Source organism: Exiguobacterium profundum, from assembly GCF_001909285.1.
GTDB lineage: Bacteria > Bacillota > Bacilli > Exiguobacteriales > Exiguobacteriaceae > Exiguobacterium > Exiguobacterium profundum.
This window is the reverse complement of record NZ_MRSV01000001.1, coordinates 1,378,614-1,436,284: the sequence shown is the minus strand read 5'-3', so window position 1 is coordinate 1,436,284 and position 57,671 is coordinate 1,378,614. Positions and strand designations below refer to the sequence as shown.

The 57,671-nt window shown below is 46.7% G+C and carries 58 protein-coding genes, 3 pseudogenes and 1 other annotated feature (2 of these 62 cut by a window edge); of the genes and pseudogenes, 21 read left to right on the top strand and 40 right to left on the bottom strand.

Annotated elements, in window-relative coordinates; all coding sequences use genetic code 11:
- Together BBB58_RS15390 and dnaE are read right to left on the bottom strand one after the other, a co-directional pair.
- Positions 1–134 carry the 5' portion of a helix-hairpin-helix domain-containing protein gene (locus tag BBB58_RS15390; protein ID WP_244150707.1) on the bottom strand. The gene continues 1,024 nt to the left of window position 1, outside the view, so only the first 134 of its 1,158 coding nucleotides appear in the window; its start codon is at positions 132–134; its stop codon lies off the left edge, out of view.
- An 18-nt stretch (positions 135–152) separates the two neighbouring features.
- Complete coding sequence (gene dnaE / locus BBB58_RS15385) at positions 153–2,144, bottom strand: DNA polymerase III subunit alpha (RefSeq protein WP_244150706.1); 1,992 nt, start codon at positions 2,142–2,144, stop codon at positions 153–155.
- A 103-nt stretch (positions 2,145–2,247) separates the two neighbouring features.
- On the opposite strand from dnaE, the gene BBB58_RS07435 reads away from it, so the two are divergent.
- Positions 2,248–2,439 (top strand): YtzJ family protein, encoded by a 192-nt coding sequence (locus BBB58_RS07435; RefSeq protein ID WP_074036509.1) that lies wholly within the window; start codon positions 2,248–2,250, stop codon positions 2,437–2,439.
- A 16-nt stretch (positions 2,440–2,455) separates the two neighbouring features.
- Here the strand turns inward: BBB58_RS07435 and BBB58_RS07430 are convergent, their stop codons facing one another.
- Positions 2,456–3,424, bottom strand: a complete 969-nt coding sequence (locus tag BBB58_RS07430; RefSeq protein WP_074036506.1) for a DHH family phosphoesterase — start codon at positions 3,422–3,424, stop codon at positions 2,456–2,458.
- 75 nt (positions 3,425–3,499) lie between these two features.
- Here BBB58_RS07430 and BBB58_RS07425 point away from each other — a divergent pair, with 75 nt between their 5' ends.
- Positions 3,500–3,814, top strand: coding sequence for a YtpI family protein (locus BBB58_RS07425; RefSeq protein ID WP_074033432.1), 315 nt, complete (start codon positions 3,500–3,502; stop codon positions 3,812–3,814).
- A 41-nt stretch (positions 3,815–3,855) separates the two neighbouring features.
- Here the strand turns inward: BBB58_RS07425 and BBB58_RS07420 are convergent, their stop codons facing one another.
- Positions 3,856–5,166: a DRTGG domain-containing protein gene (locus BBB58_RS07420; RefSeq protein ID WP_074036504.1), complete on the bottom strand. Its 1,311-nt coding sequence runs from the start codon at positions 5,164–5,166 to the stop codon at positions 3,856–3,858.
- Positions 5,167–5,331: 165 nt separating this feature from the next.
- Between BBB58_RS07420 and BBB58_RS07415 the strand changes: the two are divergent.
- Positions 5,332–6,429: pseudogene (locus tag BBB58_RS07415) on the top strand (M24 family metallopeptidase).
- A 44-nt stretch (positions 6,430–6,473) separates the two neighbouring features.
- On the opposite strand, the gene BBB58_RS07410 reads toward BBB58_RS07415, so the two are convergent.
- Complete coding sequence (locus BBB58_RS07410) at positions 6,474–7,196, bottom strand: metallophosphoesterase family protein (RefSeq protein ID WP_074036503.1); 723 nt, start codon at positions 7,194–7,196, stop codon at positions 6,474–6,476.
- Positions 7,197–7,206: 10 nt separating this feature from the next.
- Entirely contained in the window at positions 7,207–7,932 is a 726-nt protein-coding gene (locus BBB58_RS07405; protein ID WP_074036502.1) for an SDR family oxidoreductase, read from the bottom strand.
- Between the two features lie 183 nt (positions 7,933–8,115).
- Between BBB58_RS07405 and BBB58_RS07400 the strand changes: the two genes are divergently transcribed.
- Positions 8,116–8,553 (top strand): universal stress protein, encoded by a 438-nt coding sequence (locus BBB58_RS07400; RefSeq protein ID WP_074036500.1) that lies wholly within the window; start codon positions 8,116–8,118, stop codon positions 8,551–8,553.
- A gap of 54 nt (positions 8,554–8,607) precedes the next feature.
- On the opposite strand, the gene BBB58_RS07395 is transcribed toward BBB58_RS07400, so the two are convergent.
- From BBB58_RS07395 to tpx, 4 genes are all read right to left on the bottom strand, one after another.
- Positions 8,608–9,210, bottom strand: a complete 603-nt coding sequence (locus BBB58_RS07395; protein ID WP_074036498.1) for a 3D domain-containing protein — start codon at positions 9,208–9,210, stop codon at positions 8,608–8,610.
- A 407-nt stretch (positions 9,211–9,617) separates the two neighbouring features.
- Positions 9,618–10,829, bottom strand: coding sequence for an acetate kinase (locus BBB58_RS07390; RefSeq protein WP_012726734.1), 1,212 nt, complete (start codon positions 10,827–10,829; stop codon positions 9,618–9,620).
- A gap of 119 nt (positions 10,830–10,948) precedes the next feature.
- Positions 10,949–11,842, bottom strand: a complete 894-nt coding sequence (locus BBB58_RS07385) for a class I SAM-dependent methyltransferase (RefSeq protein ID WP_074036496.1) — start codon at positions 11,840–11,842, stop codon at positions 10,949–10,951.
- Between the two features lie 96 nt (positions 11,843–11,938).
- Positions 11,939–12,427, bottom strand: coding sequence for a thiol peroxidase (gene tpx / locus BBB58_RS07380; protein ID WP_074036494.1), 489 nt, complete (start codon positions 12,425–12,427; stop codon positions 11,939–11,941).
- 149 nt (positions 12,428–12,576) lie between these two features.
- Here tpx and BBB58_RS07375 point away from each other — a divergent pair, with 149 nt between their 5' ends.
- Positions 12,577–13,395, top strand: coding sequence for an NAD kinase (locus BBB58_RS07375; protein ID WP_074037902.1), 819 nt, complete (start codon positions 12,577–12,579; stop codon positions 13,393–13,395).
- Between the two features lie 47 nt (positions 13,396–13,442).
- Here BBB58_RS07375 and BBB58_RS07370 read toward each other — a convergent pair whose 3' ends face one another.
- Both BBB58_RS07370 and ezrA read right to left on the bottom strand, forming a co-directional pair.
- On the bottom strand, positions 13,443–15,014 hold the full coding sequence (locus BBB58_RS07370) for an amidohydrolase (RefSeq protein ID WP_074036492.1): 1,572 nt from the start codon (positions 15,012–15,014) through the stop codon (positions 13,443–13,445).
- Between the two features lie 74 nt (positions 15,015–15,088).
- Complete coding sequence (ezrA, locus tag BBB58_RS07365; protein WP_074036490.1) at positions 15,089–16,819, bottom strand: septation ring formation regulator EzrA; 1,731 nt, start codon at positions 16,817–16,819, stop codon at positions 15,089–15,091.
- A gap of 238 nt (positions 16,820–17,057) precedes the next feature.
- On the opposite strand from ezrA, the gene BBB58_RS07360 reads away from it, so the two are divergent.
- Positions 17,058–17,540: a free L-methionine (R)-S-oxide reductase MsrC gene (locus tag BBB58_RS07360; RefSeq protein WP_012726740.1), complete on the top strand. Its 483-nt coding sequence runs from the start codon at positions 17,058–17,060 to the stop codon at positions 17,538–17,540.
- A gap of 223 nt (positions 17,541–17,763) precedes the next feature.
- Positions 17,764–18,363, top strand: a complete 600-nt coding sequence (rpsD, locus tag BBB58_RS07355) for a 30S ribosomal protein S4 (RefSeq protein ID WP_031423120.1) — start codon at positions 17,764–17,766, stop codon at positions 18,361–18,363.
- Here rpsD and BBB58_RS07350 read toward each other — a convergent pair.
- Both BBB58_RS07350 and tyrS read right to left on the bottom strand, forming a co-directional pair.
- Positions 18,360–19,025, bottom strand: a complete 666-nt coding sequence (locus BBB58_RS07350) for a GTP pyrophosphokinase (RefSeq protein WP_074036489.1) — start codon at positions 19,023–19,025, stop codon at positions 18,360–18,362. The genes rpsD and BBB58_RS07350 overlap by 4 nt on opposite strands.
- A gap of 96 nt (positions 19,026–19,121) precedes the next feature.
- Positions 19,122–20,369: a tyrosine--tRNA ligase gene (tyrS, locus tag BBB58_RS07345; RefSeq protein ID WP_074036488.1), complete on the bottom strand. Its 1,248-nt coding sequence runs from the start codon at positions 20,367–20,369 to the stop codon at positions 19,122–19,124.
- A 47-nt stretch (positions 20,370–20,416) separates the two neighbouring features.
- Positions 20,417–20,614 (bottom strand) — a binding site (T-box leader).
- 169 nt (positions 20,615–20,783) lie between these two features.
- Between tyrS and BBB58_RS07340 the strand changes: the two genes are divergently transcribed.
- Positions 20,784–23,246 carry a transglycosylase domain-containing protein gene (locus BBB58_RS07340; protein ID WP_074036487.1) on the top strand — a complete coding sequence of 821 codons (2,463 nt, stop codon included), beginning with the start codon at positions 20,784–20,786 and terminating at the stop codon, positions 23,244–23,246.
- 40 nt (positions 23,247–23,286) lie between these two features.
- Here BBB58_RS07340 and acsA read toward each other — a convergent pair whose 3' ends face one another.
- On the bottom strand, positions 23,287–24,993 hold the full coding sequence (gene acsA, locus BBB58_RS07335; protein WP_074036486.1) for an acetate--CoA ligase: 1,707 nt from the start codon (positions 24,991–24,993) through the stop codon (positions 23,287–23,289).
- Between the two features lie 155 nt (positions 24,994–25,148).
- On the opposite strand from acsA, the gene BBB58_RS07330 reads away from it, so the two are divergent.
- The 3 genes from BBB58_RS07330 to BBB58_RS07320 are packed head-to-tail and all read left to right on the top strand — an operon-like array spanning position 25,149 to position 27,588.
- Positions 25,149–25,778, top strand: coding sequence for a GNAT family N-acetyltransferase (locus BBB58_RS07330; protein WP_074036484.1), 630 nt, complete (start codon positions 25,149–25,151; stop codon positions 25,776–25,778).
- An 11-nt stretch (positions 25,779–25,789) separates the two neighbouring features.
- Positions 25,790–26,422 (top strand): acetoin utilization AcuB family protein, encoded by a 633-nt coding sequence (locus BBB58_RS07325; RefSeq protein ID WP_074036483.1) that lies wholly within the window; start codon positions 25,790–25,792, stop codon positions 26,420–26,422.
- Positions 26,419–27,588: an acetoin utilization protein AcuC gene (locus tag BBB58_RS07320; RefSeq protein WP_074036482.1), complete on the top strand. Its 1,170-nt coding sequence runs from the start codon at positions 26,419–26,421 to the stop codon at positions 27,586–27,588. Before BBB58_RS07325 ends, BBB58_RS07320 begins: the two co-directional genes overlap by 4 nt.
- Before the next feature lie 49 nt (positions 27,589–27,637).
- Here BBB58_RS07320 and ccpA read toward each other — a convergent pair whose 3' ends face one another.
- The 4 genes from ccpA to BBB58_RS07300 all read right to left on the bottom strand — a co-directional run bounded on the left by ccpA (position 27,638) and on the right by BBB58_RS07300 (position 31,091).
- Complete coding sequence (ccpA, locus tag BBB58_RS07315; RefSeq protein WP_074036481.1) at positions 27,638–28,651, bottom strand: catabolite control protein A; 1,014 nt, start codon at positions 28,649–28,651, stop codon at positions 27,638–27,640.
- A 127-nt stretch (positions 28,652–28,778) separates the two neighbouring features.
- On the bottom strand, positions 28,779–29,870 hold the full coding sequence (locus BBB58_RS07310) for a bifunctional 3-deoxy-7-phosphoheptulonate synthase/chorismate mutase (protein WP_074036479.1): 1,092 nt from the start codon (positions 29,868–29,870) through the stop codon (positions 28,779–28,781).
- A 134-nt stretch (positions 29,871–30,004) separates the two neighbouring features.
- Positions 30,005–30,553: a YtxH domain-containing protein gene (locus BBB58_RS07305; protein ID WP_074036478.1), complete on the bottom strand. Its 549-nt coding sequence runs from the start codon at positions 30,551–30,553 to the stop codon at positions 30,005–30,007.
- A 25-nt stretch (positions 30,554–30,578) separates the two neighbouring features.
- A complete protein-coding gene (locus BBB58_RS07300; RefSeq protein ID WP_074036477.1) occupies positions 30,579–31,091 on the bottom strand; it encodes a DUF948 domain-containing protein in 513 nt (170 codons plus the stop codon).
- Positions 31,092–31,260: 169 nt separating this feature from the next.
- On the opposite strand from BBB58_RS07300, the gene BBB58_RS07295 reads away from it, so the two are divergent.
- The gene (locus BBB58_RS07295; protein WP_074036476.1) at positions 31,261–32,373 is read left to right on the top strand and encodes an aminopeptidase; all 1,113 of its coding nucleotides are present in this window, start codon (positions 31,261–31,263) and stop codon (positions 32,371–32,373) included.
- 44 nt (positions 32,374–32,417) lie between these two features.
- On the opposite strand, the gene BBB58_RS07290 is transcribed toward BBB58_RS07295, so the two are convergent.
- From BBB58_RS07290 to BBB58_RS07265, 6 genes are all read right to left on the bottom strand, one after another.
- A complete protein-coding gene (locus tag BBB58_RS07290) occupies positions 32,418–32,870 on the bottom strand; it encodes a Dps family protein (protein WP_012726754.1) in 453 nt (150 codons plus the stop codon).
- 97 nt (positions 32,871–32,967) lie between these two features.
- On the bottom strand, positions 32,968–34,275 hold the full coding sequence (gene murC, locus BBB58_RS07285) for a UDP-N-acetylmuramate--L-alanine ligase (protein ID WP_074036474.1): 1,308 nt from the start codon (positions 34,273–34,275) through the stop codon (positions 32,968–32,970).
- Positions 34,276–34,360: 85 nt separating this feature from the next.
- Positions 34,361–35,068, bottom strand: coding sequence for a hypothetical protein (locus tag BBB58_RS07280; protein ID WP_074036472.1), 708 nt, complete (start codon positions 35,066–35,068; stop codon positions 34,361–34,363).
- A 54-nt stretch (positions 35,069–35,122) separates the two neighbouring features.
- Entirely contained in the window at positions 35,123–35,737 is a 615-nt protein-coding gene (gene ytpR / locus BBB58_RS07275; RefSeq protein WP_074037901.1) for a YtpR family tRNA-binding protein, read from the bottom strand.
- 54 nt (positions 35,738–35,791) lie between these two features.
- Positions 35,792–36,586: a DUF1444 family protein gene (locus BBB58_RS07270; protein ID WP_074036470.1), complete on the bottom strand. Its 795-nt coding sequence runs from the start codon at positions 36,584–36,586 to the stop codon at positions 35,792–35,794.
- Between the two features lie 6 nt (positions 36,587–36,592).
- Entirely contained in the window at positions 36,593–36,904 is a 312-nt protein-coding gene (locus BBB58_RS07265; RefSeq protein WP_074036468.1) for a thioredoxin family protein, read from the bottom strand.
- 115 nt (positions 36,905–37,019) lie between these two features.
- Here BBB58_RS07265 and BBB58_RS07260 point away from each other — a divergent pair, with 115 nt between their 5' ends.
- Complete coding sequence (locus BBB58_RS07260) at positions 37,020–37,352, top strand: hypothetical protein (RefSeq protein ID WP_012726760.1); 333 nt, start codon at positions 37,020–37,022, stop codon at positions 37,350–37,352.
- Between the two features lie 34 nt (positions 37,353–37,386).
- Here BBB58_RS07260 and BBB58_RS07255 read toward each other — a convergent pair whose 3' ends face one another.
- Together BBB58_RS07255 and BBB58_RS07250 are read right to left on the bottom strand one after the other, a co-directional pair.
- Positions 37,387–38,403, bottom strand: a complete 1,017-nt coding sequence (locus tag BBB58_RS07255) for a PTS sugar transporter subunit IIC (RefSeq protein WP_074036466.1) — start codon at positions 38,401–38,403, stop codon at positions 37,387–37,389.
- Between the two features lie 150 nt (positions 38,404–38,553).
- Positions 38,554–39,627, bottom strand: coding sequence for a M42 family metallopeptidase (locus tag BBB58_RS07250; RefSeq protein ID WP_074036464.1), 1,074 nt, complete (start codon positions 39,625–39,627; stop codon positions 38,554–38,556).
- 138 nt (positions 39,628–39,765) lie between these two features.
- Between BBB58_RS07250 and BBB58_RS07245 the strand changes: the two genes are divergently transcribed.
- The 4 genes from BBB58_RS07245 (at position 39,766) to dhaM (ending at position 42,119) form a co-directional block, all read left to right on the top strand.
- Positions 39,766–40,068 carry a PepSY domain-containing protein gene (locus BBB58_RS07245; protein WP_074036463.1) on the top strand — a complete coding sequence of 101 codons (303 nt, stop codon included), beginning with the start codon at positions 39,766–39,768 and terminating at the stop codon, positions 40,066–40,068.
- A gap of 102 nt (positions 40,069–40,170) precedes the next feature.
- Positions 40,171–41,148: a dihydroxyacetone kinase subunit DhaK gene (dhaK, locus tag BBB58_RS07240; RefSeq protein WP_074036462.1), complete on the top strand. Its 978-nt coding sequence runs from the start codon at positions 40,171–40,173 to the stop codon at positions 41,146–41,148.
- A gap of 22 nt (positions 41,149–41,170) precedes the next feature.
- Entirely contained in the window at positions 41,171–41,758 is a 588-nt protein-coding gene (gene dhaL, locus BBB58_RS07235) for a dihydroxyacetone kinase subunit DhaL (protein ID WP_074037900.1), read from the top strand.
- Between the two features lie 10 nt (positions 41,759–41,768).
- Positions 41,769–42,119 (top strand): dihydroxyacetone kinase phosphoryl donor subunit DhaM, encoded by a 351-nt coding sequence (gene dhaM / locus BBB58_RS07230; protein WP_256443656.1) that lies wholly within the window; start codon positions 41,769–41,771, stop codon positions 42,117–42,119.
- Positions 42,120–42,157: 38 nt separating this feature from the next.
- Here dhaM and BBB58_RS07225 read toward each other — a convergent pair whose 3' ends face one another.
- Together BBB58_RS07225 and trmB are read right to left on the bottom strand one after the other, a co-directional pair.
- Positions 42,158–42,667, bottom strand: coding sequence for a hypothetical protein (locus BBB58_RS07225; RefSeq protein WP_230872823.1), 510 nt, complete (start codon positions 42,665–42,667; stop codon positions 42,158–42,160).
- 105 nt (positions 42,668–42,772) lie between these two features.
- Positions 42,773–43,420 (bottom strand): annotated as a pseudogene (trmB, locus tag BBB58_RS07220) (tRNA (guanosine(46)-N7)-methyltransferase TrmB).
- A 138-nt stretch (positions 43,421–43,558) separates the two neighbouring features.
- On the opposite strand from trmB, the gene BBB58_RS15660 reads away from it, so the two are divergent.
- Positions 43,559–43,669, top strand: a complete 111-nt coding sequence (locus BBB58_RS15660) for a hypothetical protein (RefSeq protein WP_012726769.1) — start codon at positions 43,559–43,561, stop codon at positions 43,667–43,669.
- A 35-nt stretch (positions 43,670–43,704) separates the two neighbouring features.
- On the opposite strand, the gene BBB58_RS07215 is transcribed toward BBB58_RS15660, so the two are convergent.
- From BBB58_RS07215 to pepV, 6 genes are all read right to left on the bottom strand, one after another.
- Positions 43,705–44,505, bottom strand: coding sequence for a phosphotransferase family protein (locus tag BBB58_RS07215; protein WP_338082746.1), 801 nt, complete (start codon positions 44,503–44,505; stop codon positions 43,705–43,707).
- Between the two features lie 43 nt (positions 44,506–44,548).
- Entirely contained in the window at positions 44,549–46,714 is a 2,166-nt protein-coding gene (gene pulA / locus BBB58_RS07210) for a type I pullulanase (RefSeq protein WP_074036459.1), read from the bottom strand.
- Positions 46,715–46,733: 19 nt separating this feature from the next.
- Positions 46,734–47,573: an NERD domain-containing protein gene (locus BBB58_RS07205; protein WP_074036458.1), complete on the bottom strand. Its 840-nt coding sequence runs from the start codon at positions 47,571–47,573 to the stop codon at positions 46,734–46,736.
- On the bottom strand, positions 47,543–48,118 hold the full coding sequence (thpR, locus tag BBB58_RS07200; protein WP_074036457.1) for an RNA 2',3'-cyclic phosphodiesterase: 576 nt from the start codon (positions 48,116–48,118) through the stop codon (positions 47,543–47,545). Before thpR ends, BBB58_RS07205 begins: the two co-directional genes overlap by 31 nt.
- A gap of 5 nt (positions 48,119–48,123) precedes the next feature.
- Positions 48,124–49,257 (bottom strand): MFS transporter, encoded by a 1,134-nt coding sequence (locus tag BBB58_RS07195; RefSeq protein ID WP_074036456.1) that lies wholly within the window; start codon positions 49,255–49,257, stop codon positions 48,124–48,126.
- 77 nt (positions 49,258–49,334) lie between these two features.
- On the bottom strand, positions 49,335–50,723 hold the full coding sequence (gene pepV, locus BBB58_RS07190; RefSeq protein WP_208606705.1) for a dipeptidase PepV: 1,389 nt from the start codon (positions 50,721–50,723) through the stop codon (positions 49,335–49,337).
- A 308-nt stretch (positions 50,724–51,031) separates the two neighbouring features.
- Here pepV and BBB58_RS07185 point away from each other — a divergent pair, with 308 nt between their 5' ends.
- Both BBB58_RS07185 and BBB58_RS07180 read left to right on the top strand, forming a co-directional pair.
- Positions 51,032–51,253: a DeoR family transcriptional regulator gene (locus BBB58_RS07185; protein WP_012726776.1), complete on the top strand. Its 222-nt coding sequence runs from the start codon at positions 51,032–51,034 to the stop codon at positions 51,251–51,253.
- A 103-nt stretch (positions 51,254–51,356) separates the two neighbouring features.
- Positions 51,357–51,983: a DUF3885 domain-containing protein gene (locus tag BBB58_RS07180; RefSeq protein WP_074036453.1), complete on the top strand. Its 627-nt coding sequence runs from the start codon at positions 51,357–51,359 to the stop codon at positions 51,981–51,983.
- 64 nt (positions 51,984–52,047) lie between these two features.
- Here the strand turns inward: BBB58_RS07180 and BBB58_RS07175 are convergent, their stop codons facing one another.
- Positions 52,048–52,761, bottom strand: coding sequence for a pseudouridine synthase (locus tag BBB58_RS07175; protein WP_084543058.1), 714 nt, complete (start codon positions 52,759–52,761; stop codon positions 52,048–52,050).
- On the bottom strand, positions 52,761–54,458 hold the full coding sequence (locus tag BBB58_RS07170; protein WP_074036450.1) for a putative polysaccharide biosynthesis protein: 1,698 nt from the start codon (positions 54,456–54,458) through the stop codon (positions 52,761–52,763). Before BBB58_RS07170 ends, BBB58_RS07175 begins: the two co-directional genes overlap by 1 nt.
- A 143-nt stretch (positions 54,459–54,601) precedes the next feature.
- Between BBB58_RS07170 and BBB58_RS07165 the strand changes: the two genes are divergently transcribed.
- Positions 54,602–55,867 carry a BaiN/RdsA family NAD(P)/FAD-dependent oxidoreductase gene (locus tag BBB58_RS07165; protein WP_074036448.1) on the top strand — a complete coding sequence of 422 codons (1,266 nt, stop codon included), beginning with the start codon at positions 54,602–54,604 and terminating at the stop codon, positions 55,865–55,867.
- A 105-nt stretch (positions 55,868–55,972) separates the two neighbouring features.
- Here BBB58_RS07165 and BBB58_RS07160 read toward each other — a convergent pair whose 3' ends face one another.
- The 3 genes and pseudogenes from BBB58_RS07160 to BBB58_RS07150 all read right to left on the bottom strand — a co-directional run.
- Positions 55,973–56,809, bottom strand: a complete 837-nt coding sequence (locus tag BBB58_RS07160; protein WP_244150704.1) for a DUF2268 domain-containing putative Zn-dependent protease — start codon at positions 56,807–56,809, stop codon at positions 55,973–55,975.
- A 315-nt stretch (positions 56,810–57,124) separates the two neighbouring features.
- Positions 57,125–57,592, bottom strand: a pseudogene (locus tag BBB58_RS07155) (pyrophosphohydrolase domain-containing protein); the annotation flags it as partial.
- Positions 57,593–57,654: 62 nt separating this feature from the next.
- Positions 57,655–57,671: the 3' end of a hypothetical protein gene (locus tag BBB58_RS07150; protein WP_244150702.1), read on the bottom strand. The gene runs 1,111 nt beyond the window's last position; 17 of the gene's 1,128 nt are visible here — the last part of the coding sequence; its start codon lies beyond the right edge, outside the window; its stop codon occupies positions 57,655–57,657.

The window sequence follows — 57,671 nt, the reverse complement described above, 5'->3', positions numbered from 1 at the left end:
ACCACATGAAAGACACGAGGGAAATGTGCTTTAACGTAAGCCAATCTGTAACTGATCAAACTGTAGGCGACAGCGTGAGAGCGGTTAAATCCGTACCCGGCAAACTTTTCAATCCATGAAAAGATTTGCGCCAAGACGTCCTGGTCTCCCGCTTATGCTTGTTGCAAAAATCGTTCTCGTTCCCGAGCAATCGTTCCGGTCTCCTTTTTGGTTATAGCACGTCTGACCAAATCCGCTTCCGCATAGGAATAGCCTCCGAGTTTACGGAGAAGTTTCATCACCTGTTCTTGATAGACGAGTACACCGTATGTCGGTCTCATGACGTCTTCTACGTCTGGGTGGACTGGTTGGTAAGGCATACCGTGTTTTCGCTTCGCATACGTTTCGATGAATTGCATCGGTCCCGGGCGATAGAGTGACATCGTGACAACGATATCTTCAAACTCAGTCGGTTTCACTTGTCGAAGCGCTTGCTTCATCCCGGTCGATTCAAATTGGAAGATTCCGTCCGTCTCACCTCTCGCAAGCAATCGATACGTCCGAGCATCGTTTAACGGAATTGTTTTCAGAGAGAACAGCGCATCACTTTCTCGAATCAAATCCTCCATCTTTCGCAAGCGACTCAAGTTTCGTAATCCGAGCAAGTCAATTTTCAGAAGCCCGACCTCTTCCAAATCCTTCATATTATATTGGGTCACGTGTTCTTCAAGTTCGGGTTGGAGCGGAGTCACTTCTTCAATCGGTTGACGACTGAGCACCACTCCTGCCGCGTGAACGGAGGATTGACGCGGCAAACCTTCTAGCTGTTTGGCAATCCGTAATAACTGCTGACGCTTTTGGCTACCGGCAAACCACTTCATCTGCTTCTGGCTCGACATCAGTTCATCAAGTCCTCCGGCTTTCACTTGCTTGCTCGCAGCCTGCCCTTCCTCAAGGGTCATCCCGAGCGCTCTCGCAACGTCTCGAATTGCCGCTTTCGCACCGAACGTGGCAAGTGTCCCGATCTGTGCGGCATGCGTATGACCGTATCTTGATAGTACGTAAGAAACCACTTCCTCACGACGTTCATCTTCAAAATCGAGGTCTATGTCTGGCATCGACACACGCTCTGGATTTAAGAATCGTTCGAACAACAACCCGTAATGAACCGGATCGACTTCCGTGATATGGAGGGCAAAACTGACGAGTGAACCTGCTGCCGATCCACGCCCCGGACCTACTTCAATCCCAGATTCTCGAGCAAACCGAACGATGTCTTCCACGATCAAGAAATAGGAAGAAAATCCGGTATTGGCGATGACTTCAAGCTCAAACTTTGCCCGCTCGATGTAAGGTTCTTTCACGAGTTCCATCGCCTTCAACCGCTCACCGACAAGTCGTTTCAGCTTTTGATCGGCATCCGGAATTTCTGGAATCGCCCCTTCCGCACGTGGTAGATGATCCAGCCGAATCAATGCCTCGAATCGATCCAGTTCCGATAATTCTTCCGTTGTGAACCAGTCATTCATTTCACTCGGTAGTCGAACGTGCAATCCTTTTTGTCGCACGTCTTCATTCGACATCACGTCCCCTTCGCGAATGGCAGAAATGGCTCGGAATCCTTCCACATCTTCCGGTCTCATGTATCTCGTTTCAGGGGCCGGAATCAATTGGACAGCAAGCTCTTCGCGCATGAGACGAAGTTGTTTCAACACTTGTACCTGTTCCGTAGTCTGAGGTGCCGGTAGTCCGAGCCACAGCTTCTCTTCATCGACAAACGACAAGAGTTGATGATAAAGGCGACGCCGGTGAACCGGATCACTCGCTTTCCAATTTTCAGGTAATACGATCAGCGGCATCGTTGTCCGTCCTTCAATTCCTCCCGCCTGGATGATACGATATTGTTCCTTAAGCTCCGTTTCGTTAGATGAATACACAATCACGGATACGTCTAACCCATCCAATCGGAGGACCGTTCTCAGTCCGATTAGCGGTTTCACCTCATATCGTTGGCAATATGACAAAAATGTCGGAACCCCATAGAACGCATCGTCTGCAATCGCCACGGAACGACTTCCCCGTTCGGTCATCTGCAAGACATATTGTTCTAACCGGATTGTACTTTGTAGTAAACTATAAGCAGTTCTGACATTCAGATGAATCATCGTTGGCCTCCTTTCTATATTAATGGAATTGTCAAACTCAATTCATCACTTCTCTGATACAATAATTATAGACAAAACTCACGACAAAAGGGGGTAAAAGCGTATGATTATCAATCGGGGACAGATTGCACGCGATAAGTTAGAAAAATTACAGCATGGTCAAACAGTGTTTGCCGACAGCCCAGAAATCATCGACCGGCTCCGTAAGTACATTACTGAGTATCAGCTCGACGTCGTCGAGGACGTGACCGAACGAGGTACATGGTTCATCCCAAAGGAAAATGGAGACAAATGAAGAGAGCTGACCTCGGTCAGCTCTCTTCATTTTCTTCAAACGTGAATTCCCCAGCCACTTCATTCAAAGCCGCAATCACGTCATCCATCTCATCCCATGTGTCAATCGTGGCACCAGCCGCCATCGGATGACCTCCCCCACGGTATCGCTTGGCCACTTCATTGATGACAGGACCTTTCGACCGGATGCGCACACGAATCTCTTCTTTGTTTTCCACGAACATGACCCAACATTTCAATCCTTCGAGGCCAGAGAAGCTATTGACGAGTTGCGATGCCGCTTCCGGGGACGCATGGAACGTCCGGAGCACGTCCTTGTCAATCTTCACATAGCCGACGCCTTCTTCTGTGACATTGACGTGCTGTAACACGTACCCTTGTAACTGAAGAGTCGCTAAGTTGGTCTTATACATGTGTCGGTACAATTTATTCGTATCGATGTCTTTCGCGATCAGCGCCGAAGCAATCTCAAACGTTCGGGCCGTAGCATTTCGAAACTGGAATCGTCCTGTGTCGCCTACGATGCCGGCATAGAGTAAAAATGCCGCCTCTTGGTCGATTGGATATCTCCAAATGTCCGCGAGTTCCACAATCATCTCAGACGTCGAACTGACCGAGGTATCGACAATCTGTGTCATCGCATATGGATCTTCATCGGGATGATGATCGATTTTAATGATTGTCTTCCCTTTTAGCGCAAATGGTCCATCGATTCGCTCTTGATTCGCCGTATCTAATATAAGGACGAGCGCGTCTTGATACATTTCTTCTTCGACATGTTCCATCTTTCCTAAAAACTCGAGGTCTGGAACCATGCCACCGACCACATAGATTTGCTTCTCCGGATGAACCGATTTTAGAATGCGCTGTAAACCAAGCTGGCTCCCCAACGCATCAGGGTCTGGTCGTACGTGGCGGTGAATGAAAATGGTGTCAGCCGCCTCAATTTCTGATTTGATTGTATCCGCTTCCTGCCATTGCGTCATGATGATTCCTCACTTTCCTACACACTATTATGGTATGATGATAACAGATTACGAGATAGAAAGGGGTTCCTTCACTTGCAACTTGTCATGATTGGACTCATTTTGTTCGCGCTCGGTGCGTACCTTGTCTTCAAGCGCCGCGCTTTTTTGACAAAGACGCCAAACCGAAAAGCGTTGTTCAACACGCAAGCGTTGATCTGGTTAAGTTTATTCCTCGCATTGTTCGCTGCGAACCAAATGGTCGGGGGATTCGGTCTGAATTCATCTGTCGGTTGGATTGTCAGCATCGTCATGTTAGTCGTCGGTTTAGGGAATGCTGTTGTCGGATTTATCCGTTACCGCAAAATTTACCCTCTCGCCGCAGAAGAACCGACGAATACGCCATCATGAAAAAGAGCACATGCTACGCGCTGTAGCAGGTGCTCTTTTTATTACCGATCGATGAGTTGTGCCGTGACGAGCGCTTTGGCGACAAGTTGTGTCCCTTGCGTCATCTCCACATCCACTTTCCCGAACTTCCGACCGAGGTCGAAGACATGGGCCGACACTCGAATCTGACTTTCAATTTGAATCGGCTTCATGAAATAGACGGTGATATTCTCAACCACGAGATCGCCTTTCTTCATATGACGTAGACTTCGCGTCGCCCCTTCGACCAACAAGGTCGTCAACACGCCAGATGAGGCGGTCCCCATATGACTCGTCATCTGTGGGGCCACTTCAACCGTGAAGGCCGTCCCGTTCGATGCAGGATCTTCTTTCAGCTGGTTCGTGATCATGTTATCGAACGTCTCACCGACTTGCGGTTGTCGATTCGCCAGTTGCAACGCCTTCAGCACATCTTGGCGGCTAATAATCCCAAGCAGACGTCCGTAGTTATCAACGACAGGTAACATCTCGATCCCTTCCCACACCATCTGGTGCGCGGCATTGGTGACACTCGTTTGTACGCCTACTGTAATCGGACTTTTCGTCATGACCTTCTCAATATCATAGTCGTGTGATTTATCAATGACATCCTTTGCCGTGATCACGCCGACCACTTTCATCTGTTCATCGATGACGGGATACCGATTATGTTTCGTCCGTTCATTCAGCTCGTGCCAACGTTTCACTGTGTCATCTGACTTCAGATAGAACGTATCGTGGAGCGGGATGACGATATCTGAGACGAGTAAAATCTCTTTTTTGATTAGACGGTCATAGATGGCTCGGTTGATCATCGTCGCGACGGTAAAACTGTCATAGGATGTAGAAATGACAGGCATATCATACTTATCTGCCATTCGTTTCACTTCATCCGTTGTGTCGAATCCCCCTGTGATCAACACAGCCCCACCTGATTGTAAGACGAGTTCATGCGCTTTCTCGCGGTTCCCGATGATGACGAGTGAGTCGACATCGATATATCGCATCATCGCCTCGAGCTTCATGGCACCGATTACAAATTTCGATAGCGTCTTGTGGAGACCGTTACGTCCGCCCAACACCTGACCATCGACGATATTGACGACTTCGGCGAATGTCAGCTTTTCAATATTTTCTTTATGTTTTCGCTTGATCCGAATCGTCCCCACCCGTTCAATGGTTGATACGAAACCTAGGTTCTCAGCTTCTTTGATGGCCCGATAAGCCGTACCTTCTGATACAGCCAACTCTTTGGCGATTTGGCGGACCGAAATTTTTGACCCTACATCGAGTGACTCGATATGTGCTATGATCTGTTCATGTTTTGTGGTCATACGCGGAGTCCCTTCTCTCAATACATTTTCTACTCTATTCAGTATACTGTATCAGTCGAACTAGTTCAAACTGTACCAATCAAATTGCAACATTTCCTTTCTGTTTTCGAAACAGCTATAATAGACGAGTAGTCAACGTAAGAGGTAGAAGGGAAGGGATTCAACTTGAATCAACGCACCAATCAAATTGCACAATCTCTAGCGACAAAAGGGTTAGATGCAGCATTCATCACGTCGAAAGCATCCGTGTTTTATTTCTCGGGAGTATACGCGGAAGCGCACGAGCGATTGATCGCCATTTTAGTTTTGAAGAACGGCACAACTGCCATCATCTGAAAAGCACTTGAAAAAGGGATTGTCGAAGCGAGTGACTGGTCAGGTGAAATCGTGACGTATATGGACCATGAAAACCCATGGGACAAAATCGTCAAGTTATTCCTCGATAACCAAATCGTTCCTGAACGAATCGGAATCGAAGGGGAGCATTTGACATTCAACCGAGTCGAGCAGCTTCGCGCCGGTTTTGCCGGTCTGTCAATTATCGATTTGACAGACGAGCTCCAAACGTTACGTATGATCAAATCACCGGATGAAGTCCGGATCATGAAGCGGGCCGCCGAGTTGGCAGATATGGCCATCGAAGCCGGGATCCGCTCCCTCCGTGAAGGCGTGACAGAACTCGAGGTCATCGCGGATATTGAATACGCCATGAAACAGCAAGGCGTCCGTGAAATGTCGTTCGACACGCTCGTCTTGTTCGGTGAGAATAGTGCCGACCCTCACGGTGTCCCAGGCAACAACCGCTTGAAAAAAGGAGATTTTGCCTTGTTCGACCTCGGTGTCGTCTGGCAGGGATACTGTTCAGACATCACTCGGACGGTTGTCTTCGGTGAGGCGAGTCGCAAACAACGTGAGATTTACGAAACGGTTCTTCAGGCTGAGGAAGCCGCAATCGAGATGGCGAACGTCGGTACGACACTCGGCGCAATCGATATCGCGGCACGACAAGTCATCACGTCTGCAGGATATGGTGAATACTTCACTCATCGAATCGGTCACGGAATTGGAATCGAAGTACACGAACACCCCTCGATGGCAGCGAACAATGACATGACCGCCCAAGTCGGGATGACGTTCACAGTCGAACCGGGTATCTATCTACCGGGAGTCGGCGGAGTCCGTATTGAAGACGATCTCGTAATGACAGAAAGTGGTCCCATCACATTGACGAGTTATCCGAAAACACTTCAAGAGATTGAATGACAAAAAGTGCGATCCATTCTCAAGGATCGCACTTTTTACATATCTTAATAAAACAAGCGCAGCATGACATCCCGTTGCGGTACGTCATAACGTTCCATCTTCTCTAAAAAGGCACATTTGTCATATGGGACCGCCTTCAGTTCAAGAGCAATCCCGGTTTCTCCTTCAGATAATATGGCAAAGCGAGCCAGGTCATCTTTCGCCACTCCGAGCGCACCAGGATTGACGTAGCGCTTGGTGTCATCTTCAAACAGATGGACAGGATGGTGATGTCCGAATAACACGATTTCTCCTGTATATGCTCCATACAGTCGCTGCATATTTTCCAGTGTCGGTTCGAGAATCTCGTGAAACGGTTCTTCGACAATCGTGGCGTGGCGTCGTTCGGTCGGGATATGATAATGAATGCCGAACACCGTTTCGCCAACCATTTTGACGGACATTGTTCGTGGAAGGGATTCGAGGACATCCGCATATCGAGTCTCTAGATGACGTGCAACCCACTCATGGTGTGGGCGCGTATGAGCATAACTTTCTGGATGACCGTGTCCAGCCAAAAGGGAAAGAACCGCTTCATCATGATTCCCAGAAATCATATGCGTTCCCCGGTCTAACAAACGTTCCATGACCGCATTAGAGTCCGGTCCCATTGCAATCATGTCACCGAGCGACCAGATGACGTCGACCCGCTCCGCATCCATGACTTGAAGTGCAGCCTCCAACGCCTCGAGATTTCCATGAACGTCCGTGACCACTCCAATCTTCATCGCGTTCCCCTCACTTTCGGTATTGATGGACGACGTTGACGCCGCCTGTCACATCGATGATGGCACCTGTGATCATGTCCGAGTCTTCTTGTAATAAGAACGAAATCAAACGCGCGATATCTTCTCCTGTCCCGTGTCGACCGACTGGAGTTCCTTCATCCACTTCCGCTTCATCAATGCGCATCTCCTTTTGAGAGCCGACGATATTGCCCGGATTGACCATGTTCGCCGTAATCCCGAACGGGGCCTCTTCTAGCGCGACCGATTTTGTCAAACTGACGAGTCCCGTCTTTGCAGCGGCAAACGCAGAACGATGGATCCAGCCAGGGGCCGTCCCACTTTCCGGAAACCCATACGAGATGATGCGTCCAAATCGATTTGAGCGCATGGAAGGAATCGCACGACGCATCAACCAAAATGAGGCGGACAGGTTGCCCGTGAGTACTTCGTCCCACTCTTCGTCTGTCAATTCGACGAGCGGTTTCCGCTCAAAGATATATGGACCTGCATTTAAAATCAAGGCGTTCGGTTCACCAAAGCGTTCGACCGCTTTCTCATAGGCTGAGAGCAGTTGTTCGCGGTCCGTCAATCCGGCCTCGATCATATGTATCCGTTCATGTTCCCAGTCAATCGGATTCCGTTGCAAAATGCTGACGTGCCACCCATCTTGTAACAGACGCTCCGTCACTACGCGTCCGATCCCTTTGGCACCAGATGTAATCATTACATGTTTCATCGCCCTACCTCCTCCGCCTTATTTTACCCGTTCTTTCACACGAATTCCAAACTTGGACATGTCGTGAACATCGTCATGAAAAAATTCACGCAATTTCATGGCGAAAAAGCGTGAAAACTGAAAGAAGTGGTATACTATATATGTAAGCCGAACGTATATTTCGAGCGAAAGGTTGGGATTTACATGGCAATTGTATACAAACACATTTTATCTGCCGTTGACGGCTCTAAAGAGGCAGAACGTGCATTTGAAACAGCAATCGATGTCGCGATTCGTAACGAAGGAAAACTGTACGTTGGTCATGTGATTGATACGCGTACGTTTGCGACTGTAGAAGCTTACGACCGCACAATCACAGAGCGTGCCGAGACATATGCGAAAGAGTTACTTGAAGACTATGTCAATCGCGCGAAAGAGCGTGGCGTAAAAGAAGTCGAAACGGTGATTGAATACGGTTCCCCGAAAGAGACGATTGCGAAAAAGATTGCACCTAACCATGATATTGATCTTATTATTTGTGGTGCGACAGGGTTAAACGCCGTTGAACGGTTCTTTATCGGAAGCGTTTCTGAAAGCATCGTCCGTTATGCGAAATGTGACGTCCTTATCGTTCGTCAATAATCACCCATCCATCAAAAAGGGTCTCGCGCAATCGCAAGACCCTTTTCCTATGCATTATAACACCTTGACTGTAACCGTTTTACGACCAAATTGAATCGCTGCATTTTGCGAATACATTAAGATGTCAATTTTATTTCCTTTGATGGCGCCACCAGTGTCAGCTGCCGTGTAGGTACCCATCGACTTGCCCCCTACGAATACTTGCACTTTCGTTCCGAGTGGAATGACGCGCGGGTCTACCGCGACTACATTTCGCTTTTGGGTACGAACGTTCCATCCAAGTGCTGTCTTACCTGAACATCCCTTGCAGTACGGTGTATATGCGGACGCTTTCATCGTATACGTCTTCACGCTTGCTGGTTTGAGCGGTTTAGGAGCACTTACAGTACGTAAGTTCTTTGTAGGAACCCATCCGGCCTTCCCTTTATAGTTCACGCGAATCCAAGCACCTCGAGAACCTGTACGTTGAAGACGATCACTCGCCGTCATCTTCCCAATTACTCGTGCATTTGATTTCCCTTCTGCATAGACCATCTTCGAACCTGACTTTGTTGCAACATATACTTTTTTTTTTTTTGCTTCTACTGGTGAAGTGGGTAGAGCAAATGCAAATACGGCGATGGCGAGAAGTAAGAGCGTCATGATTTTTTTCAACATACGTTTATTCGTCCTCTCTTCGTCAATTTGGTTTCATTTCATATCATCATCTATCGAACGAGTGACTTGTCACTCCAATTGAATATTTCGTCCAGATAACTATATGACGAAACATCAATCAGTGCCGTTACACTTCCTGTTCATTTGAGTGACACGAACATTACAAATCGATGTCAAAATTAACGGTTTATCGTGTTAGATTGGACATTTAAATCGAATACGAGATATTTTTATAAATTAACATCCAATATATGGTTTATTAATGACATAAACATTGCAAAACGATGTAAATGAAGCGCCTAATGTTACAAAGGAGAAAACATTTGTCCTACTTACGATTCTTCACCTTAGTAAAAAAGACTCATAAAAAAACCACGTTACACGAAGTAACGTGGGTTCGTTTCGTATTATGCGTGTGCTTCGACAAGGTTTGCAATGCGTACCGTGTCGCGCGCGATGACCAATTCTTCGTTCGTCGGGATGATGATGACTTTAACTGGTGAGTGCGGATAGTTGATGAACAACTCTTTTCCGCGAGCACCGTTGTTAAGTGAAGGATCCCAGTAGACACCCATGAATTCAAGACCGCGAAGGATGCGTTCACGGATGACGTCCGAGTTCTCACCGACGCCCGCTGTGAAGATGATGGCGTCGACACCATTCATTTCAGCCGCATATTGACCGATGTAACCGTGAATACGGTTCGAGAAGATTTTCAATGAAACTTCTGCACGATGGTTGCCTTCTGCAGCCGCTTGCTCGATGTCACGCAAGTCACTTGAGATACCAGAAAGACCGTACACGCCAGACTCTTTGTTCATGACGTTCAATACATCTTCAGCAGACTTCCCTGTTTTTTGCATCAAGAATGGGATGAGGGCCGGGTCCAAAGAACCTGAGCGCGTTCCCATCGTGATTCCTTCGAGTGGTGTGAAGCCCATCGTTGTATCGATTGAGCGACCACCTGCTACTGCAGCGATCGATGCACCGCTACCGAGGTGACATGAAATCAAACGCAAGTCTTCTAGCGGACGACCGAGAAGTTCTGCCGCACGCTGTGTGACATACTTGTGGCTCGTTCCGTGGAAGCCGTATTTACGTACACCATGTTCTGTATAGTATTCATAAGGAAGACTGTACAAGAAATTCTCTTCAGGCATTGACTGGTGGAACGCTGTATCGAATACCGCTACTTGTGGGACATTCGGCAAAATTGCCTGGAATGCACGAATACCTGTCAAGTTTGGTGGGATGTGAAGTGGTCCGAGCTCTGTGAACGATTCGATGTTCTTCATGACTTCATCGTCAATGACGACCGAATCCGCATACAACTCTTTTCCGTGTAACACACGGTGACCTACACCAGAAATCTCATCGAATGATTGGATGATATCCAATTCGATCAACTTCTCCAACGTCAATTCAACCGCTTCTTTGTGCGTGTGAAGTGGTGTGACCACGTTGAACTTCTGTCCTTCACCGTACTTGATTGTAAAAATCGCATCTTCTTTCCCTACACGCTCTACAAGTCCGACTGCGAGCAACTCTTCCGTTGGCATCTCGAGTAACTGGAACTTGAGCGATGAACTACCCGCATTGACTGCCATAATTTTCGTCATGTCATACACCTCTTACCTTTCGTTTTAAACGCATATCTTTATCTGTTCAATTTAAAACTGATAACTGTATCATAATGAAGATACTTGATTTTGCATACCTTTTTCAAGTATTTTGTCCATTATTTTTGAGTTGTTTTGAACCAATCATCAATCTGTTTCACAACATTGGCTACCGCTCTGACATCAGTGAATGACGGAAGTTCCACAAATAGCGCTTGTTTTGGCCGTGTGACGCCTTCTCCTACTTTTTGAAGGAGCAATAAGCTTTTCGCGTAACGTTCGTCTTTAAACATCGTCGTCGGAAGTTGAATGACCCCTTTCACAACAGCCTCACGGTCCATCCATTGTTTTAATTTCCCTTCGTCATCCTGTTCAAACAAATTGTTCGGGATGACAAATAATCCATGCCCACCTGGTTTCGTATGGCGAATCGCCTGTTCCATCAAGAGGAAATGCGAATAGGCATGTCCTTGTTCTCGTTTCATGTCGTATCCGGCTGCCACTTCATCATTTGGATAATATCCGATTGGCAAGTCAGCAACGGAAAGGTCGCTCGGTTCAACAAACAGAGGAGCAAGGGCGTCTTGATGGAAGTAGGATACTGGTTCTCCTAACAAGTTACTAATGGAATAGGAAAGACGAAGCAACAGTTCATCCACTTCGACCGCTTGAGCTGTCGCATCTTTTAACTGAGAGAGAACGGCGTGCGTCAACGTACCTGTCCCACTACCTAAATCTAGAATCGTCGCGTTTTCCTTAAGTAGCTTCGAAGCTAGATAACCCATAAATAGGCTGACCGCATCCGGTGTCGGTTGATTGTTCGGGGGGAGTTGTGTCGTTTCTTCCAAGACGAGTAAACTCACTGCTTTACGGACATCGTCCATCTTCTCTTTTTCAATGTCAACATGGTCAAATACTTGGACGAGTGCCTCGATCGGTAATACATCCAGGTCGTTGACCAGTTTCTTCGCTTCCTTCTTCCAATCACGATAGAGTTGTTCAAAACGTTCCATTTTCGTTCATCCTTTCCATACAAAACCGGCCCCCATGAGAGGACCGGTCGGTTCACGTACTAGTGTAAGCTATTTTAATCAATTTCGCCAAACGAATCAATTCGCTTGTTCGAACGCCTCAAGTGCCGCCGCGAAATCAACTTCATCTGTCATTTCATCCATATATTGTACATATTGGACGACGCCATTCGAATCGACGACGAATACAGAACGCGCAAGGAGACGCATTTCTTCAATTAAAACACCATATGCTTTGGCGAACGAAAGATCGCGGTGGTCCGAGAGAGTGACTACGTTATCTAAACCAGATGCAGAACACCAACGGCGCTGTGCGAACGGCAAATCGTTCGATACAGTCAAGACTGTACCACCGAGTGATGAGGCCTTTTCGTTGAACTCACGCGTTTGTGCATCACATACGCCTGTATCGATTGAAGGAATGACACTGATTAGTTTTTTCCCCGGATAGGTTGCTAACGTCACTTCTTCTAAAGCAGTCGTCAAGACGCGGAAATCAGGAGCTTGATCTCCTACCTTCACTGGATTTCCTTGTAATGTTACGTTGTTCCCTTTAAATGTTGGCATGTACTCATCCCCTTTGTTGTAGTTACTCGTTCATCATATCGATGAACTTGAGCCTTTGACAAACTTCCTGCTTTTGGCTCTGTTTCAGTTTTCCCTATATCGGTAGGAAGAAACACGTTATAATAAAGAGGACACCATTGACAAAGGGGATGACTCAGATGAGAAACAACGTCTATTTGTACCATCGTAACGTCAACGAATTCACAAAAGAAGTGAAGAAACTGAGAGAAATCGGGGAAAAACACGGGTTCAACATCGTAAATCAACCGGAGGACGCGAACATCATCGCTGCAGTCGGCGGGGACGGGGCATTTTTACAGGCGGTTCGCTACACAGGCTTTCGTCAAGACGCCATCTACGTTGGCTTCGGTCGTGGATTGAACGAGTTTTATTGTGATTTCGACATACATAAACTCGATGAAGTCGACCGCCTCTTCTCGGACAACTCGATGCGAATCGAAGAAGGTCTCGAAGTCCGGAAGTATCCACTTCTTTCAGCATCGATCAACGAATCGACACCGCTCCTCTGTTTAAATGAGGCTTCGATTAAATCAAGTATTATCAAATCACTCGCCATCGAGGTCTATATCGACAATCTACATTTCGAAACATTCCGTGGGGACGGAATGGTTGTATCGACGCCGACGGGATCGACTGCCTATAACAAATCGCTCAGCGGTGCGGTCGTCGACCCACTCATCCCATGTATGCAAGTGAGTGAGATCGCTTCGGTCAACAACAATCGCTATCGCACACTCGGCTCATCCTTTATCGTTCATGATTCGCGTAAGTTGTCACTCCGCATCGTCGAAGACGGCAACGACTACCCGATTATTGGGATGGATAACGAGGCGCTCAGCTTGAAGTACACAGACCGAATCGATATCGAACTCTCGGACCAGGTCATCAAGACTGTCAAGCTTCGGACCAACTCGTTCTGGCATAAAGTGCAACGTTCATTCTTCTGATGAAGAAAAAGAGTTGCTTCATCCCTTTCGGATGAAGCAACTCTTTTTTACAGCGTGGCTTTTTCTGCTTCGTACACTGGTTGCCCTTCGACGACAGTCATGACAAGACGGTTGTGCAGGATGTCTTCCCCACTCAATTTAAAGAAATCTTCATCCCATACTGTGAAGTTGGCATTGTAGCTTTGAACCAATAGCCCGTTTCTTCCGTGCGTCCCTGTAGCAACATGAGGCGAATATGTGAAGCTTCGAAGAGCTTCATACATCGAAAGACGTTCACTCGGATTTAGCGTGCTCGACCCGTGAAACGATTGTCGCATCACCGCTCCAAACAATCCCTTTCGAACGTCAACAGATGAAATCGGCGCGTCACTTCCTCCTAACACCAATGCTCCCGTATCGAGTAAAGACTTGAATCGATAGACATCATGCACACGCTCATTGCCCAACCGCTCGAACAGCATGTCCAAATCATCCGATAAAAATACCGGCTGTGCATCAATCAAAACAGGCAATGATTTGATTCGGTTGATCAATGAGTCATTCAATAAAGAGGCATGGATAATTCGATCTCGTGTCCCTTTTCTGGCTGGGTACTTCTCAAGCAGGCCGACAAATTGCTCGACCGCCGCATCACCGATCACATGCGCTGCCACATTCATCCCGTATGTTCGTGCTTTTTTCACAAGTGCCTCGAGATGATCTGGTCGATGCACTTCAATTCCTCGTTGACTCCGATCATCCGCATAAGGTGAAGATAACAGAGCGGTGCGTCCACCGAACGAACCGTCGACAAAGAGTTTCATCGCACCGAAGTCAAACCGCTTCCGACGCGTCATCGCATCTTGCTGGATGACACGATCCACCACCTGTTCGTGAACGAGAAGGTGTGCTTGAAACGGAAGTTCATCCAGTACATCTTCGTACGCTTGAATCGTTTCGAGCGGATCTCCATGATAGAACAAGTCTTCCGTATGGGCGCCAACGATTCCATGTGCGAATAATGAATCGATTGCCCGGCGAAGAGAAGCGGCATTTTTCTTACGATTCCCACTCAATTCTTTATATAAGAGATCTAGTGCAGCATCATATAGGACGCCATTTAATTTACCTTCTTCACCTCGCCCAAGTTTTCCACCTTCGATCACCGTATGGTGGATCAGTCCAAGTCGTTCAAGTCCTTTCGAGTTCACGACGGCTACGTGACGACAGACACGCTTCAACACGACAGGACGGTCGTCAATCACTTCATCAATCATCTCGCGTGTCGGCATGTCACCGAGCAGACGATCATCAAACCCTTCTGCGACGATCCAATCGTCGTCCGACCCTCGTTGCTTCATCGTTTCAAGTAATTCTCGAAGATCCGTCGCTTCACTCGCATCGACACGGTCGAGCGCTTCGCCGTATCCGACAAGGTGAATATGTGAATCGGTAAAGGCCGGATACACACTCTTTCCTTCCAAATTCACAATCTCCTCGATGCGACCCGCATATGTACGTCGGAGATGTCCCTCGTCCCCCATCTTCAAGACGCGTCCATGCTCAATAAACATGGCACGTTCCATCTCACCTGGTTTATTCAATGTGTAGATGTTCCCGTTGACCCATAGTGTACCCATCTGACGATTCCTCCTTGATTGAAAAAAGATTGACGTCTACGTTTTTCCCGTTTCCGTCAATCTTCATGCATCGTTTATTTTTTTAGCAATTCCTGCTGTTCTAACCCTTTATCCACACGTTGACGAATTTCATTGGCTCCGTTCTCATCGAATCGACCGAGCACCCGCTCACCGATTTCGACTGCAGTGCCATACTCTCCATGCAAGAACTTGTTTTCCGCAAGCGTCAAGGCGATATGGACCTCGTTGTCACGGCGACGGAAGCGGTTTGCATATTGGAGCAACTGTTCCGCATACGTCACTTGACGAATCAGTGCATGGACACGGTCACGGAAGTTATCCATCATCTCTTCGACATCATGGCTAAGCCCGACGATATACGTCATGTTGAACGGTGCCTTGTCAAACTGTTCGTCTAACGACTGGACACCTTTTTGGAGCTGACGTAAGTCGTTTGACAAATCATTCGGAACAACCGGCATCGCACTTTTCGCTAACAGGCGACGATGCCCAGACAATTCTTTTTTCTTCGTTTCTAACTTGTGACGGACCTCAAGCTCTTCTTTACGTAATGAATTCGTATCCTCAATGAAACGCTCATGCATGGCACTGAATTGGTCAAGTGACCGTTTCGCTTCCTGCACTTTGGATTTGATCATACTAAACGGTAACATTTGCGCGACGAGAGCTTGTTCAATATCAAGTACATTCGCCGTGAGAGTCGTTCGTTCACGTTCTAATTGTTCGAACTCTTCTCCGACGCGTGCATTGATTTCATAGTTGCTTATAAGTCGAGACATTTCCGTCTGTAAGTGATTCATGATTTCGGCAGATTGCAATTCGCGCTCTTGTATCGTCGCAAATTCTTTTTTCACGTATTGGCGGGCATCGACCTCTGTTCGGAATGCTTCGAATAATTGATCGATATCCGAGCTCAACTGTTGCATGTCCTCTTCAAAATGATCAAATTCCAAGCGTTCGATTCGAGCCATCAACTCTTCTCGACGATCTTCCGCTTGATCGATTTCTTCCATTAATCCAAGTGGTTCAAGCGCATACCCGTCCATTTGCATTTCTTTATGTCCAGCCCGGAGTTGTTGAAGTTGTTGTTTCAGTTCCACTTGAACCGTACGTACAAATTGCGGAATAATCCGAATCAGTTCACGGATGTGTCCTACTTGATTCGATAAGGCTTGTCCGGTTTCAAATGCTTCAGAAACTTGACCGACCTGCTTTAAGTTGATCATCTCACTGCGTTTCGCCTCGGCAGCGGCAATCTCTTGTTCCACCAATGCATAGGTTGGTCCGAACGCATGGTTTTGTGAATTCAATGTCTTGCGGAACTGATACAACTCTTTCTCATCCTGCTTCACAATGTTCATAAGCGAGGTGTGATGCGTCGTAAATTCATCCATCTCATCGAGCATGGCGTGTACCATCGTCTCGAGCTCTTCAATGAGTTGTTCAGTTGCATTCAAGTCAGCTTTGACTTTCATGAAACGATATTTATCCAAGTCTTCCTCAGCCCGGTATAACGCTTCATCGATTTGACCTGCATGTACACTTACTAACTCATCCCAAGATTGATGCCAACGATCAAACTTTTCTTTTGTTTCCCCTTCCATCGGCCACTGTTTGAATTTCTGGAGTTCGACGGGTATGCTCGCACTGAGCACACTTTGTTTCCTCATATCCAAGTCGTCAATTTTTTGGTAAAAATTCCTTCGAATGAGCATACTCCCCAACATGCCGCCTAATACGACGACGATGATTCCAATGATTAATCCATAAATTCCGTAATCCATCTTTGTCACAACCTCCAAGCCGCTTTCGTGGACTTATGTACATTTATATTAAAAAAAGAAGTATTTTATAAGAATAGATATACCTAATCATATTATAGAACCAACGATTTGCATAGGTTTTCCAATGGTTTCAGTGGAGATTGTTCATTTTTTCGGAACTTTCTAACAAGACAAATCTTAAATTTGCGTGTACCATAATGCTAAATTCTAAAAACACGAAAGATGGAGGGGAATTTATATGTTCCAAACGACATCGTACTCAGGTGATTTGACAGCCGGTTACGAACTATTAAACAAGCAACTCGCCGCATTATTAGAGGGCGAAACAAATACAGTGGCCAACCTTGCCAACGCCAGCGCTTTACTCAACCAATTTTTAGATCGGATCAACTGGGTCGGATTCTACGTGACTGATTCTGAAGACAGTCTAATCTTAGGACCATTCCAGGGACTCCCGGCTTGCGTTCACATCGCGTTCGGTAAAGGGGTTTGTGGAACTGCGGCAGCTACACAAGAAACACAGCTCGTGGCCGATGTTCATCAATTCCCTGGTCATATCGCATGTGATGCGGCTTCGAATTCTGAAATCGTCGTCCCTCTCGTACGTGACGGGAAAACAATCGGCGTGCTCGATATCGACAGCCCGGAGTTCGACCGTTTCTCAGAAATCGACCGTCAAGGACTCGAACGTTTTTGCGAAACACTTCTTCGCTATATTTGATTGACAAGAGATGGTATTCATCGTATACTCATCTTTGTGCATGAAATGACGATAGCAGTCACAGACAAACGTATCCACCTTTCGGGCCTCGACTTTTGTCGGAGGGGCATCTCGTAGCTTCGCTATCAAGTGAAGGTGCTTGCACCTAGAAAGGGGCGTTACTCGTCTTTGACACCGTTGTTCTTTTGTGCAAAATACATGAACAACAAGGAGGAGTCCAATCATGGCTCGTTACACAGGTCCAGCTTGGAAACTCTCGCGTCGCTTAGGCATCTCGCTTAGCGAAACGGGTAAAGAATTAGCAAAACGTCCTTACGCACCAGGTCAACACGGAAATGGTCGTAAGAAAATCTCAGAATACGGTCTTCAGCTTCAAGCGAAGCAAGCACTTCGTCACATGTACGGAGTGAACGAGAAGCAATTCCGCCGCATCTTCAACGATGCTGGTAAAATGCCAGGCATCCACGGTGAGAACTTCATGTTCTTGCTCGAATCACGCCTTGACAACCTCGTTTACCGTTTCGGCCTCGCTCGCACACGTCGTGGAGCACGCCAACTCGTCAACCACGGTCACATCACTGTTGATGGATCACGCGTTGACATCGCGTCTTACCGCGTAAAACCAGGTCAAGTTATCGCTGTTCGTGAAAAGTCGAAAAACGTAAAAGCAATCGCTGAAGCACTTGAAGTAGCACCAGCTACAAAAGACTTCGTATCGTTTGACGCTGAGAAACTCGAAGGTACATTCGTACGTCTCCCAGAACGCGCTGAACTCAACGACCAAATCAAAGAGCAACTCATCGTCGAGTACTACTCACGTTAATGCTTTTTATCCCCTTCTTCACGAAGGGGATTTTTTTTTTTTTTCAAAATCTCTTGCCGAATGCGTCCCATTTGCGTATCGAGGGCATCCGCCATGAGTGACGCTTCAATCAGCTCTTCTTTCGATGATTCTGGCACGGCATGTTGATATTTGTACTGAAGCTTATGTTCCGTTGCCGCCCAAAAGTCCATGGCGAGTGTCCGAATCTGAATCTCCGCAGGCACCCAGATGATTCGTTCTGCCAAGTAGACTTTCGTTTTCACGATGAGATGTAAGCTCCGATACCCGCTCGGTTTTGGATGTTTGATGTAATCTTTGATTTCGATGATATCTAAATCATCTCGCGCCTCTAGATGACGTAAGATTTCATAAATATCGTCGCGGAAGCTCGTAACAATCCGAATGCCCGCCACATCGTGCACATGTTCCCAAAGCGCCGAAACTTCCAAAGGCAAGTCTTTCCGTTTCATCTTGCGCACGATGGACGGCAATGTCTTCATTCTCGTCTTCACATGTTCAATCGGTGAATACCCGAGTCTCGTCTGCCAGTCCAAGTCGATGATCCCGAGATCGCTCTCAAGTTCCGTGATCGCCATTTCATAATAACGAAAGTGTTCGCGCCATTGATGGAACTGCTCACCGAAAAATTCTTCTATCTCCATCGTCATCCCTCCTATCTTCCCATTTTAGCAAATCCGAACCGCAAGTCATGTATAAAAAAAGTCCATTCCTCAACAAATGAGGAACGGACATCGTGATTATATGTGACGAATCACAAAGTATTTCTTCTTACCACGGCGAATGATGGTGAATTCACCGAGCGTGTCTTCGCGCGTAATCATTTTATCGAGCGCTTGTTCACGTTCGCCGTTCAAGTAAATCGCTCCGTTCGTCACATCTTCACGTGCCTGACGTTTCGATGGTGAGATCTTCGCTTCGACGAGGAGGTCGACAAGGTTGCGTTCACCGTCAAGTTCGAATTGCGGCATGCCTTTAAACGCATCTTCCATATCTTCCGGTTGAAGCGACGTCAAATCTCCGCTAAAGAACGCTTTTGTGATGCGCTCCGCTTGTTCAAGTCCTGCTTCACCGTGGACAAGCTTTGTCATCTCTTCTGCGAGTCGGCGCTGTGCCACGCGCTTTTCAGGCGCTTCTGTCACTTCGGCTGCAAGTGCCTCAATCTCTTCATGCGACATGAACGTGAAGTATTTGATGAACTTGATGACATCTGCATCGTCGACGTTGATCCAGAACTGGTAGAACTCATATGGCGACGTCTTATCCGCATCTAACCAAACCGCACCGCCCGCTGTCTTCCCGAACTTTTGTCCGTCCGACTTTGTGACGAGTGGCACGGTGAGACCGAACGCTTTTTTTGAGTGACCAAAGCGACGAATCAATTCAAGACCTGCCGTGATGTTCCCCCATTGATCACTTCCACCGACTTGAAGACGACATTTCTCTGTCTCGTATAGTTTCAAGAAGTCGTAAGATTGGAGCAACATGTAAGAGAACTCTGTGTACGAGATCCCGTTCTCCATACGTGAATCGACAGAGTCTTTCGCAAGCATGTAACTGATCGGGAAGTGCTTCCCAATGTCGCGAAGGAAGTCGATGATTGACATCTCTTCCGTCCATTCGTAGTTGTTGCGAATCGTGATCGGGTTCTCCCCTTCAAGTGGAAGGAATCGGCTCAACTGATCCTTAATGCGATCGGAGAAGAGCTTGACCGTATCCAACGTGTTTAGTGAACGTTCATCCGAACGACCAGACGGGTCACCAATCATCCCTGTCGCCCCACCGACGAGCGCGATGACCTGATGGCCGGCCTGCTGGAAACGTTTCAGCGTCAAGATCGGGAGCAAGTGCCCGATGTGAAGCGAGTCCGCCGTCGGATCAAATCCCGTGTATAACGTCGTCGGTTGTTTGAGTTGTTCTTTTAATCCTTCTTCATCTGTCATTTGGTTGACAAGTCCTCGAAACTCTAAATCGTTTAATAGTTCCATTTGTTCCACTCCTTCGATTGACATAAAAAAACGTCCCTTCTCATATGAGAAGGGACGGAGATTCCGCGGTACCACCCTACTTGTCGCAATTTGCGACCGCTTGAGCGAGAGATAACGGTCTCGAACCGGCCCGAAGGCACGCTCTAAAAGTGTAATTCATCGATTGACATTGGCTAGTTCACAGCAACCACTAGCTTTCTGGACAAGAGGCCCGTCGACTACTTCGCTTTCTTCACAGCGTCATTATCTTGTTGACTATGCTATTCATTTTATAAGCATCGTTTTCAACTTGTCAACTCTTACAATGAAACTTGCACGAGACTTCGGTTTCGAGGTAAGGTGTAGGTTGAATTGTGCTATAATCGAATATATTACTGTCTAAAATAGTTTTACACCATATTTAAGGAGGCTGTCATGCTGCAGAAGATTCGAGACTTATGGAATAATCCGACGTCATTGAAAGTACGTCGTTATGCCAATGTTATGTATGATGTGTCGTGGAACGTCCTACTCCTGACCATCATTTCTGTTGTACTCATCGGGTTTTTAGGTGCTGGAATTGGTGTCGGATATTTCGCGTCACTCGTCAAAGATATGCCGACCCCGGCTTATAAAACGATGACTGCGCAAATCAATACGTATACATCGACTTCCAATATTTACTTCGGAAGCGGGGAGCGCATCGGGAACTATACGACCGATGAGGTACGAATCCCGATTCCAGTAGAAAAAGTTTCTCCATACGTTGTCGATGCACTACTTGCGACGGAAGATGTCGAATTCTATGAGCACGATGGCGTCGTTCCAAAAGCGACGTTACGCGCTATTTTACAAGAAGCAACAGGATCTGAAGATCGCACGGGTGGTTCAACGTTGACGCAACAATTGATTAAAAACCAAATGTTGACGAACGAAGTATCTTTCGAACGGAAAGCAAAAGAAATATTACTCGCCCTTCGTCTAGAGAAGGCGATGGACAAAGATGAAATTTTAAACGCCTATCTGAACGTCGTCTCATTCGGACGTAACTCGATGGGACGTAACATTTCAGGGATTGAGGCCGCCGCTCGCGGTGTGTTCAATACTTCGGCAGAGAAATTGACACTTCCACAAGCCGCTTTCCTTGCCGGTATCCCAAAAAACCCATTCTTCTACACACCTTACTATCAAGGTGGCGTCATCAAAGAGGACGTATCGGGTGCGGTTAACCGAATGAAAACGGTATTGAACCGCATGTACGTTGCAGGAAAGATCACGAAAGAAGAATATGATGCCGCTTATAACTACGACATCACGCAAGACTTCATGCAGACTCAGACGAAGCCTCGCGACAAATATCCGTACGTGGTAGACGAAGCAGAACTTCAAGCACGCCAAATCGTAACGGATTATCTATTGGAGCAAGATGGAATTGAAATCAATGAGTTGAGCTCGGAGGAACAGGACTCTGTCCGTTCGACTTATGCGAAGCGTGCTCATAACATGTTGCGTCAAGGTGGGTTCAACATCCGTTTGACATTGGATAAAGAAATTCACGAAGCGATGCAACAACCGGCTAAAAACGCTGGCAACTTCGGACCGAATCAAACGATTAAAGATGAGAACCGCACACTTCCTGAACAAACCTCTTCTGTCATGATTGAGAATAAGACCGGGAAAGTACTCGGATTCGTCGGAGGTCGCTACATCAATGGCAAGACCGACGATTTGAACCGTGCTTTCTGGGCAGAACGTCAAATCGGATCGACTGCAAAACCGATTCTTGTCTATTCAAATGCGATTGAAGCTGGCATGATTACACCTGCCACTCAAATCATTGACGAGGAGTATTTCTATAAGTTTACTGGTCCGGGACAACCGAAGAAACAAGTTCAAAACGAAGGGAAAACGTATCGCGGTGCTGTCACAGTACGCGATGCGCTCAAGCTCTCCTTGAACGTTCCGGCTGTTAAGATTTATGAAGAACGTAATCAAAAACCTGCTGATACGCAGAAATTAGTCGACATGGGGATTCCGGTATCTGAAGGAAACCGTTATGCTTCAGCGATGGCACTCGGTACCGGGGAAGTCAAGCCAATCGATTTGGCCGCCTCTTATGCGATGCTAGCAAATTACGGTGAACACGTGGAGCCGTACTTCATCCAAGAAATCGAATATCAAGGTGAAGTCATTTACGAAGCGAAGCCGAAGAAAACGCGTATTTTCACAGAACGTACCTCTTATCTCGTGGTGGATATGCTCCGCGACGTCTACACGTCAGGTACTGCGACATATGCACAATCATTGCTCAGCGTTCCTGGCGATTGGATGGGTAAAACCGGTACAACGAACGATCAACGTGATTCGTACTTGGTCGGGTCGAACCCGAACGTTACACTCGCTGTCTGGTCAGGTTATGATTCACAACGCCTCTCAATGCTAGATGGTTGGGATTATGGACGTTACTATCAACGGACACAGCGCATCTGGTCGCAAACGATGAATCGTGTCTATGCGGATGACCCAGAAGCTCTAGGCGTCAGCGCACGCTTCTCACAACCTTCAACCGTCACTTCGAAAGACTTCCAAGACTCAGGTTCATTCTCTGAGAAGAAGAAAGTAAAAAAGAAAGAAAAAGAAGAGGAAGAGAAGAAGAAAGAAGAAGAGGCCAAGAAAGAGGCCGAAGAAGCAAAGAAAGAAGCTGAGGAGAAGAAACAAGAGGCTGCTGCCGATGCTGCCGCTAAGAAAAAGGCTGAAGAAGAAGCTAAACAAAAAGCAGACGACGAAGCAAAGAAAAAAGCTGAGGAAGACGCGAAGAAGAAAGCTGAAGAAGAGGCTAAACAAGAAGCCGAACAACAAGCTGAAGAAGAAGCAGATGCTGATGCTAACGGTGAATAAACAAAGGGTCGACACACGATGTGTCGACCCTTTGTTTATCTTAATCTTCCATTGTCGAGAGGTCACCTGTTTCAAGATTCAATTCCCAAGCCTTCAAGACGCGACGCATGATCTTCCCACTTCGCGTTTTCGGCAACTTGTCCTTGAATTCGATTTCACGTGGTGCCGCATGCGCAGCCAATCCTTCTTTGACGAACTGCTGGATTTCTTGTTTTAACTCATCAGACGGTTCATAACCTTTACGTAGCGCAATGAACGCTTTGATGATTTCGCCTCGGACCGGGTCCGGTTTTCCGATGACACCCGCTTCAGCCACAGCCGGATGTTCCACGAGTCGACTTTCCACTTCAAACGGTCCGACCCGTTCTCCTGCTGTCATGATGACGTCGTCGACCCGACCTTGGAACCAGAAATAGCCGTCTTCGTCCATATAAGCAGAATCACCTGACACATACCAATCTCCCCAGAAGTAACTCTCATACTTCGCATCGTTCTTCCAAATCTTCCGCATCATCGACGGCCAAGGCGTCTTGAGTGCCAAGTTCCCCATTCGGTGTGGTGGAAGTGGTTGACCCCGGTCATCCAAAATAGCCGCTTCGCAACCTGGGATCGGTTTCCCCATTGAGCCCGGTTTGATGTCCATCGTCGGATAGTTACAAATCATCATCGCACCGGTTTCTGTCATCCACCACGTATCATGGATTCGAAGATCAAATGCTTCGTGTCCCCAACGAATGACTTCTGGATTTAGCGGCTCACCGACGGATAAAATATGACGAAGTGAAGACAAATCATACTTCTCAAACGCTTCGTCGCCAGCGCCCATGAGCATGCGGAACGCCGTCGGGGCACTATACCAAACTGTCACGCCAAACCGTTCAATGACCGAATACCAAAATTCAGGATTGAAGCGTCCACCAACGATGACGTTTGTCGCACCATTTAAGAAAGGCGCAAAAATACCGTAGCTCGTCCCCGTCACCCATCCAGGGTCAGCCGTGCACCAGTAAATATCATCCGGTTGAAGATCGAGTACCCATTTGCCGGTCATCATATGTTGAATCATCGCATTATGGACGTGGAGAACCCCTTTTGGTTTTCCTGTTGAGCCCGATGTATAGTGTAAAATCAGACCGTCTTCACGGTCGACCCACGTCAATTCGAGATCTGTCGTCGCATCGTTCGCCAGTTTACGATAATCGAGCACCTTTTCCGACTCTTCGACATCGTCCCCAACGAGTAGAATTGTCTCTAAATGAGGCAACTGATCGACCGGAATGCGCGGCAACAGTTCTTTCGTCGTCACAATCACTTTCGCTTCCGAGTCGAGCAAACGGTCGTGAACCGCCTGTTCCATGAACGCCTCAAACAATGGACCGACGATGGCCCCTCGTTTGATTGCACCGAGCAAAATAAAATAAAGTTCTGGCTGACGTGGCATAAAGATAAAGACGCGGTCGCCTTTCTCCACACCAATCGACTTCAGAACATTACCAGAACGATTACTTTCTTTCTTCATATCCGCATACGTGTACCGCTCTTCTCGATCCCCATCGAAATAAAGCAGTGCCACTTTTGTCGCCAATTCACTTTCCGCATGGCGATCGATGGCTTCATATGCCAAATTGACTTTCCCCGTCAAATTCCATGAAAACAATGCTTCTGCTTGTGTCCATTCAAACGACTGACAAGCCTCTTCATACGACGCTAATTGATGTTCCCCTGTTAACGCTTTCAATTTTTCCATCGCTAAAGATTCGCCTCCCCTGTAAAGATTGGTATAACCACTTTCAGTATAGTGTTAAAATTATGACAAATCAATGAATTTCCAATTTCATCAAAACAGGATGATTCCAGCTTGATGAAAGCGCTATAATAAGAGATGGAAAAGGTGGTGACCCTATGGAAAAACAATATCATTCAAAAGTGTGGCAGACCTCACAAGGTGACGTCACGATTGATGGTCCGGTGGCGCCTGACGTGTTACGGACGTATCGTCTTGATGAAGGATTGACAGCTTTTCGTGAACCGGAAGATCAGCACGAAGCACTCGTCGATATTGCTGGGTTAAAAGAAGGAAGAATCATCGTCGCCAGGCAAGACGATCTCGTGATTGGATACGTGACTTTCCTCTATCCTGACCCGTATGAGCGTTGGAGTGAAGGAAAAGACCCATACATCCTTGAACTCGGGGCAATCGAGGTGAGTCCTCGCTTCCGTGGTCAACGAATCGGGAAACAATTACTCGAAGTATCGATGATGGACCCACATATGGATGACTTTTTGATTTTGACGACCGAATATTATTGGCACTGGGATTTGAAAGGTAGTGGACTCTCGATTTGGGATTATCGAAAAGTCATGGAGAAGATGATGAATCACGGTGGACTTGTTTTCTTCCCGACAGACGATCCTGAGATTGCCTCCCATCCTGCCAACTGTTTGATGGCTCGTATCGGAAAAAACGTACGACAAGAATCGATCGACCATTTTGACTCACTTCGTCTTCGCCGACGATTTATGTACGACTAAGGAGGGATTTCATGTTAATCGAACAGATGATGAATCGACATGTCGTGACGATTCAACCGACCAATACGATTGCCCATGCCGCAAAATTAATGCGTGAACATCGTGTCCGACATTTGATTGTGACAAATCCCGCTCGACAAGTCGTCGGGATTGTCGGCCAATTCGAGATGAGTGGTGCGACGAGCGTCTTTCATCCCGAAAGTGAAAACGCAGACTTTCAAAACCCTGTATCGAGCATCATGCGATCCGAGGTACCGACAGCGCATCCATTCGATTTCTTTGAAGATGCAGCTGCGTTATTTTACGAAAACCGGCTAACCTGTCTCCCTATCGTCGAACAAGGGAAACTCGTCGGTGTATTGACAGAGACCGATTTATTACGTTACTTCGTGCAATTGACAGGCGCACTCGAACCGAGTTCGCAAATTGAAATTCTCGTCGAAAATACGAAAGGCACACTCGAAAAAGTGACCCGACTCCTCGCCAAAACAAACGTCAATATCATCAACGTCTTCGTTCATCCGACGAGCGATCCGTATAAACGTATCATCTCTTTCCGCGTCCAGACGATGAACCCGCTCCGAATCATCGAACGGTTGAAACGTGAAGGGTATGATGTCCTCGGTCCGGAGATGTCACGATGAGACCGATTTACATATTTGGCGAAGACGAGACGTCTTATCGCTTTCATGAGGATCACCCGTTCAATCCGTTACGACTGGAATTGACGACATCCCTTCTGATTGCAGCCGGAAAACTCTCCAAATCGGAATGTGTGTCTCCTCCACTCGCTTCGGTTGAAGCGTTAGCGCTCGTTCATGACTTTGACTACATCGAAGCCGTCCAAGCTGCGGCGGCAGGAGAACTTTCTACGCTGAAAGCGAATAAGTTTGGTCTCGGTACGGAAGACACTCCCATCTTTCCGACGATACACGAGGGAGCCGCACGGCTTGTCGGTGGGACGATTCATGCGCTCGATCTAGTTGCGAGCGGCAAAGCAGAGCGAGCCTTCCATGTTGGGGGCGGTCTACATCATGGAATGCGGCGCAAAGCATCAGGATTTTGCGTCTATAACGATGCGGCCGTCGCCATCGCACATGTGAGAAAACAATACGGGTCGCGCGTTCTCTATGTAGATACGGATGCGCATCATGGGGACGGGGTCCAATGGCTCTTCTATGACGATGATGATGTGATGACTTTATCCATACACGAGACAGGTCGCTATCTCTTCCCGGGTACCGGAATGGTGACAGAGCGAGGGAATGGGAAAGGATACGGCTATAGTTGGAACGTACCAGTCGATGCGTTCACCCAAGATGACTCATTTTTGACGTGCTATGAGACCGTATTACGTGAAGCGTGCGAATGGTTCAAACCTGATATCATCCTGACTCAGAATGGTGCGGATGCCCATGTCTTTGATCCACTCACCCATCTCGCATCAACGATACGGACGTTCGAACAGATTCCCCAAATCGCTTCACGTATGGCAGACGAGTATACCGATGGTCGTCTCGTCGCACTTGGTGGCGGCGGCTATGACTGGTATCGAGCCGTTCCTCGCGCCTGGGCACAAGTGTGGGCCGGTCTGACGAGAGAGACACCCTATGCCGGAGATATCCCGACCGAGTGGATTGAGCAATGGTCCGATGTCGCTGGTCAACCGTTACCCACTCGGTGGGACGACTCTCTTTACGCGTTTGATCATATCCCGCGGCGTCAACAAATTGAAGAAAAGAATTGGGAAGTCACGAAGCGTGCCTTTTGGCCGTTCATCTCGAATGATCGAAAATCGATTTATTTATAAATAAAGCTGCCCGTTCATCTCAAAAATGGATGAACGGGCAGCTTTTCTTTTAGTCCTGACGAAGCGAGTCACGGCGTTCGATTCGGTGAGGAAGCACGACGTTTTTCTCTTCGATTTCTTCCGCGTTCAAAATCTTAGTCAAGAGACGCATCGCGACGGCTCCGATATCGTACATCGGTTGAACGACCGTCGTCAACTTCGGACGAATCATCGTCGCGAGGCGCGTGTTATCGTGACCGACGACTTCGAAATCGTTTGGAACAGAGTAACCTGCATCTTGAATCGCATGGATGACCCCAAGTGCCATTTCATCCGTCCCTGCGAAGATGGCTTTCGGACAATCGTCACGTTGCAACATTTTTTGCATCGCCTCGAGACCAGACGCATACGTATAATTTCCGAGAATCATATCGTTCTCATGGAAAGGAAGACCTGCATCTTCAAGAGCACGGCGGTAACCGGCAAATTTCTTCTCGCCATTGATTTGTTGCTCGAGTGGTCCAGTGATGAATCCAACACGGTCATGTCCGTGGTTGATCAACATCTGAGTCGCGTCATACGCCGCTTGCTCATAATCGATATTGACAGCCGGGAGATCATATCCTTGGTTCAATGTCGCTGCGAGAACAATTGGAACTGGTGATTTTTTGAACTCTTCCACGAGATCTTCATGCAAACGTCCACCCATGAAGATGATACCGTCCACTTGTTTACCTAATAGCGTATTGAGTAAATGGACTTCCTTGTCACGACTCGAATCTGAGTTACCAAGGATGATGTTGTATTTATACATCGTCGCCACGTCTTCGATACCTCGCGCCAAGTCGGCAAAGAAGATGTTCGAGATATCCGGTACGATGACACCGACCGTTGTCGTTTTCTTGCTTGCTAGTCCACGTGCGACGGCGTTCGGACGATAACCAAGACGGTCAATCGCATCCTGTACTTTCTTGCGTGTTGTCGGTTTGACGTTCGGGTTTCCGTTGACGACACGAGAGACGGTCGCCATCGACACCCCGGCTTCTCGTGCCACATCATAGATTGTTACGTTGTTACTATTCATAAACTACTCCTCCTACAAGAACTGATTTTCAAAAAGTTTTCATAAAACGTCTTAAAAAAGGAAGACAGGTATCTGTCATCCATTTACCCTGTCTTCATGCGATATAAAACGTTTCCATTTGGAAAGCTTACTTTTTCACCAAATCAAGTTGGGGAAACTGGACCGTGAGTCCTTCCACAAATTGATCGAATTGATCGAAGTCCAATTGTTGTTGCGCGTCCGAGAGGGCGATCGCCGGATTCGGGTGCACTTCTACCATCACACCGTCAGCTCCGATTGCAAGGGCCGCTTTTGCAGCTGGCAACAATAAATCACGACGACCGGTCGAATGCGTGACGTCTACCATAACAGGCAGATGCGTCTCTTGCTTCAAAATCGGCACAGCGGTAATGTCCAACGTATTGCGTGTCGCACGTTCATACGTTCGAATTCCCCGCTCGCACAAGATGACTTGGCTGTTCCCGCTCGCCATAATGTACTCTGCCGCATAAATGAACTCTTCGATTGTAGCGGATAATCCGCGCTTCAACAAGACCGGTTTGTCTGTCTTCCCAACTTCTTTTAACAAATCGAAGTTCTGCATGTTGCGAGCTCCGACTTGAATGATGTCAACATACGGTAACGCCGATTCCACTGCGCCAGGAGTCATGATTTCTGTGATGACTCGTAGGTCATGTCGGTCAGCTGCCGTCTTTAACAGTTTCAATCCCTCAAAACCTAAGCCTTGAAAATCGTAAGGTGACGTACGCGGTTTATAAGCACCGCCTCGCATGATTTTAACACCAGACAATGCAAGCTTTTCTGCGACCGCATTCACTTGTTCGAAAGACTCTACGGCACATGGTCCTGCAATCAATTGTGGACGGCCGTTTCCGATCGTCACATCTTTCATATGGACCAACGTGTCTTCCGGTTGACGTTTACGCGAAACGAGAAGCGTTTTATCTCGATCTTCTCCTTGTAATTCAGCAGACGCTTTAAAGACTTCTTTAAAGATATGTTGAAGACGTGACGTTTCAAACGGCCCTTGGTTTGATGCGGCAATAAAATCAAGCATCTCTCGCTCTCGGACCGGATCATAACGTTCGACACCTTGAAGACGTTTAATTTTTCCAATTTCGACGGCAAGTGTACCGCGCCGACTAAGCAAGTCGAGCATTTCATGGTTCAATTCATCCATTTCTCGACGTAATCGATTCAATTGATCTTGTGGACTCATAGTTTCCCTCTCATTCCTAAGCCGTTCTTTCCAGATTCCTAATTATATCGAACTTTGTGCGCTTTGTCATAAGGAAACCTTCTACGTCACAAAAAAAAACAAAAAAAGGACCGAATCCATTCGGTCCTTACGAATTACTCATTTTTTTTTATGTCTTTCTTTAAATCTTCTAGTTCTTCTTTCGATTCCTCGTCGAGCAACTCATTGACAGGTGCTTCGAGCGAATCGTCAGACTCTGAATCCGATGCGTTCGATGGCTTTTCTTCTTCAGCCGCGCGGTCCATCTGTTCCTTCACTTCCGATTCTGCTTCCGCAACGAGTTGATCTGCTTTTTCCATCGCCTCTTCAATCGAAAGCTCATCTTCATCGATTTGTTGCTTCAATTCTGCAGCTTCGCGTGCCTTATCTTTTACGATATTGAGGACAGGTGCCGCCTTATCGCTCGCCACTTTAATCCATTCCCCGACGACCGGTTCTGCTTTCTCACGCATCTCTTTCGATTTGACAGTCAGACGCTCTCGCGATGTTGACGTCTTCTCATCAAGGTACGTCCGGACTTCACGTCCGTTTTTTGGAGACGTCAATAACGCGACTGCCGCTCCAACAATCCCTCCGAGAATGACACCCGTCAAAAATCCGCTACTTGATTGATTCTGTTCTGTTGATTGCTTTTGGTCTGTCATGTGTGAGTTCCTCCCCGAGATTAACTTATTTGATCGTATCATCCGTTTGAATCAAATCAGGTGATACAGGTGTTTCTGCTTTCTTCTCGCGTCGTGTGCGACGACGTGGACGTTCTTTTGTAGTAGAAGATTCAGGTTTGTTCTTCTTGAACAATTCGACCGCAACCGATCCCCATCGGACTGCTTGCGCAATCTGTTCTTTGTTTTCGTCCGCTGCCGAATGGACAGAAGTCGAGACGGTACGAACAGACTCGGTTACCTCGTTCAATGATGTCCCTAGCTCATCAAGCGCATGAGCGACAGGTGCGAGCAATTCTGTTTTTTCTTCGACGTTGTCTACGAGACGGTTCGTCTTATGTAAGAGCGCCGTCACTTCCATCGTGATTCCATCGAGCTGGCGTTCTAAATTTTCGGTCGTATTGGCGACGCTTCCGAGTGTACGATTTACATTCGACAAGACACGCGCCAAGAAGATGACGAGTACGACAAACGCGAGCGCCGCAATTAGCCCAGCGATGCCTCCTAATGTGATCTCCATTCAATCCATTCCTCCTATTCAATCGTTTCTTGTTTCATTATAGCACCATTATGACTGAAAAGATTTGCTACAACCGTTTTCGCCATTCGGTCTGATTATTCCTTTACCCGTTTTTGTGTTTTCGATTACACTAAAATAGAAATAAATAAAAAAAATTAGGGGTGATCGTGTGAGAGATCCAAGAATTACACAATTAGCTGACGGTTTAATCAATTATTCCGTCAAGCTACAACCGGGGGAAAAGGTATTAATTGAGAACTTCGGCGTCGAAGAGTCGCTCGTTGAAGCACTCGTCGAAAAGGCATACGAAGCAGGGGGACATCCTTTCGTTCTCTTAAAAGAGAGCCGTATCTTACGTAAGTTGTATACAGGCGCAAGCCGTGAACAACTCGAACTGATGGCCGACATCGAACGTAAACAGATGCAAGCAATGGATGCCTACATCGGCTTACGTGCTGGTGATAACATTAACGAGTTGTCAGACGTTCCAAACGAACAGCAAAAACTTGTCGGTGCCACACTTGGGAAAATGCATACCGAAGACCGTGTTAAAGGAACGAAATGGGTCGTTCTCCGCTATCCATCCCCATCGATGGCGCAACTCGCTGGAAAATCGACAGAAGCGTTCGAAGACTTCTATTTCAATGTCTGTACAAACGATTACGGAAAAATGGACCGTGCGATGGATGCGCTAGTCGAGTTAATGAATAAGACAGATCGCGTGACATTGAAAGGACCAGGTACCGATCTTTCATTCTCGATTTTAGACATCCCAGCCATCAAGTGTTCTGGTCAGATGAACATTCCGGACGGTGAAGTGTTCACAGCACCGGTCAAAGACTCGGTCAATGGTGTCATCACATACAATACGCCATCTCCATATCAAGGCTTCACGTTCGAGAATGTGAAGTTGACGTTTAAAGACGGGAAGATTGTAGATGCGACAGCGAACGATACAGAACGGATCAATGAGGTGTTCAACACGGATGAAGGTGCGCGTTATGTCGGTGAGTTCGCCATCGGTGTGAACCCATACATCCAACATCCAATGAAGGATATTCTCTTCGATGAGAAAATTGATGGAAGCTTCCATTTCACACCTGGTCAAGCGTATGATGAGGCTTATAACGGCAACAACTCATCTGTCCACTGGGATCTCGTCAACATCCAGCGCCCGGATTACGGTGGCGGCGAAATCTGGTTCGACGATTTGCTCATCCGAAAAGATGGACGTTTCGTCATCGATGCGTTGCTTCCGCTCAATCCAGAAAACTTGAAATAATATAAAGAATGGTGCGCCTTTTTCAGGTGCACCATTCTTTATATTTATAATTTTGTTTTCTTCCCGAGGGCGGCAGACATCATCCAAATTTCTTTTTCGAGTCGCTCGATATGAGAAACGAATGTATCTTCAATCGCCTCATCGCCGTCCTCAAATTTCTCCATCGCATCTTGCATCTCTTGACGGATTTGTTTGAAGTCACTGATGATATCTTTGATCATCTGATCTGTCTCGGCATGACGATCGCCTTCTTTTAACGTTGAATGTTCGAGATACTCTTTCATCGTCGCAAATGGTTCGCCGTCATTCATAAGGAGTCGTTCTGCCACATCATCGTAGAGTTCTGCCACTAAATTATAGAGTTCTTCTAGTTTTTCATGATACGTGAAGAAATGCGGTCCACTAATATACCAGTGATAATTATGAAGTTTTACAAACAGCAATCCATAGTTCGCTACTTCTTTGTTTAAGGTGTTGAGTGCAACTTGACTAGCCATTCCTAACATCTCCTTTGTCATATTCATCGATACTACTATTACCGAGATTTTGGATAACTAAACATAAAAAAGAGAGACTTTCGTCTCCCTTTCACACTTACGCTTCAAGTTTTACAACTTCTTCATATTCGCGCTGATACGTTTGAATATCACCGGCACCCATGAATAAGAGCACGGCATCGGCATGGTTGCGTAACACGTTTGTACCACCACGTTTTAAGATATGTGCTCCTTCGATTCGTGATTGAAGGTCTTCGATGGTGACCGTCCCTTCTTGCTCACGTGCTGAACCGAAAATATCACATAAATAGACAGTGTCTGCTTCGGCCAATGCCGTCGCAAAGTCGTCCATGAATGATTTCAAGCGTGTATACGTATGTGGTTGGAAGATTGCAACGACTTCTCGATTGCCATACTTTTTCCGAGCTGCTTCTACCGTTGCACTAATCTCACGCGGATGATGCGCATAGTCATCGACAAGCACTTGATCGTTTAACATCGATTCACTGAATCGGCGTTTTACACCGTTGAACGTTTCAAGACGTTCTTTTACCAATTCTTTCGGCAAGTTCTCGTAGTCACATGTCGCAATGACGGCAAGCGCATTCAACACGCTGTGGTCTCCATATCCAGGAATCCGGAATGTCCCGTAGAAGTCATCACGTAAAAAGACATCAAATGTCGTTCCATTTTCTGTCGATGTGACCTGTTCAGCACGGAAATCATTGTGCGTCCCGAAACCGTAATAGACGAGCGGCACGTTTGCTTGGATGTGTTGAAGATTTTCATCATCGCCACAAGCAATGATTCCTTTCTTCACTTGTTTCGCCATTTCTTGGAATGCGTCAATGACATCATCAAGACCAGAGAAATAGTCCGAATGGTCAAAGTCGATATTCGTCATAATCGCGTAGTCTGGACGGTAGTATAAGAAATGTCGTTTGTACTCACAAGCTTCGAAGACAAAGTTCTTCGAATCCGCCACTCCCTCTCCCGTTCCATCGCCGATTAAGAACGATGTCGGTTCGATTCCACGCATGACGTGTGCAAGTAATCCCGTCGTTGACGTTTTCCCGTGCGACCCAGTGATGGCGACGCTCGTGTAATGGTTCGCGAGTTCACCTAAAAACTCGTAATACTTATAAATCGTCAATCCGAGTTCACGTGCACGCACGATTTCTGGATGATCATCACTGAACGCGTTTCCTTGTACAACGATTTGGTCTTCCGAAATATTTTCAGGATCGAATGGCAAAATTTCAATCCCTTTACGGTTCAATGCTTCTTCTGTAAAAAATGCTTTTTCAACGTCCGATCCACGGACCTCATTGTTCATATCAAATAAAATTTGAGCTAAAGGACTCATGCCCGTTCCTTTAATTCCGACGAAGTGATAACGGTTCATCTGTAAATAGCCCCCCTAATTCATTGCGGCTCGTCAAAATGCGACAAACCTTTGTCATTATAGCAAAACTCACAGAATCGTGCTATTACAGATTATTGTTTTTTTGTGCAAGTCGTCGGCTACGGTACATCGCCATCCGATCTTTTGGCGTCATCATCACATTCACAGGCGGTTGATCCGCTTTAAATGAGACTTGAACCGCTGGTGTCAAATCTGTGTCAGAAGGCATTCCTTTCTGTTCAGATGGTGTTTGTAATGTTTCTGCAATCTGCTCGATCGACGGACCAATTTGTTCCGCCAATCCATCAATATCTAGGTCAGTTTGAGGAGTGGCATCTTGTTGAGCCTCCACGACTGTCTCCTTTTTTGAACGAGATAAATCTGTTGATTGCATAAAAACAGATGAAAAGCCATTATCAAGAATCGAAACTTCACCAAGAATCGATTTGTCTTCAATTTCAATTTCCCCGGAAATCAGCTCGTTGGACTCTTCACTCCATTCAGGTTCAGAGACGGTTTCAGTAGATGACTCTCGGTTCAGCTCTTCCGTCGCAGAATGAGTAGATTCCATCGCTGAATCATACGCATCTCTCGTTTCAGGAGAGTGTTCGACCGGAAGGACAATCTTTGGTTTCGGACGAGCATATCCATAAATCGGTGACGGGACGTCTGACGGAATAAATTCCTCGGTTACCTCTACCTTTGGCGGAGGGGAACCTTTTTGTCCTTCTTTCGACAGTTCTCGTTTGATTCGCTCTGCTTGTTGCTTCAGTGAACGTTCATATGCATCCATACTTGATTCCTCGCTTTTTCACTCAATCCATATTTAACAAAAAATCGGTCGAATTTAGCGACCGATTTTAAATGCTGTACCTACTTCATATTCGTCATCTAATACTAAAATTCCTTTTTTTTTTTGGGCGTTCGGAAGGTTTAATTCACGGGCAGAACAAATCATCCCGTGTGAACTTTCACCACGGAGTGCAGATGGACGGATAATCAAACCAGTCGGCATAACCGCACCCGGTTTTGCGACAACGACTTTTTGTCCGGTTGCTACATTAGGTGCGCCACATACAATCTGAACAGTCCCTTGGTCGATTTGAACTTGGCAGATCGACAATTTGTGAGCGTCCGGGTGCTTCACTGCGCTTTCGACATAACCTACGACAAACTTCGGTGTCACGTCAACCCACGAAAAGTCCTCTTCAATCCCGTTGTCATTCAAGATGCTTTGCAACTGTTCCACTAATCCTACTGTCAACTCAACCGGACCATTCCATCCTGTCACATCAACATGTTGACTCGCTTGAAACAGGTTGTACCCGTTCACTTCCCCGTCTGCTGACTTGACGATTGCCACATCTCCCGTCCGCTCGACAGATTGATGATGTCTTTCTCCTTCTTTCAACAACACCATGAGTACATCACCGATTCCTTCTCGGTTGTAAAACACATTCATTTGCATACGTTCCTACGTCCCTTCTTTCAAACTCATCTCACTTATTTTATCAGATTATGTGTTCGATGGCGGGGTCTTTTTTCCGACAATAAAAATCGGTTCAAGTTCCCCCGCCTCATAGTGAAAGGCGAGTGCAGTTATAGGAATCCGACCATTTGTGAAGAAATCAAACATCAATTGCTGCATCGCATCATACCCTTGGTCATTTCGAATGTCCGCAACGATCATCACATCCTGATGTGGGACACCGACGAGCATATCCCCTTCAATCCGTCGTTCTATCATCCGGAGAAACTCATCATTTAACACACGAGACGCCTCGTAGCCATCGCGAGTTGATAAGAAGTAGAAGGGATTCCCAGCCACTTCGTCTTGCTTCATCTCGGTCGGTAGTTTTTTCACATTCTCACGGGCGATTCGTTCGATGCGGTCGAGCGTCATCTCATCCGAAAGGTGCCGTTCTTCAATCAATCGATACCCGTTCCCGCGGAACAGCGCATAAAAAATAGCGGTCTCGGCCGTGTGCGGGGTGAATGCAAGTGTTTCTCCATTTTTTTTCGTCTTCGAGAAAGAGTTCGAACGAATGACCGGATAGATGGCATCTTCATTTCCCGTGAGGGAGATGTGATCATCCGCCTTCATCGCTGATTCGATATACTCGATGACTTCATCGACGGCAACCGTACCGCGTGTCTTAGCCTTTGCTACAATCGGCGCAAGGCGAATATTGACCCCAAAACGGTCAGATTTTCGTTCGACGCGCAGCACCTCATTCTCACGGTCGTAAGAAGTACGGTATTCCTCATTAAAATGCGATTCTAGATAACGTCTTAGCTCATTCCGTTCCATGAAGACTCACCCTAATCCGTTCAAGAAAGCTTCAACCTGTTCCGGCGTCTTCCGTTCACGACCGACGTAGCGATCAACCTCTTTGCCATTTTCAAACGCAACAAAGCTTGGGATGCCAAAAACATCAAGTTCTTGCGCAAGTTCCATGAACTCGTCACGATCGACGTAATAGAACGTCCATGCTTCAAATTTCTTTTCGATTTCTGGCATGAATGGGTCAAGGAATCGGCAATCCCCACACCATGTCGCTGAAAACATAAGGACACTTTTTTCTTCTTTTGCTTCCATATATTCTGCCATTGTGGATAGTCGTTTCATGATTATCACTCCTGTTCGTTTTTTCCTCACTTATAATAGCATAAGTCAAGTCACACATTCTGCTCTGCTGTTTGTTATAATCAAAGCCGAAACTAGTTGAAACAGGTGAAGCTGAATGAAATTAACACGCGAAACGTTAAACCCTGAAATGAAGCACCCTCTTGAACAGATGGTCGGTGTTTTTGGAATGCTTGCCATTTTGCGATACGGCTATTTGTTTATTGACACCGATAAAACGAGACTAGAGATCTTGATTTGGCTCGTTGTCGGTTTCGCCGTCATTTATGTGCTCGAAAAATATCTCAAGAAATTGGCACGTCACTTACCCATCGTTCGAAAGCGTTTCTTGATCCCCATTTACGTGATTGTGCTCATGTTATTCTTAATCAGTTTCCGCGTCCCTCGTGAGACGGTTGAGTCCGTGAAAATGTGGTTCGGAATTGGATGAAAAAGAGCAACGTTCCTCGAAACGTTGCTCTTCTTTAGTAATCAATTTTTAAATCATTCGGTTGAATCCGACCGGTTCTTCGCAAGACTGCGTATACCGCGTAGCTCAATAGAGCTGGTCCGATTATGAGGAAACCAATGACGACGAGAAAGGTGTACCAAGTAAAGCCCATTGTTTCGAGCATGACGATTGGACCGACAAGCCCACTTGTTCCCATGCCCGCCCCCGCAGCGACACTTTCCAGTTCAAACAACAGAATCGCGATTGGTGCCAATACAGCACCGGCCATTGTCGGCGGAAGGAGAATCCAAGGGTTTTTCACAATGTTCCCGACTTGAAGCATCGAGGTGCCAATCCCTTGAGCAATCGCCCCACCGACTCCGTTATCACGATAACTCGTGATGGCAAACCCGATCATCTGAGCCGCACAACCGACAGTCGCTGCACCAGCGGCAATCCCATTCAAACCGAGCATCAATGCGATGGCAGCACTTGAAATCGGTGCCGTTAACGCAAGTCCCATCAATGTCGCGACGACCACTCCCATGAACAACGGCTGTTGCTCCGTCCCCCATTCAATCCAACCACCGAGTTGCGTCATGAATAGGCCGACATACTTGCCGATATACGTTGCTGTGAGATAGCCTACGGCAATCGTAGTGAACGGCGTCACTAGAATATCTAGCTTCGTCGATTTAGAGACGAGTTTTGAGACTTCGACCGAAAGAATTGTCGCAACGTAGCTTCCTGCCGGGCCGAACTCATATCCAAATGCCCCGACAACGATCGCAGAAAACAAAATGAGCGGTGGCGCCTCTAGCGCATAGGCGATGGCAATCCCGATTGCCGGTCCGGTCAAGCTCATGGCAACATCCCCGATTTGAATCAATGTGGCACTCATCCCTGTGAATGTCGTCCCTTCGAGCTGACCTCCGATTGTTTTCATGATCAGACCGATGATTAATGTACTAAACAAACCTAGTGCCATATAACTTAGCGCGGTCACAAAATAAAGCGACGGGCTCAATGAGATTCCTTTTTTCTTGAACATAACATATCCTCCTTACCCTTATACAAGTGTCTTGTCATAAGTAATATACATGTATAAACACCTTTATCAGTATAAGACGTTTTCATGAAATAGCAAGAACATCCACAAAAAAACCGTTCACTCATCTTTCGAGTGAACGGAATGTTTGACTTAACGAGATGGACGTAGCGTTTCAAGTGTCGAACGATCAAGTCGCTTGACTAACGCTTTGAGTAACGCTTTTGCTGCATCATAGTCATCTGTATGAAGAATTGAAGCATGTGTATGGATATAACGAGATGCGACGCCAATGACGGCTGTCGGCACCCCTTCTCCGCTCATGTGCACGCGCCCCGCATCGGTACCGCCTGGTGAGACGAAATATTGTGTTTTAATGTTTTCGTCTGAAGCCGTATCGAGTAAGAAATCACGCATTTCAGGAGACATGATCATGACGCGATCTAGAATTCGAATCAAAGCTCCCTCACCGAGCTGACCGAACTCCGTTTTACTCCCTGAGGCATCATTTGCCGGTGAAGCATCGAGTACGAGTGCCACATCTGGCTGAATCAATTCAGATGCCGTCTGCGCTCCACGTAGTCCGACTTCTTCTTGTACGGTAGCACCCGAGAACAAGATGTTCGGGTGATCGGCTTTTGTCGTTTCCTCCAACAATTCAATCGCAAGACCGACGCCATAACGGTTGTCCCAAGCTTTGGCCATAATCTTTTTCGGGTGATGAAGTGGGGTGAATGCGCTCGATGGGACAGCAGGGACCCCTGGACGTACACCCCATGACTCTGCTTCTTCTTTAGAATCTGCTCCGATGTCGATAAACATCTGCTTGATGTCCATCGGCTTACTCATCGCATCTGGTCCTAACAAATGAGGCGGTGTCGAAGCGACGACACCCGGGATTTTACCGTTCGACGTGATGATGTCGAAGCGTTGTGCCATGAGCACTTGGCTCCACCAGCCACCGAGTGGTTGTATGTAAAGCATGCCGTTCTCGGTAATCCGTGTCACCATAAAAGCGACCTCATCCATATGTCCGGCTACCATGACTTTCGGTCCCGACTCATCTCCGACACGTTTCCCAAAAATTGATCCGATGCCATCCGTGACAATCTCATCTGAATGGGGTTCAATTCGTCCACGTACAAATTGACGAACTTCAGACTCGAACCCAGGAGCTCCTGGAAGTTCTGTTAGCGTCTTAAATAAATCTCTCGTCTTCTGATCCATCTTTCATCATCCTTTCCTAACCGTTCTTGTCTCATTATATACAAAAGTTTTGACAGGATGCGAATGCTTTTCATTCCATTCGGGTACAGGTTTTGGTACGATGTACATGATAGCCATAGTTCAAGGGGAGGTAATCATATGAAAAAAAGGTATTGGTTTATTGGAATCGGGGTTGCCGTCATTGCCGAACTTATGACGAAAAAAGCTTTAGATGAACGTAGCTTATCTGCAGAAAACGCGTTAGAGTACACAAAACGTGCTTTCTCAGCAAAAGGTCATGTCCAAGGGGCATGGATTTCTGCATCACCGGAGATCTACACATACGACGGCCGTGAATACGACGTCTACAAAGGTGGCATCTCGGTTCTTGAGAACGATGAAGAGAAAACATATGAGTTTACAGTCGACTCTGAGACTGGCGCATTACTCGAATATGCATGATACGAAACCGACGAATGATTCGTCGGTTTTTTTGTTTAGTTCCCTTGAAAGAGTGGAAAATTGAAATTGGTAGTTTTCAATTTAAAAAAGGAGTGATCTCGCGTGAAGAAGCTAATCGGTGAAGCAAGTGAACTCGTATCGCAAATGGTTGAAGGGATGGTCCATGCCCATCCTGAAGTGTATGGTCGAGTCGACGGTGTGAATGTCATCTGTCGGGCTGACGGAGCGAAGTCTGGAAAAGTCGGTCTCGTCTCTGGAGGCGGTAGTGGTCACGAGCCAGCACACGCCGGATATGTCGGGGACGGTATGCTCGATGCGGCAGTTTGTGGGGAAGTGTTCACTTCTCCTACTCCGGACATGGTGCTTGAAGGAATCAAAGCAGCTGACGGTGGAAACGGCGTTCTCTTGATTGTGAAAAACTATTCCGGCGACGTGATGAACTTTGAGCTCGCCGCAGAACTGGCCGAAGGAGACGGCATCAAAGTCGACCACGTCGTCGTCGCAGATGACGTCGCCATTTCGAACAAAGAAGATCGCAGAGGGGTTGCCGGAACCGTCTTCGTCCATAAAATCGCGGGAGCTGCCGCTGCTAGCGGGAAGTCACTCGAAGAAGTCAAATCCATCGCCGAGAAAGTAGCGTCTCACGTTCGCTCCATGGGGATGGCAGTCGAACCTTGTTATATGCCGGTGAGCGGTAAACCTGGGTTCGACTTGAACGAGGAAGAGATGGAGATTGGCATCGGGATTCACGGGGAACGAGGTGTTGAACGGAAACCGACGAGTGATGTCGACCAAATCGTCGACGACCTCCTAAGTCACCTGAAAAAAGAAGTCGAGCCAGGAGAAGTTGCCGTCATGGTGAATGGAATGGGTGGAACGCCACTATCTGAGCTGTATGTGACGTATCATTTCGTTGCAGAAAAACTTGAAGCTGCTGGATATACCCTCAAACGAAAGTATGTCGGTAACTACATGACTTCACTCGAGATGCATGGGTTCTCCATCACGTTACTCCCTCTCGATGATGAGATGACGACGTATCTGGACGCTCCTTCAGCAGCACTCGGATTCAAAATTTAATAAATGAGGTGTTTGGTTTATGTTGACGATTGATCGGATGAAGCAGGCGTTACGCGACGCACAAGTTGGCATCGAAGAGCAAAAGGATACGTTGACCGATTTAGACCGGGCCATCGGCGACGGTGACCATGGGATCAACATGTCTCGTGGTTTTGATGCGGTCTCTACAATTTTAGATGAGGATTATGATTCTCTTGGAGCACTTAGTAAAAAGGTCGGGATGACCCTCATGTCGAAAGTCGGCGGTGCGGCCGGACCTTTATACGGTTCAGCTTTCGTGAAGATGGCAAACAAGTTCGGGGATGCGACCGAAGCGGACTTTGGCTTACTCAAGGAGGCACTTCAGGAAGGTTCGAATTCTATCAAAGCACGAGGGAAATCGAAAAAAAGCCAAAAAACGATGGTCGACGTGTGGGACCCGTTCCTCGAACAAGTCCAACAAGGGGAAGATTATAAACAGAAATTAGACGCACTTGTCCAAAAAACAGAAGATATGGTGGCCACGAAAGGAAGAGCCTCTTATTTCGGAGAAAACTCTCGCGGAACCGTTGATCCGGGTGCCCTTTCTAGCTCAATCCTTTTGGCCGCGATTATGAAGGAGGTCGATTGACATCGTTGAATTGATCATCGTCTCGCACAGCGAAAAAATTGCGGAAGGCATCCAAGATTTGATGAAGGAAATGGCACCGTCCGTGCCCATTCATCTAGCTGGTGGCCTTGAGGATGGCGCTATCGGAACGGACGTGAATCGCATCTTATCAGCGCTCGATCAGGTCGAAGGAGAAGCACTTCTCCTCAGTGATATCGGATCGGCGACAATGAATGCGGAACTCGCCATCGATATGTACGAAGGTGACAAACATGTCGAATTTTTCGATGGTCCAATTGTCGAGAGTGCCTTCATCGCCTCCGTTTCTTCAGGAAATGGGATGTCACTAACTGATATCGTCGGACAGTTAAAACAACAGTAAAAAGTACCCCGTTCTCTTGAACGGGGTACTTTCATGTCTTATCTTGGGTTGTCATTCTTTTCATATACGGCATTCATATATGAACTTGTTGAATAGAAACGTGGTACAACCAAGAACAAAATGAGTGCTGGAATCGCAATCAATAGAAGCAAGACCAATACCGGTAACCAATAGACGATCTGTTGACCGAGCATGTCGATGTTCGCGTCCGCAAACTCTGAGGCTCCTTCTACTTCTACGAGATCCGCTGATGTAAGAATCTTGTTGTCTGTCGCATCAAAGTAATGGTACTCGGTTTTACGTGTGATGAAGATCCCATCACGAATCGTATCGAGCTCTACGACAGCCGCGATGACTTCGTTGCCGTTTGAATGGCGAAGCGTCTCTTCTTTGATGATTTCAGCTGTTCCTTCTTTATAGTCGTAATGCGTTGCTTTCAAATCCTCTTCGAGAGCGTCTAAGAACGCTTCGTTCGCTGAGGTATTCATTGGTGCGATTGTTAGAATGAAGATTACTGCAAGCAGGCTTGCCCATGCTTTTTTCAACATCCCCATGTTCCCCCTTCTCTTATTCCAGTTTAGCGTCATTCCTATTGTACCAAAAAGAAAGAAAAAAGTGTGAAGAAAATACTAATAAAATAAGAAAAAAGCGTGTCAATTTTTCGGACGGAATACGGCTTCCATTCGGTAAATCGGCTGACCGAGCGCACTAAAGCGCTCTTCATACTCTGTTCGAATATTATCTTCTGGTTCATTGACATGTAAATCTAGTGAAATTTCTGTGAAGAACATCCCGTATTGACTCATACTCTGAAGCGAATATTCAAACAATCCACGGTTGTCCGTCTTGAAATGAATCTCTCCTGCTTTCGGAAGAATCGCCTAATATGTCGCCAAAAACGTCTTATACGTTAGACGTCGTTTTGCATGTCGTGTCTTTGGCCACGGATCGGAGAAGTTTAAGTATACGCGATCGACTTCCCCCGCTTCAAAGTAGTCGACGAGTCGTTTCGCATCGACCGTCAATACTCTCACGTTCGGCATCGGGGTTTCGACTAATTTTTGTACGATGGAAACGGCTACGCTCTCAAACAACTCGATCGCAATGAAGTTCACATCCGGGTGTTGTTTCGCCATCCCTAAAATAAATTGTCCTTTTCCTGAACCGACCTCGATAAAGAGCGGGTGGTCATTCCCGAATTCAGTGCTCCAGTTACCTTTCAACTGTTCAGGATGTTGAATAAATACATGTTCTTGAGCTTCCATATATTCTTTTGCCCAAGGCTTATGTCGTAAACGCATGAAAATCCTACCTTTCGTTCATCAAATGTTCAAGTTTAATGGGAATATGCACGTTACGGACGAGCAGTCCTCTTGCGATTATACACGAAATCATAGTTTAATGAACGTGAATCATCCTTCACAAGGAGGTTAAATACAATGAGTACTTTAGATCAGTTCCTTATTTTTTATGCAGCTCCACTGACGTTTTTTGCTGGTGTCATCGCAACGTTCGTTTGGGCTTACTTTATGAATCCAGATGACATATAACACATTCAAAAAGGGGTGGCGAACAGCCATCCCTTTTAATTGATTCGTTCGTACGCCTCGTCCATCAGCTCACGTAATACATGAAATCCTTCAGTTCGCGCAGAGTCATTCTCTTCCCCATAGATTGTCAAAATCGTCTGGGCGATTGCATACCAATGCATTCGATTATGGAGCTCACTCGAGACACGTACCCCGTAATGAGAGAACCAGCGCTCCCACTCCACTTCATCCATATAGCTATATACAACCATCGCCAAATCGAACGCGCGGTCTGCAATGATCGCATCATCCCAATCCGTCAAGTAGAGTAGGCCGCTCTCATCCTCAATCCAATTATTATGGTTTAAATCAGAATGACAGACGACGAATTCTTGCTCGTCGACTTTTGGCAAATGGTGTTTTAGCCATTGAATGGCTTCTCCGATGATTGGGTCTGTTTCATCTTGTTCATATGCCTCACACTGACGGAGCAACAAGTGCGGCGTCACCGGTGTGTGGTTCAGCTGTTGCAACATGAATAATAGCTCTTTCGAGTTATGAATCTTTCCGAGTTGCGCCGCGACATCAGGTCGTTTCATATCTTCTGGTGAAAGTTCGCGGCCTTCGATAAATTGTTGGGCGCTTAACACGTCCCCATTAAACATTCGCTTTGTCCAAAGAAGCTTTGGTACGATTCCTTCCGCTGAAAAGATCGCCAAAAACGGAGAAGAATTTCGTTTGACAAAAATCTTCTGTTGGCGCGTCGTCGCTACATACGCTTCGCCCGTAATGCCTCCGGCTGAAGCGACTGTCCACTCTTTCCCGAGCGCACCGACTATATCTGAATACATATTCATCACGCTCAAATCTTACTTGAATTAAAGAGATACAATCAACATCTTAACACGCGAGAATCGTCATTGACAACGACTCGACTTGAATGTGTGTTGGGTTTCGTGCGAGCGGAACGAGACTCGCCGTTTCTCCTTGAACGTATACGTTCCATTTCGCATCGCTCTCGAATGAAAGCGAGTCGAACGTACCGTTCACATAGACGCGTACCCGTTGCCACGCATCATAAGAATGACTGGCCGTCAATTCATAGATAATGACGCCAGGAGGCGATGGGAGAAACGTGAAATGGTCAATGACTTCTTGTCTGGAATCATACCGGAAACATGTATGGAGTCGCCGTAACTTCAAGAGCGTCTTCACATACTCGATGTCTTTGATTCGTGTGTCACGAAGATCCCAATCAAAATGATTGATGTGATCGGGTGAATTATAGCTATTTTCGACACCCTGTTTCGTCCGCCCAAACTCTTGACCGGCATGGATGAACGGGATGCCTTGGGATGTGATGACGACCGCATTAGCAAGACGTTGCATGGCAAGACGAGTCGTTTCATCGACTCCTTCACAAGACAACATTAACTTGTCATAGATCGTATAGTTGTCGTGAGCTTCGGCATAATTGATGGAATAAGTCGGACTCGGGAAACGACCGACCGTTACGTTCGGAATGTGGACGGCTCCAGTAAGACATTCTCGAAGTTCCCACTCTCGCCACTCATTCCCGGAGATGAATCCACGTTCCCTGTCATTAAACGTCGACCCCTTCAACGCATCTCGAATCATATCGTTGAAATGTCCGATGCGAGGCATGCGTGCAGCATTTTGTGACGTCGCCTTCAATGACTGTCCAAGCGGTGTCGCCAAGTCCCACCCTTCTCCATAGACGAGAATTGAGGGATCAACCTTATCGAGCGCGGCCCGTACTTGATTCATCGTTTCGACATCATGAATCCCCATTAAATCGAAGCGGAACCCATCCACTTGATAGGTTGTTGCGAAATACGTCACGAAGTCGACAATCATACGTCGCATCATATAGCGTTCTGACGCCGTGTCATTCCCGACACCGGTTCCGTTCGCTATCGTCCCGTCGTGCTCGTATCGAAAATAATAGTATGGTACGAGCGCTTCAAGTGGGGATTGTTCTCGAATATAAATATGATTCATCACGACGTCTGTAACGACTCGAAGACCAGCTTGATGCAAGTCAGAGACGAGTGTCGCATATTCGAACACACGACTCATCGGCACATCCGGTCTTGAGGCATAACTTCCTTCAAGTCCGAACCAATGAATCGGATCATAGCCCCAGTTGTACGGCATACGCGTTGTCTCATCGACACTTCCAAAATCATGGACAGGAAGCAACTGGACATGAGTCACGCCAAGTTCTTTTAAATAGTCGAGTCCGGCACTATTGCCTTCCTTCGTCCGAACTCCTTTTTCAGATACCCCACCGTATAGTCCTTTCAATTGACTCATCGATGAGGGATGGCTTGTAAAATCCCGGATGTGCAGTTCATAGATGACGGCATCCGTTGCCTTCCATAAAGGCGGGCGCGCGGCTCGTTCGACCTGTTTATTGACAAATCGTGAGACATCTTGTAGTACGCCATACTCACCGTTCAAACTGACGGCTCGCGCATAAGGATCGACGACTTGCCTCGTATCGACCGGTGTTTTCACTTCTAAGCGATAAAACATACCTTGGAACGCTTGTGGTATTTCACCACTCCATTCCCCGCGTGCGCCGCGGTTCATGTGAAATCGCTCAATTTCTCTGTGATTCGTATCATCATGCACTGTAATCCACATGGATAAAGCAACCGGAGACCATACAGTCACTTCCATTCCGTGCGGCGTAAACGATACGCCGAGTGGGCCATCATATGAGAAACGACGTTCGAATTCCTCTGATCGGACGATTTCTCGTGGTACGACAACCGTCGTCTTATGACCCGGATGGCAGACGGTGTACAACGTTTCTAAAGAGATTGGTTCGTTTAAACGTAGGATTTGTTCGATCTTCCCGGATTCCGTCACAAACTGTTGCTCGACGAGATAGTCGACTGGGCGTCCATTCTGTTCGATTTGTACTGGAACGGATTCATATTCGCGCACAATCTCAAGTTGTATGGTCTCAAATGATACGAAAGACGCGCTCTCGATGGTCACATGTGAGGCGGTCTTTTGATCTGGTGTGTGATGCATATGCGTCCCTTCCTCTCAATCACTGATCCATGAATTGACGAAACGGCAACTTGGCAGTCACTTCTAATATGGTAGCAACGTCACGAATCTGCTGTGCTTTTACAATCGGTGCACGACCGTTCACTTGTTTCATCCATTCCGTATATTCATTACGACCGATATATTGGGTCGATCGAACACTTGGAACGTTATCAAAATATCCATTTGTCGCAATGACGACTTTTTGTAGCACGCCCGCATAATGCGGTAGAACTTGACGAATCAGTTCCTCTGTCCGTGTCAATGCAATCAGCGGGTTCACTACACGGGTATTTTCCCCTTTCAGCGGTTGATGAACCCATGTCTTCTCTTTCGATATGTGATAGATGCTTCGATCGCCTTCAAGCCATTCTACGATATAAAGGTGCGTCGGTCCGACGATGACATGACTCAATTCAACCATCGCACCATTCCATTCGATGACCGGTCGATACAAGAAAAAGTGTCGTTCGTTCCAATCGGTGCGCATCACACGATAAGCGAAGTCACGAATAAACGCCAGATGCGGTAAATCTGTCTCAAGCACCCCTTCACAAGCGAATTGAAGCTTTTGGATATGCCGGCGCTCTCGTAACAACTTTTGATATTGTGATTCAGAGAGCGGCTTCGGCTCCAATTCGATTCGTTCCGTCTTCGCCCAAAACTTCCACCACGGTCGGTCAATTTCGAGCACTTCGACCGGGTTTAAGCGATTGTTTTCATGAAGGCGCTGTAGACGTGCCGTATCGGATTCCACATATTCCAAATAACGATTATATTGATCTAATAAATCACGTTCATATTTTGAGATTACGTCAAAAATTTTAACCGGGATTGCCATATATCCTCCTCTGGCCGTCTTAGCGGAAATACGTCTACTGCTCGGTAAGCAGGTGTATGAGTCGGCTGTACTTCATATAAAATTAATTCTTCTACTGATTCCGTCGCGTGAAATTCAGGGGGGACGTATGGGACACGCTCCCCTTCGCCCCATTTTTTAGCGAGCGTCACGTGAGGGACAAACGACTTCCGGTCCAATCTTGGAATCACATCAACTAGTTCATGGCGGAGGGTATGCGCCAACCGTTGAAGGGGTTCGGAGTCATCCGGAACGATGGTCAAAACGCGGGGCCGATCTGGTCGCCCAAAATGGTCGATGGCTCGAAACTCCAACGTGAATAGTAATGTTTTCTCACAAATTCTACGCGTGATTTCTTTTACTTCGTCTAATTCATCCCCATCCACGCTTCCTAAAAATTGCACTGTCATATGGAACTCTTCCGGTCGATAGATTCTTCGATACGAATAATAAGGTAAGATGGTTTGCTGTACGTCAACCAATTCAGTCGCTTCAATGGGAATCGCAATAAAGTAATGCGTACTCATCTCATTCATCCTTTCAGGTTGCGACGTGACATTCCGATCCAAATCAACGCTCCTAGTGCCGTGACGATGGTATACATCCAAAACACGCCTAAAATATCGTCAAGTTCAATGATTTTACCACTCAGCATATTAAATCCAGCTGTCGCGAGCCCGGACGTCAATGCCATATATACCCCGATGGCCGTCGAGGAAACTTGCCGATCGACGAGCGTCCGAACGAATTGAAGTGCGACGGGAATCAAAAGTCCGACGACGAGACCTTGTGCAATCGCGAGGAGCCACACGACCCAAATCGGTGGTTCTAACGCAAGTACCCCGTTCCGAACTGCCGAGATGATAGCGGCCCCGACAAGAACGCTGACGTTTCCATAGCGTTCAACCAATTGGGACGCCACTTTCATAAACGGGATTTCAAATAACACTGCCACGAGGAATAGCGTTCCGACCAACGTCGTCGAGCCACCGCTGTTTGTCACGTAAAGGCCGAAATAATAGTTATTCGCGTAAATCGGTCCGAAGACGAGCATCCCACCACATAAGAAGAACACAAAGCGTTTGTTCCAAACAGCCGTCCATGAGAGCGGCGCCAACGTCACATCACGAATCGAACTTTTCTCAGGAATCATTCGAACAAATACGCTGCCAAGTATTAGTAAAACAGCGCTCAACACGAATGTACTAGCTAGTCCCCACGTGCTATCAGAGATTCGTCCCATTGCAAAGACGGCAATGGCAAATCCCGCTGATCCAAAGAGTCGAATTGCACCGTAATCAACTTTCGACCGCGTCGTATAGTCGAGTGTCATCATGTCCACAAGCGGGATGTGAGCACATTGGAAAACGGACCAAATCACCATAAGTATGACAATCCAAATGTAAGAGGTCGCCACTAAAAACGTGAGAGAAATGAGTGCGGCGCTTAGCATCGCCAAAATCAACCAGGCACGGACTCTCCCCGTCCGGTCGGTCAACATCCCCCACAATGGTTGCACGCCGATGGATAGAATCGGTAAGATGGCCACCACAATCCCGACTTGGCTAGGTGTCAACCCAAACTTAGTTTGTGAAAAGTATAAGGTCATATAAGGGATCAATGCCCCTTGCGCGAAGAATATCGCGACGTATACAGACTGAAACAATCTTTTTTGTTAATCCAATGATAACTTCCTTCCTAAAGGACAGAGAGCCGACTATACCAGCCAGCTCTCCTTGTTTCTTATTTAGCGAGCTCGTAAATGGCCTCAGCATAGATTGCCGCGGCACGTAATAAATCTTCTATCTCCATATATTCATCGACCTGATGCGCCACATCTTTAGCACCTGGGAACAATGCACCAAATGCGACACCTGCCTCGAGCGAACGTGCATACGTTCCGCCTCCGATGGCCATCAAGTTTGCATGTTCTCCCGTTTGACGCTCGTACACGCCTGCTAGTGTCTTCACGAGTGGGTGATCTTCTGCCACATGATGAGGCGGCATATGTTGACGGGTCTTCAACTCGAACCCAAATGACAAAGCGATTTCACGTAGGTTTTGTAACCGTTCTTCGAATTTGGCCGTATACGGATAGCGAATGTTGACCGTCGCCGTACGCTCTTCTTCATTGTATCGGAAGACGCCGCCATTAATCGTCAAGTCGCCCGTCTCATCGCTCGCTTCAATCCCAAGCGAAATCCCACGAGAATCGGCGAATACGTGACGAACGAATTCAACATAGCGCTCGCCTTGAATATCAAGTGGAAGATGTAACAAGAATCCAGCGAGGACGTAGGCCGCGTTGATCCCGTTATCCGGTTCCATCGCGTGCGCCGCTTTTCCTTTCATCGTAAACGTATATGTGCCACGGTCGTATTCACACGTTCCGTCCGCTTCATATTTTTCGAGATAGGCCTCGAACTTCTCCTCGAGTACCTCATCCGTCTTCAATTCGGCTTTCGCGAAGTCCGGCACCATATTCGGACGCTCCCCACTCGTGAATGACACGAGATGGTAGGCAGAACCTGGTACACGTTGAATCGGTAATTGAGTCAACACACCATCATACAACCCTTTTTCAGCATTGATGATCGGGAAATCCGCATCTGGCGCAAATCCATACGTCGGCATTTGTTCTTGTTTGAAATACTCGCGGACACAGCGCCATTCGCTCTCTTCATCACAACCTGCAATCAAACGGACCCGCTTTGAAAGTGGTAGCCCGAGCTCTTTGACAATTCGTAGCCCGTAGTATGCAGCCATAGATGGCCCTTTATCATCGTTACTTCCGCGTGCCACAATTTTCCCATCAGTCGTGATGGTCGGGTTGAACGCGCCATACGTCCATCCATCCCCTGCTGGGACGACGTCAAGGTGACATAGGATGCCGACGATTTCCTCCCCGTCTCCATATTCCAAATGTCCCGCGTAACCTCCGACATCTTTTGTTTTAAATCCATCTCGCTCACCGATTTCAAACATGTAGTCAAGCGCTTGACGAACCTCCGGACCAAACGGCATGTTCGGCGCAGCTTTCGATTCATCGAGTACGCTAGGGATTTGAAGTAACCCTTTCAAATCTTCTAAAAATGCGTCTTTGCGATTGTCGACTTCCTGTCTCCAATTCATGTTCATCTCCCCTTTTGCGAATGTTCTCTCCCTTACTAGTATATCTAAATGTATGAAAGACGAACATTCATTTAGAAAAGTTTTTTTTTTTTGTGTTTCAGCTTCTTTTCAATGTAAAAATATAATCTTCATTCGATATTTACGTTCATAATCAAATCTTTACAAACAGATTGTTCGTGCTTTCCACTTGCATTTTTGCTCAAGAGCGGTATACTAAAGGTGTAATTTTAGAAAATAACAATTTTATATTTCATTTTGTCGTCTGTAGGTATGGTTTATCATTATTCTACACATTGGGAGGTTATCCAATGAAAGGCTCAACAGATCGGATGTTAACGCGCATCAAGTCCATTTATTTGTTCATCAATGAAAGGGAATCCGTTACCACTTCAGAACTAGTAGAAGAGTTCGGCATCACGTCACGTACCGTGCAACGTGATTTGAACGTACTTGAGTACAATAACCTTGTGGAGAGCCCTAGCCGTGGCACGTGGACTTCATCAAAACGTTCACTCAAGACGGCAAACTGAATTGTATATGTATATTCAAGAGACCTGGCGTTCAGGTCTCTTTTTTATGAATGAAGGTTTTGTGGTTTTAGATTGTATCAATTGCTTAAGATGAGGTGATGATGTGAAAGAAGAAATAATGAAGTACATAGAGGACAATTTCCCAAACCTATCTGGAGAAGTCCATCTAAGATTCGAACTTGGCGAACCGTATAAAAACGGAACGGATGAGAGAATAGAGCAAGTTGTAAACAGAGTGACTACATTGTTCGAGGAAGTGTTTCAATCTGATGATTACATCCATATCTTTATCAAGGATTGGAACGAAACAGAGGACATCATGTTCGGGAATACCACTCCCGAATATTTGTATAGTTTATTCATGAAACAACAGATTGAAGAAGAAACGTTATTTGAATTAAATGAAGATATTGACGAAATAACAGGGGAATTTATAGAAATCAAACATGAATATAAAGCAAAATTTGTATCCTCGCAGATCAAGTCAATCTCTTACGAGAAAATCCTTAGAGGTATAGGAAATTACGAGCAAGGAAGAGAACCTTCAATTGGACAAGCTGTTTACTTTATTAGCACCGAAAAGAACATCGTGTTTCATATGTACGATGATCGAGGTTGTATCATAAGTTCAAATGAAGTTGAACCACTTGTTCCTTTGTATCACAGATATAACGACTGGTTGGTTGACTCTTGGCGTGATGATTTTGATGCCATTTTCAAAAAGATATAATCGAAAAACAGAGCTTTTTATACAAAAAGAGAATCCGTCCCATCAGACAGATTCTCTCATCTTCTTATGATTGAAGAAACAGTCGAACTTCTTCTTCCGTCAACTCACGATATGCCCCGAGCTCAAGCGTCTCATCGAGTTCTAACTTTCCGATTTGAACACGCTCCAATCGTTCGACATGTTTGCCGACCGCCGCGACCATTCGTTTCACTTGGTGATATTTCCCCTCAGACAACGTGAGGCGAATGACCGACCGACGTCCGCTCTTGCTCAGTATTTCAAGACGGGCCGGCTTCGTCGTATATCCGTCCTCTAACTCGACCCCATTCGCGAACGTCTTGATATCCTCTACTGTCATCTCCCCGTCGACCTCGGCGATATATACTTTGTCGACGTGCTTGCGAGGTGACATGAGCGCATGATTGAACGCGCCATCGTTCGTGATGAGGAGCAGTCCCGTCGTATCCTTATCGAGACGACCGACCGGGAAGAGGTCATAATGGGCATACTCTGGATCAATCAACTCGATGACTGTCGTCTCGACTTGATCTTCAGTCGCACTGATGACCCCTTCCGGCTTGTTCATCATGAAATAGATGTAGGGACGATACTCAACCACTTCCCCGAACACCGTGACTTTCTCTGATGCTGGGTCGACGTGCCGTTTCGCATCTTTTACAGGTGTCTCATCGACTCGCACTGCCCCTTGTTTCAATAAGATTTTTACATCTTTTCGTGAACCATATCCCATGTTCGATAGCAATTTATCAATTCGCATTATCCGTTCCTCCGATATTCAAAGCGTTTCCCTAGTAATTTCCCTGCGAGATGGCTCCGCCACCCGAGGTATCCATATACGAGAACGCCGATTGTCACTCCCACGATTGTCGCAAAAATGTCGTTCCCCCAACTCGCCTCATCATTCATTGTAACGAGAAGAGAGAGGAAGACGGCAGCGAACATCGCCCCACCCATCAAGAACATCAAGATGGTGCGACGAAGCAGTTGCTTATACGGGAAGTGGAGCGTTCGTTGAATCATCCATACCATGAGAATAATGGCCACGATGTATCCAGCGATGGTCGCGTACCCGGCTCCGATTCCGCCGAGCCAATAGACGAGCGGTACGTTCAATGCAAGTTTCGTCAACAGTCCCATCGATGTGGCAAAGATGGTGAAGTATTGACGGTTGATCCCTTGGAGGATCGCAGCCGCGACCGAGTAATAGGCCAAGAAGAATGCACTTGGTGCGTAGTGGAACAAGTATACCCATCCTTCACGGTCACCCGGGAACAAGGTGCCAAACAATGGCTCCGCAAGTGCTACGAGACCAATGACCGCAGGAATCGTTACGAAGAACGAGACTTGGAAAATATGGTTTACTTGATTTCGAACTTTTTGCATGTCCCCCGTCGTGAACGAACGAGTCACAAGCGGGATCGTCGCCATCGATACACTCGCCGCGACAGAGACTGGAATCAACACAATTTTATGGGCGTTCCCGGTCAAAAAGCCATACGCCGACGTTGCTTCAGAAACGGTCGCACCCGTACTGAGCAACGTATTGACCATCGTCAATTGGTCAATCAATTGATAGAGAGGGGTCGATACCCCGACCATCACGATTGGAATCGAATAGCTAAGCAATTCGAGCAACAACGATTTCATCGAGCGGACCGGTGTGCCCGCCGGATTCTCTGTCTGACGATGAATGTCCTTTCGACGTTTCCAATACATGATGAGCACGGCGAAACTACCGATTGCCCCGATGAACGCACTGAACGTCGCAATCGTGACGGCAATGACTTTCAATCCGTTCAATTCAGTCGTTTCAACAGATTGCGTCCCTCCGAGGGCATTGGCAATCGGTTGAATGAAGTTTGAATCCGCAAAGACGAACAAGACGAGCATCGTTCCACTGAGAAGGAACAGGATGCGTACAATCTGTTCGACGACTTGTGAGATTGCCGTCGGAGCCATATCTTGATGTCCCTGGAAATAACCGCGTACCATACTCATCGCCGGGATGAGCAGTAACGCAAAACTGACGCTTCGTGTCACGAGGGTGAGCGAGTCAATGTATTGCTGATTGTTCTCCGAGTTTCGGACCATCAGTTCGGATAGCCATGGTGCCGCAAAAAAGAGTAATAAAAAAGCGACGACACCGGTCGCAAGCATCAGCTTCATCCCTTGTCGGAACAGTCGTTGACTCGTCCCGTATTCTCCTAGTGCATTATATTTTGCGATAAATTTCGAAACGGCGACGGGGATCCCTGCCGTCGAAATGGAGATCATGATCGCATAATACGTATATGCCGCTTGATATAATGTCACTCCGGCAATCCCGACCATCGCTTGGAACGGGAACGTGTACAATAGTCCTAACATTCGGGAAATCAAGTTTCCCGCTGATAAAAGAAGCGTTCCTTTGACGAAGGAGGCTCTTCCAGAATCTTGTTTGGCGCTTGATGACATGAGGTACCTCCATCTATAAATCAACTATTTCAATGAATTCGGTTTTACAAAACAACCGCTTCTCATTATACTCTTACTGTTACGGATAATAAAGTTACGATAATTTTACTAATCATATAGATGAAGAAATGAGGAGATTATCTATGAAAGATGTCATCGTCATCGGTGGAGGGCCGAGCGGACTCATGGCAACGTATGCTGCGGCAAAAAGTGGTGCATCGACCTTGCTGATTGATAAAGGCTCGAAACTCGGTCGAAAATTAGCCATTTCAGGTGGAGGACGTTGTAACGTCACGAACCGAAAACCAATCGATGAATTGATTCAATTCATCCCCGGGAACGGTCGCTTTTTATACAGCGCCCTCGCCCAGTTCGACAACCAATCCATCATCGACCTTTTCACTGGATTCGGGATTCCGCTAAAAGAGGAAGACAACGGACGAATGTTCCCAGTGACAGATAAAGCACAGGACGTGGTCAACACGTTGCTTCGGGCGATTGAAGACCTCGGCGAAGAGATTCGAAAAAAAGCTGAAGTCAAAACGCTACATTTTAATGAAGAAAACGAGTTTCACGCTGTCGAGTTGATGGACGGCGAAATGATTGAAGCGAAAGCATGCGTTGTTGCGGTCGGCGGACAGTCCGTCCCACACACCGGTTCGACCGGAGACGGCTATCCATGGGCACAGAAGGCAGGACACACGATCACCGAACTCTTCCCGACAGAGGTGCCAATCACATTGAATGACGCGTTCATCGGAACGAAACAACTTCAAGGATTATCGTTACGGGACGTCGCTTTGACAATGCACGGCAAAAAAGGGAAGGCGATCAAGACGCATCAGGGAGACATGATTTTTACCCATTTCGGGATTTCAGGTCCAATCGCGCTCCGTTGCAGTCAGTACACAATCAAAGAACGGAAACGCAGCAAAGAGCAAATCGTCCTCTTGTCACTCGACTTCTTCCCAGACACGTCACGAGATGAGCTCGTTCAGGAACTGTGGAACCAAGTGCAGAGCCAACCGAAGCGTGCCGTTAAAAACGTATGGAAAGGCTATATCCCCGAGCGACTTCTTGACTTGTTGCTCGAAGAACTCGCATTTGGAGAAGAAGACGCGAGTCAGTTGAAGAAGCAATCCGTCATCGATTTCGCAACACGTTTGAAAATGTTCGAAATGCACGCTGTCGGGACACTCGACTTTGATAAGGCGTTCGTCACAGGTGGTGGCGTTTCGGTTAAAGAAGTTGCACCACAGACGATGATGTCAAAGAAGGCACCAGGTCTCTTCTTTGCCGGTGAAGTGCTCGACATTCATGGATACACAGGCGGTTACAACATCACGGCCGCTTTCACGACAGGACATTGCGCTGGATCGCATGCAGCCGAACTGGCGACAGAGCAGTAAAGGGTTCGGTCAAACGCATCGTCTGCGTTCTATCATGATCACTAAACAATTAAAAGGTTTGATCCTGTCTCATTCAGGGTCAAGCCTTTTAACATTCTTTTCAACTTAATTTTCCAATTCCATCACATCTCGATACTTGTATTTTTCTAAAATCTCATGATCTTCTTTGAAGGTCCATTCGGGAATCGACAGTTCTGGGTGCGCCGTCAAATAGTCATGGAGCACATCCTTCCCTAGAATATAGTTACTCCAACGTGGCATCTCTTTTTGATGATTACCGACTACAAAATCGGTGAAGGACGTTTCATAATCATTCACTCGACTCGCAATATGTTTCATGGTCGCTTCATCAACGTCTACATACCACGGTGGCGTTATCCCTTTGACAATGCGGTCGGCAAACGCATCCGCTTTCCCTTCGATAATCACTGACTCGAGAATCGAACTCAGGTTATATTCGTTTTGATCACGAAGGATCAGGTGATGGTATTCATGAGCCGTCGAATGGGCTAACACACCTTCGTCAAAATCTGTATCGAGAAACAAGATGAATGCGTCTTTGTATGCTGCTGCGCCTACACCTTTCAACGGTTCACTATCGTAGAAGAATTCAGGATTATACGGTGCAATAAACACTGTGCTCTTCTTTTTGGGGAGAATTTGATTTGAATCTGCATATGTCGATGCAATAATCTCTTTAATCTCGTCATGCTGCTCGATTAATTTATCTAACTGTTTCATCAATTGTTGCTTATGAGGAGTCGGCTTTAGATTAAAATCAGTTTTTAATATAGATGTATCGATTTTTTCTTCCTTTCCGACTTCCCCTATGTAATCCAATACATATTTTTTTTTGTTTTGTTTATTTTCCTCCGCATCAGTTGTTTCAAGGGATGCGTTCAAATATTGTTGGTATTGGGTATAGAGTGGGACGATTGTCAATTCATTCTCTTCATTAATTTTTATCGTTTCGATTGAAACGTCAGGCTCTGATTTTTTTGATTCTAACTCTTTTTCATTCTCACTACATGCTGTTAATAGAAGTGCTGAACTACAACATAGAATACCGAATAGCTTTTTCAGTTAAATGACCTCCATATCAATGATCAATATACCTCATTCGCTTACTTATGTTAAATTATACCATTAATTACTCCCATAACCTTTCCAATCCCATCTAATATCAGCATGTCATCACGAACATCACAACAAAAAACGACTCGAACCCACTCTAATGAGGGCTCAAGCCGTTTATGGTTATTCTTTCCCTGCGATTTGACGACGCACTTCTTTTTCGAGCTCCGGCTCGGGCGGCATCCATCCTTCAGGTTTCATGACTTTATTGTCTGACTCGCGTAAGATCGGCTTCCCGTCCGGTCCAAGTTTCGCCATATTGGCGCGCTGGACGATTTCAAACAACGGAACGGGGTCGAGCCCGAGTTCAACGAAACTGCCCATCACAAAGTATAACGCATCCGTCAATGCATCCCCTTGTCCGACGAGGCGTTCCACATCATCCGACGGAGGTGCGTCTTGCAACGATTTTTGAACCGCCTTTTGGAATCCTACTTGGAATTGCTCGATGGCTTGTAAAAACTCTTCTTCCGATTGCGATGATTGATGCAAAAACTCGACGACCGCTTCCTCTGCCGTCCACACCGATCGTTTTGTCGCACGATCAAGCGTCAACGGTTGCGGCGATTTCGCTCCTGGATGTCCAAATGTCTCGTGGAATTGTTACACTTCTTCAAAAAAGTAACGCTTGCTCATCTGTCATTCCCCCATGATCAGTCCACAGATACGA

Coding starts and splice junctions, on each gene's coding strand:
- ytpR (WP_074037901.1), bottom strand. CDS start 35,737: ATGAATGTGTTTTACAACCGAGAAGGAATCGGTGATGTACTCATGGTG.
- BBB58_RS07260 (WP_012726760.1), top strand. CDS start 37,020: ATGAAATTAACACGCGAAACGTTAAACCCTGAAATGAAGCACCCTCTT.
- BBB58_RS07290 (WP_012726754.1), bottom strand. CDS start 32,870: ATGGCTAGTCAAGTTGCACTCAACACCTTAAACAAAGAAGTAGCGAAC.
- ccpA (WP_074036481.1), bottom strand. CDS start 28,651: ATGAATAGTAACAACGTAACAATCTATGATGTGGCACGAGAAGCCGGG.
- pepV (WP_208606705.1), bottom strand. CDS start 50,723: ATGAATTGGAGACAGGAAGTCGACAATCGCAAAGACGCATTTTTAGAA.
- BBB58_RS07170 (WP_074036450.1), bottom strand. CDS start 54,458: ATGTCATCAAGCGCCAAACAAGATTCTGGAAGAGCCTCCTTCGTCAAA.
- BBB58_RS07270 (WP_074036470.1), bottom strand. CDS start 36,586: ATGGAACGGAATGAGCTAAGACGTTATCTAGAATCGCATTTTAATGAG.
- BBB58_RS07325 (WP_074036483.1), top strand. CDS start 25,790: ATGTTAATCGAACAGATGATGAATCGACATGTCGTGACGATTCAACCG.
- BBB58_RS07300 (WP_074036477.1), bottom strand. CDS start 31,091: ATGGAGATCACATTAGGAGGCATCGCTGGGCTAATTGCGGCGCTCGCG.
- BBB58_RS07400 (WP_074036500.1), top strand. CDS start 8,116: ATGGCAATTGTATACAAACACATTTTATCTGCCGTTGACGGCTCTAAA.
- BBB58_RS07225 (WP_230872823.1), bottom strand. CDS start 42,667: ATGTTGAAAAAAGCATGGGCAAGCCTGCTTGCAGTAATCTTCATTCTA.
- BBB58_RS07185 (WP_012726776.1), top strand. CDS start 51,032: ATGAAAGGCTCAACAGATCGGATGTTAACGCGCATCAAGTCCATTTAT.
- BBB58_RS07435 (WP_074036509.1), top strand. CDS start 2,248: ATGATTATCAATCGGGGACAGATTGCACGCGATAAGTTAGAAAAATTA.
- tpx (WP_074036494.1), bottom strand. CDS start 12,427: ATGCCAACATTTAAAGGGAACAACGTAACATTACAAGGAAATCCAGTG.
- BBB58_RS07215 (WP_338082746.1), bottom strand. CDS start 44,505: ATGAATATGTATTCAGATATAGTCGGTGCGCTCGGGAAAGAGTGGACA.
- BBB58_RS07340 (WP_074036487.1), top strand. CDS start 20,784: ATGCTGCAGAAGATTCGAGACTTATGGAATAATCCGACGTCATTGAAA.
- tyrS (WP_074036488.1), bottom strand. CDS start 20,369: ATGGAACTATTAAACGATTTAGAGTTTCGAGGACTTGTCAACCAAATG.
- BBB58_RS15660 (WP_012726769.1), top strand. CDS start 43,559: ATGAGTACTTTAGATCAGTTCCTTATTTTTTATGCAGCTCCACTGACG.
- thpR (WP_074036457.1), bottom strand. CDS start 48,118: ATGAGTACGCATTACTTTATTGCGATTCCCATTGAAGCGACTGAATTG.
- murC (WP_074036474.1), bottom strand. CDS start 34,275: ATGAACCGTTATCACTTCGTCGGAATTAAAGGAACGGGCATGAGTCCT.
- BBB58_RS07320 (WP_074036482.1), top strand. CDS start 26,419: ATGAGACCGATTTACATATTTGGCGAAGACGAGACGTCTTATCGCTTT.
- BBB58_RS07395 (WP_074036498.1), bottom strand. CDS start 9,210: ATGTTGAAAAAAATCATGACGCTCTTACTTCTCGCCATCGCCGTATTT.
- BBB58_RS07390 (WP_012726734.1), bottom strand. CDS start 10,829: ATGACGAAAATTATGGCAGTCAATGCGGGTAGTTCATCGCTCAAGTTC.
- BBB58_RS07420 (WP_074036504.1), bottom strand. CDS start 5,166: ATGACCACAAAACATGAACAGATCATAGCACATATCGAGTCACTCGAT.
- BBB58_RS07375 (WP_074037902.1), top strand. CDS start 12,577: ATGACTCAGATGAGAAACAACGTCTATTTGTACCATCGTAACGTCAAC.
- dnaE (WP_244150706.1), bottom strand. CDS start 2,144: ATGATTCATCTGAATGTCAGAACTGCTTATAGTTTACTACAAAGTACA.
- acsA (WP_074036486.1), bottom strand. CDS start 24,993: ATGGAAAAATTGAAAGCGTTAACAGGGGAACATCAATTAGCGTCGTAT.
- pulA (WP_074036459.1), bottom strand. CDS start 46,714: ATGCATCACACACCAGATCAAAAGACCGCCTCACATGTGACCATCGAG.
- rpsD (WP_031423120.1), top strand. CDS start 17,764: ATGGCTCGTTACACAGGTCCAGCTTGGAAACTCTCGCGTCGCTTAGGC.
- BBB58_RS07250 (WP_074036464.1), bottom strand. CDS start 39,627: ATGGATCAGAAGACGAGAGATTTATTTAAGACGCTAACAGAACTTCCA.
- BBB58_RS07265 (WP_074036468.1), bottom strand. CDS start 36,904: ATGAAACGACTATCCACAATGGCAGAATATATGGAAGCAAAAGAAGAA.
- BBB58_RS07255 (WP_074036466.1), bottom strand. CDS start 38,403: ATGTTCAAGAAAAAAGGAATCTCATTGAGCCCGTCGCTTTATTTTGTG.
- BBB58_RS07360 (WP_012726740.1), top strand. CDS start 17,058: ATGTTCCAAACGACATCGTACTCAGGTGATTTGACAGCCGGTTACGAA.
- BBB58_RS07165 (WP_074036448.1), top strand. CDS start 54,602: ATGAAAGATGTCATCGTCATCGGTGGAGGGCCGAGCGGACTCATGGCA.
- BBB58_RS07405 (WP_074036502.1), bottom strand. CDS start 7,932: ATGAAACATGTAATGATTACATCTGGTGCCAAAGGGATCGGACGCGTA.
- BBB58_RS07350 (WP_074036489.1), bottom strand. CDS start 19,025: ATGGAGATAGAAGAATTTTTCGGTGAGCAGTTCCATCAATGGCGCGAA.
- BBB58_RS07245 (WP_074036463.1), top strand. CDS start 39,766: ATGAAAAAAAGGTATTGGTTTATTGGAATCGGGGTTGCCGTCATTGCC.
- BBB58_RS07310 (WP_074036479.1), bottom strand. CDS start 29,870: ATGAGTCCACAAGATCAATTGAATCGATTACGTCGAGAAATGGATGAA.
- BBB58_RS07410 (WP_074036503.1), bottom strand. CDS start 7,196: ATGAAGATTGGAGTGGTCACGGACGTTCATGGAAATCTCGAGGCGTTG.
- BBB58_RS07280 (WP_074036472.1), bottom strand. CDS start 35,068: ATGGATGCATATGAACGTTCACTGAAGCAACAAGCAGAGCGAATCAAA.
- BBB58_RS07330 (WP_074036484.1), top strand. CDS start 25,149: ATGGAAAAACAATATCATTCAAAAGTGTGGCAGACCTCACAAGGTGAC.
- BBB58_RS07385 (WP_074036496.1), bottom strand. CDS start 11,842: ATGGAACGTTTTGAACAACTCTATCGTGATTGGAAGAAGGAAGCGAAG.
- BBB58_RS07370 (WP_074036492.1), bottom strand. CDS start 15,014: ATGGGTACACTATGGGTCAACGGGAACATCTACACATTGAATAAACCA.
- BBB58_RS07205 (WP_074036458.1), bottom strand. CDS start 47,573: ATGGCAATCCCGGTTAAAATTTTTGACGTAATCTCAAAATATGAACGT.
- BBB58_RS07430 (WP_074036506.1), bottom strand. CDS start 3,424: ATGACGCAATGGCAGGAAGCGGATACAATCAAATCAGAAATTGAGGCG.
- BBB58_RS07305 (WP_074036478.1), bottom strand. CDS start 30,553: ATGACAGACCAAAAGCAATCAACAGAACAGAATCAATCAAGTAGCGGA.
- BBB58_RS07175 (WP_084543058.1), bottom strand. CDS start 52,761: ATGCGAATTGATAAATTGCTATCGAACATGGGATATGGTTCACGAAAA.
- ezrA (WP_074036490.1), bottom strand. CDS start 16,819: ATGGATTACGGAATTTATGGATTAATCATTGGAATCATCGTCGTCGTA.